This is a genomic window from Streptomyces sp. NPDC031274 (assembly GCF_055570235.1).
The window spans coordinates 361187-405454 of record NZ_JBVIHP010000004.1 but is presented as its reverse complement, the minus strand read 5'-3'; the positions used below and the strand labels follow the sequence as shown (position 1 = coordinate 405454).

At 71.1% G+C, this 44268-nt stretch carries 30 protein-coding genes and 3 pseudogenes (1 of these 33 running past the window's edge); 16 read left to right on the top strand and 17 right to left on the bottom strand.

The genetic code is table 11. The annotated features are described in order from the left end of the window. The first annotated feature begins 532 nt into the window (after window positions 1-532). Both ACZ5CR_RS10040 and ptsP read left to right on the top strand, forming a co-directional pair. Entirely contained in the window at window positions 533-982 is a 450-nt protein-coding gene (locus tag ACZ5CR_RS10040) for a PTS sugar transporter subunit IIA (RefSeq protein ID WP_389916629.1), read from the top strand. A gap of 77 nt (window positions 983-1059) precedes the next feature. Then, window positions 1060-2730 carry a phosphoenolpyruvate--protein phosphotransferase gene (gene ptsP, locus ACZ5CR_RS10035; protein ID WP_468855503.1) on the top strand — a complete coding sequence of 557 codons (1671 nt, stop codon included), beginning with the start codon at window positions 1060-1062 and terminating at the stop codon, window positions 2728-2730. 57 nt (window positions 2731-2787) lie between these two features. Here the strand turns inward: ptsP and ACZ5CR_RS10030 are convergent, their stop codons facing one another. Next, window positions 2788-3681 carry a hypothetical protein gene (locus tag ACZ5CR_RS10030; protein WP_468855502.1) on the bottom strand — a complete coding sequence of 298 codons (894 nt, stop codon included), beginning with the start codon at window positions 3679-3681 and terminating at the stop codon, window positions 2788-2790. A gap of 76 nt (window positions 3682-3757) precedes the next feature. Next, window positions 3758-5740: an acetoacetate--CoA ligase gene (locus tag ACZ5CR_RS10025; protein WP_468855501.1), complete on the bottom strand. Its 1983-nt coding sequence runs from the start codon at window positions 5738-5740 to the stop codon at window positions 3758-3760. 217 nt (window positions 5741-5957) lie between these two features. Between ACZ5CR_RS10025 and ACZ5CR_RS10020 the strand changes: the two genes are divergently transcribed. Further along, a complete protein-coding gene (locus tag ACZ5CR_RS10020; protein WP_468855500.1) occupies window positions 5958-8339 on the top strand; it encodes a glycoside hydrolase family 31 protein in 2382 nt (793 codons plus the stop codon). On the opposite strand, the gene ACZ5CR_RS10015 is transcribed toward ACZ5CR_RS10020, so the two are convergent. Next, window positions 8330-8872: an NUDIX domain-containing protein gene (locus ACZ5CR_RS10015; RefSeq protein ID WP_468855498.1), complete on the bottom strand. Its 543-nt coding sequence runs from the start codon at window positions 8870-8872 to the stop codon at window positions 8330-8332. The two genes, ACZ5CR_RS10020 and ACZ5CR_RS10015, sit on opposite strands and share 10 nt — an antisense overlap. Before the next feature lie 73 nt (window positions 8873-8945). Between ACZ5CR_RS10015 and ACZ5CR_RS10010 the strand changes: the two genes are divergently transcribed. From ACZ5CR_RS10010 to glpK, 5 genes are all read left to right on the top strand, one after another. Next, window positions 8946-9752 (top strand): M15 family metallopeptidase, encoded by an 807-nt coding sequence (locus tag ACZ5CR_RS10010; RefSeq protein WP_468855496.1) that lies wholly within the window; start codon window positions 8946-8948, stop codon window positions 9750-9752. A gap of 117 nt (window positions 9753-9869) precedes the next feature. Next, complete coding sequence (locus tag ACZ5CR_RS10005; RefSeq protein ID WP_468855535.1) at window positions 9870-10295, top strand: Zn-ribbon domain-containing OB-fold protein; 426 nt, start codon at window positions 9870-9872, stop codon at window positions 10293-10295. Continuing rightward, window positions 10292-11482, top strand: coding sequence for a lipid-transfer protein (locus tag ACZ5CR_RS10000; RefSeq protein ID WP_468855495.1), 1191 nt, complete (start codon window positions 10292-10294; stop codon window positions 11480-11482). The genes ACZ5CR_RS10005 and ACZ5CR_RS10000 overlap by 4 nt, the downstream gene beginning before the upstream one ends. Window positions 11483-11898: 416 nt before the next feature. Further along, window positions 11899-12654 carry an MIP/aquaporin family protein gene (locus ACZ5CR_RS09995; protein WP_468855492.1) on the top strand — a complete coding sequence of 252 codons (756 nt, stop codon included), beginning with the start codon at window positions 11899-11901 and terminating at the stop codon, window positions 12652-12654. A gap of 14 nt (window positions 12655-12668) precedes the next feature. Further along, window positions 12669-14189 (top strand): glycerol kinase GlpK, encoded by a 1521-nt coding sequence (gene glpK / locus ACZ5CR_RS09990; RefSeq protein WP_468855489.1) that lies wholly within the window; start codon window positions 12669-12671, stop codon window positions 14187-14189. Between the two features lie 105 nt (window positions 14190-14294). Here glpK and ACZ5CR_RS09985 read toward each other — a convergent pair whose 3' ends face one another. Genes ACZ5CR_RS09985 through ACZ5CR_RS09965 form a run of 5 tightly spaced genes read right to left on the bottom strand, consistent with a single transcriptional unit; the run spans window position 14295 to window position 22415 of the window. Continuing rightward, window positions 14295-14900 carry a GTP-binding protein gene (locus tag ACZ5CR_RS09985; protein WP_361192076.1) on the bottom strand — a complete coding sequence of 202 codons (606 nt, stop codon included), beginning with the start codon at window positions 14898-14900 and terminating at the stop codon, window positions 14295-14297. After that, a complete protein-coding gene (locus ACZ5CR_RS09980; protein WP_468855487.1) occupies window positions 14881-18591 on the bottom strand; it encodes a hydantoinase B/oxoprolinase family protein in 3711 nt (1236 codons plus the stop codon). The genes ACZ5CR_RS09985 and ACZ5CR_RS09980 overlap by 20 nt, the downstream gene beginning before the upstream one ends. Window positions 18592-18615: 24 nt before the next feature. Next, window positions 18616-19020: a DUF742 domain-containing protein gene (locus tag ACZ5CR_RS09975; RefSeq protein WP_190084953.1), complete on the bottom strand. Its 405-nt coding sequence runs from the start codon at window positions 19018-19020 to the stop codon at window positions 18616-18618. Between the two features lie 9 nt (window positions 19021-19029). Continuing rightward, window positions 19030-19470, bottom strand: a complete 441-nt coding sequence (locus tag ACZ5CR_RS09970) for a roadblock/LC7 domain-containing protein (RefSeq protein WP_389916607.1) — start codon at window positions 19468-19470, stop codon at window positions 19030-19032. Then, complete coding sequence (locus ACZ5CR_RS09965) at window positions 19467-22415, bottom strand: sensor histidine kinase (protein ID WP_468855486.1); 2949 nt, start codon at window positions 22413-22415, stop codon at window positions 19467-19469. The genes ACZ5CR_RS09970 and ACZ5CR_RS09965 overlap by 4 nt, the downstream gene beginning before the upstream one ends. A 442-nt stretch (window positions 22416-22857) precedes the next feature. On the opposite strand from ACZ5CR_RS09965, the gene ACZ5CR_RS09960 reads away from it, so the two are divergent. Then, window positions 22858-23325, top strand: coding sequence for a hypothetical protein (locus ACZ5CR_RS09960; RefSeq protein WP_468855484.1), 468 nt, complete (start codon window positions 22858-22860; stop codon window positions 23323-23325). 65 nt (window positions 23326-23390) lie between these two features. Here ACZ5CR_RS09960 and ACZ5CR_RS09955 read toward each other — a convergent pair whose 3' ends face one another. Next, the gene (locus ACZ5CR_RS09955) at window positions 23391-24548 is read right to left on the bottom strand and encodes an NAD(P)/FAD-dependent oxidoreductase (RefSeq protein ID WP_468855482.1); all 1158 of its coding nucleotides are present in this window, start codon (window positions 24546-24548) and stop codon (window positions 23391-23393) included. Beyond that, window positions 24545-24865, bottom strand: a complete 321-nt coding sequence (locus ACZ5CR_RS09950; RefSeq protein ID WP_409056451.1) for a bifunctional 3-phenylpropionate/cinnamic acid dioxygenase ferredoxin subunit — start codon at window positions 24863-24865, stop codon at window positions 24545-24547. The genes ACZ5CR_RS09955 and ACZ5CR_RS09950 overlap by 4 nt, the downstream gene beginning before the upstream one ends. 188 nt (window positions 24866-25053) lie before the next feature. On the opposite strand from ACZ5CR_RS09950, the gene ACZ5CR_RS09945 reads away from it, so the two are divergent. The 5 genes from ACZ5CR_RS09945 to ACZ5CR_RS09925 all read left to right on the top strand — a co-directional run bounded on the left by ACZ5CR_RS09945 (window position 25054) and on the right by ACZ5CR_RS09925 (window position 32105). After that, a complete protein-coding gene (locus tag ACZ5CR_RS09945) occupies window positions 25054-25896 on the top strand; it encodes an IclR family transcriptional regulator (RefSeq protein WP_468855480.1) in 843 nt (280 codons plus the stop codon). 323 nt (window positions 25897-26219) lie between these two features. Continuing rightward, entirely contained in the window at window positions 26220-27305 is a 1086-nt protein-coding gene (locus ACZ5CR_RS09940; protein WP_468855478.1) for an S-(hydroxymethyl)mycothiol dehydrogenase, read from the top strand. Next, on the top strand, window positions 27302-29743 hold the full coding sequence (locus ACZ5CR_RS09935) for a GcvT family protein (protein WP_468855476.1): 2442 nt from the start codon (window positions 27302-27304) through the stop codon (window positions 29741-29743). The genes ACZ5CR_RS09940 and ACZ5CR_RS09935 overlap by 4 nt, the downstream gene beginning before the upstream one ends. A 33-nt stretch (window positions 29744-29776) precedes the next feature. Beyond that, the gene (gene solA / locus ACZ5CR_RS09930; RefSeq protein ID WP_468855475.1) at window positions 29777-30931 is read left to right on the top strand and encodes an N-methyl-L-tryptophan oxidase; all 1155 of its coding nucleotides are present in this window, start codon (window positions 29777-29779) and stop codon (window positions 30929-30931) included. Between the two features lie 46 nt (window positions 30932-30977). After that, complete coding sequence (locus ACZ5CR_RS09925) at window positions 30978-32105, top strand: aromatic ring-hydroxylating oxygenase subunit alpha (RefSeq protein WP_468855472.1); 1128 nt, start codon at window positions 30978-30980, stop codon at window positions 32103-32105. On the opposite strand, the gene ACZ5CR_RS09920 is transcribed toward ACZ5CR_RS09925, so the two are convergent. From ACZ5CR_RS09920 to ACZ5CR_RS09905, 4 genes are all read right to left on the bottom strand, one after another. Beyond that, the gene (locus tag ACZ5CR_RS09920) at window positions 32102-36805 is read right to left on the bottom strand and encodes a coiled-coil domain-containing protein (RefSeq protein ID WP_468855469.1); all 4704 of its coding nucleotides are present in this window, start codon (window positions 36803-36805) and stop codon (window positions 32102-32104) included. The genes ACZ5CR_RS09925 and ACZ5CR_RS09920 overlap by 4 nt on opposite strands. 77 nt (window positions 36806-36882) lie before the next feature. Next, window positions 36883-37776 carry a hypothetical protein gene (locus ACZ5CR_RS09915; RefSeq protein ID WP_468855468.1) on the bottom strand — a complete coding sequence of 298 codons (894 nt, stop codon included), beginning with the start codon at window positions 37774-37776 and terminating at the stop codon, window positions 36883-36885. 103 nt (window positions 37777-37879) lie between these two features. After that, complete coding sequence (locus tag ACZ5CR_RS09910; protein WP_389916583.1) at window positions 37880-39406, bottom strand: hypothetical protein; 1527 nt, start codon at window positions 39404-39406, stop codon at window positions 37880-37882. An 81-nt stretch (window positions 39407-39487) separates the two neighbouring features. Then, window positions 39488-40204 carry a GntR family transcriptional regulator gene (locus tag ACZ5CR_RS09905; protein ID WP_468855465.1) on the bottom strand — a complete coding sequence of 239 codons (717 nt, stop codon included), beginning with the start codon at window positions 40202-40204 and terminating at the stop codon, window positions 39488-39490. A gap of 171 nt (window positions 40205-40375) precedes the next feature. Between ACZ5CR_RS09905 and ACZ5CR_RS09900 the strand changes: the two genes are divergently transcribed. Both ACZ5CR_RS09900 and ACZ5CR_RS09895 read left to right on the top strand, forming a co-directional pair. Then, on the top strand, window positions 40376-41677 hold the full coding sequence (locus tag ACZ5CR_RS09900) for an MFS transporter (RefSeq protein ID WP_468855462.1): 1302 nt from the start codon (window positions 40376-40378) through the stop codon (window positions 41675-41677). A gap of 10 nt (window positions 41678-41687) precedes the next feature. Beyond that, a pseudogene (locus tag ACZ5CR_RS09895) lies at window positions 41688-42017 on the top strand (putative hydro-lyase); the annotation flags it as partial. Here ACZ5CR_RS09895 and ACZ5CR_RS09890 read toward each other — a convergent pair. From ACZ5CR_RS09890 to ACZ5CR_RS09880, 3 genes and pseudogenes are all read right to left on the bottom strand, one after another. Beyond that, window positions 41949-42284 (bottom strand): annotated as a pseudogene (locus ACZ5CR_RS09890) (GDSL-type esterase/lipase family protein); the annotation flags it as partial. The pseudogenes ACZ5CR_RS09895 and ACZ5CR_RS09890 overlap by 69 nt on opposite strands. Before the next feature lie 306 nt (window positions 42285-42590). After that, window positions 42591-43722, bottom strand: a pseudogene (locus tag ACZ5CR_RS09885) (glycosyltransferase family 4 protein). 135 nt (window positions 43723-43857) lie between these two features. Continuing rightward, window positions 43858-44268, bottom strand: partial view of a HEAT repeat domain-containing protein gene (locus ACZ5CR_RS09880; protein ID WP_468855460.1) — the end only. The gene runs 1008 nt beyond the window's last position; only the last 411 of its 1419 coding nucleotides appear in the window; the start codon falls outside the window, past its right edge — the gene reads right to left on this strand; its stop codon occupies window positions 43858-43860.

The following is a 44268-nucleotide window of genomic DNA, read 5'->3' as shown; positions in this document are numbered from 1 at the left end:
CACGAGAGCGGAACCAGGAAGAGGAATAATCTTCCGGTTCACAGCGTCCTCGCTGATGTTTCTTCAAAGGAACCTCGTCCCGACCATGACGGCCGAAGACGGGGTATCAACATATCTGGCGTTGACTTTTGGCACGCTGTTGAGTTCTCAAGGAACGGACGCTTCCTTTGTACTCACCCTCTCGGGCTTTCCTCCGGGCGCTTCCCTTCGTTGTGTTCCAAACTCTATCAGGTCTTTTTCGACTCCCTGACCACTCATCTGCGAGCACGCAGAAGCTGACCCAGGGATTAGGATCTGACTTGATAGATGCCGCCGAGTCCGGACGCTTGACCGCGTCGCTTGCCTCAGGCAGGAGTCCGACTGTACATGGGGCGCTGGGCCGGAGCAAATCGTTTGTGCAGTGCCCCTACTCAGTCAACCGGGACCTCTCGCGCGGAACCGGGACTTTTTATGACTTACTCTTCTGCACAGTGCGTCGTCCAGGACAAGTAGTGACGGCGGCTACGACTCTCCACCCCCTGGGAGGCTTGCCATGACCACCGTGACGTCCCCGCTTGTCGGACGCGCCATCGGGCTCTCCGCCGTACCGGATCCCGTGTTCTCCGGCTCGATGGTCGGGCCCGGCACCGCCATCGACCCCGCGCGCGAGCCCTCCGAGGCCGTCGCCCCCGTCGGCGGCATCGTCGTCTCGCTCCACCCCCACGCCTTCGTCGTCGTCGACGACGAAGGTCACGGCGTGCTGACGCACCTGGGCATCGACACGGTCCAGCTCAACGGCGAGGGCTTCGAGCTGCTCGTGAACAAGGGTGACACCGTGCAGCGCGGTCAGTCCATCGTGCGCTGGGACCCCGCGGCCGTCGAGGCGGCCGGTAAGTCTCCGATCTGCCCGATCGTGGCACTCGAGGCCACTGCCGAGTCCCTCTCCAGCCTCGTGGAGGATGGAGACGTCAAGGCTGGGGACGCTCTCTTCAGCTGGCAGTGACGTCATCGCCGTCCCTGACGGCAGATGCGACATCCACCGCGGCGGCTGGGCCCGTCGCTCTATCGGAGACGGGTGCAATGGAGACAACGCTGCGAGGCGTCGGCGTGAGCCACGGTGTGGCGATCGGCGAAGTTCGGCATATGGGGACGGCGGTGCTCGAGCCGCCCGCCAAGCAGATTCCCGCGGAGGACTCAGAGCGCGAACAGGGGCGCGCTCGCCAGGCGGTGGAAGCCGTGGCGGCCGACCTGAATGCGCGTGGCAACCTGGCCGGCGGTGAGGCTCAGGCGGTGCTCGAGGCGCAGGCCATGATCGCCCAGGACCCCGAGCTCATCGCCGATGTCGACCGGCGCATCACCGTCGGCAGCTCGGCGGAGCGCGCTATATATGACGCGTTCTCCCATTACCGCGAGCTCCTCGCGGGCGCCGGCGAGTACATGGCCGGTCGCGTGGCTGACCTCGATGACGTGCGGAATCGTATCGTCGCCCGGCTGCTCGGGGTTCCGATGCCCGGCGTCCCGGACAGCGACGAGCCCTACGTCCTGATCGCGCGTGACCTCGCGCCTGCGGACACCGCGCTGCTCGACCCCGCGCTGGTGCTCGGTTTCGTCACCGAGGAGGGCGGGCCGACCAGTCACAGCGCGATTCTCGCGCGGGCGCTCGGTGTCCCCGCCATTGTCGCTCTGCCGGGCGCCGGTGAGCTGGCCGAGGGCACGGTCGTGGCCGTGGACGGCAGCACCGGTGAGATCTTCGTCGAGCCGAGCGCCGAGAAGCGCGCTCAGCTCGAGGCGTCGGCCGCTGAGCGCAAGGCGGCGCTTGCCGCGTCGACCGGTCCGGGTGCGACGTCCGACGGGCACAAGGTGCCGCTGCTCGCCAACGTCGGCGGTCCCGCTGATGTGCCGGCGGCTGTGGCGGCCGGGGCCGAGGGTGTCGGTCTCTTCCGGACCGAGTTCCTCTTCCTCGACGACAGCACCAAGGCTCCGTCGGAGGAGAAGCAGGTCGAGGCGTACCGCAAGGTGCTCGAGGCTTTCCCCGAAGGTCGTGTCGTCGTGCGTGTGCTCGACGCGGGTGCCGACAAGCCGCTCGACTTCCTGACGCCCGGCGATGAGCCGAACCCGGCGCTCGGAGTCCGTGGGCTGCGGTCGCTGCTCGATCACCCCGATGTGCTGCGCACGCAGCTGACGGCGCTGGCCAAGGCCGTGGAAGGGCTGCCGGTCTACCTCGAGGTCATGGCGCCGATGGTCGCCGACCGTATCGACGCCAAGGCGTTCGCGGACGCGTGCCGTGAGGCGGGGCTGCAGGCAAAGTTCGGTGCCATGGTGGAGATTCCGTCGGCCGCGCTGCGGGCGCGCTCGATTCTCCAGGAGGTCGAGTTCCTCTCGCTCGGCACCAACGACCTCGCGCAGTACGCCTTTGCGGCCGACCGTCAGGTGGGCGCCGTGTCCAGGCTCCAGGACCCGTGGCAGCCCGCGCTGCTCGACCTGGTCTCGCTGTCCGCCGAGGCGGCCAGGGCCGAGGGCAAGAGCTGTGGTGTGTGTGGCGAGGCAGCGTCCGACCCGCTGCTCGCGTGTGTGCTGACCGGCCTCGGTGTCACCTCTCTGTCGATGGGTGCGGCGTCCATTCCTTACGTGCGGGCGACCCTGGGCAAGTACACGCTGGCTCAGTGCGAGCGTGCGGCCTCCGCCGCGCGTGCCGCGGACACCGCCGAGGAGGCCCGGAAGGCCGCGCAGGCGGTTCTGTCCGGCGAGTAGCCGAATCAAGTGTGTGAGGGGCGCTCCATCCGGCACGGGTGGGGCGCCCCTCGTCGTTCAGTGCCGGTGTCCTCCTTCGGGCCCGTCGTTCCCGATGGGCGGTGCGGCGCAGTAGTCGACGCCGGATTCCGGGGCGACGAGGTCTCCTGACACCGCGTCGGTGCAGTAGGCGTCGAAGACCTCGGCGGCGGTGAGGGGCAGCAGTCGCTCGCCGTGCAGGCGCCAGCCCTGGACACGGTCGGGCCTGCCGTCCGCGGTGGTGCGCATCACCAGGCCCGCGGCGCTGTGGGTGGCGATCCCGACCGCGAGGACCGTGGTGAACTCCAGGGCTTCGGTCTCGTCGAGCACCGCGTTGCCGTCGGTGTCCTGTGCGGCGTGCAGTGCGGCGAGGAGTGTCTCCGGGGAGGTCGGCACGCTGCAGACGAGGTGCCGGGTGCCGGAATCGGAGCTGTCGAGCAGCTGGACGAGCAGGTCCGAGGCCCGGCTGAAGGCGTCTCGGCCGATGTCCTCGCCGCAGACCGCGCAGGTGCCGAGTCGGGCCAGGAACATCGTCGCGTACTCCCAGGTGGCCCGGCGGACCGCCTCGTCGACGAGGTCGGGAAGGAGTGCGGAGAGGGGCTGGCCGTCGTACGGGACGGTGGGTCCGGTGGCTGCCAGTTCCGCGGTGAAGCGGGTGCGGCTTGCGGGGGCGTCGGGGTTCAAGCCGGTGTCGGCGCAGTACTCCTCGTACTCCTGGGGGTCGAAGAGCGCGATGGTGGTGTGCCCGCCGTCGGACGCGAGTGACCTGAGGAGGCCTTCGGCCTGCCGGAGGTAGGTCTTGTGGTCGTCGAAGGTGAAGGTGCGGTAGCGGCGCATCGCCGCGAAGTCGTCCGCGTCGGCCAACAGGCCGATGATTCCGGCGACTTCGCGGCGTAGTGCGCGTCGCGTGGTGATGGGTTGCGTGCGCGTCATGATTCCCCCTGCGGTCCGTCGATCAATGCTCACTCACAGTAACTGCGAGCACTGACAACGGCGGCTTGGCGGGAGATCAGGAGCGTTCGCGGGCCAGGTCCTCGTAGAAGCGGAGCAGGTCGAGGTTGTCCACCGAGCCGGGGTTGACCGCCTTGTCCAGTGCGGTGCCCTGGAGCAGCCGCTTGACCGGGACCTCGATGCGTTTGCCGGTGAGGGTGTGCGGGATGGCGGGTACCTCGATGACCTCGTCGGGGACGTGGCGCGGGGACAGCTGGGCGCGGATCGTCTGTTTGATGCGGTCGCGCAGGCCGTCGTCGAGGGTGGCGCCGGGGGCGAGGTGGATGAAGAGGGGCATCCAGTAGCCGCCGTCGGGCTGTTCGACGCCGATGACGAGGGATTCGCGGATCTCGGGGAGGCGTTCGACGGCTTCGTAGATGTCGGCCGATCCCATGCGTACGCCCTGGCGGTTGAGCGTGGAGTCGGAGCGGCCGTGGATGACGACCGAGCCGTGCGGGGTCACGGTGATCCAGTCGCCGTGGCGCCAGACGCCGGGATAGGTGTCGAAGTAGCTGTCGTGGTAGCGGCTGCCGTCCGGGTCGTTCCAGAAGTGGATGGGCATGGACGGCATCGGGTTGGTGACGACGAGTTCGCCGACCTCGTCGACGAGGGGCTTGCCCTGGGGGTCCCAGGCCTGCAGGTCCGTGCCGAGGCCGGGGGCCTGGAGCTCGCCGATGTGGACGGGCAGGGTGGGTACGGCTCCTGCGAAGCAGGAGCAGACGTCCGTGCCGCCGCTGACCGAGGCCATCCACAGGCCGCCGGGGGTGTCCTCGAACTCGTCGTGCAGCCAGCGGAATCCGTCGGGCGGCAGCGGGGATCCTGTGGTGGCGACGCACTTCACGGTCGAGAGGTCGAAGTCGCGGGCCGGGTGCACGTCGGCCTTGCGGCAGGCCATGACGTACGCAGCCGATGTGCCGAAGAGGGTGGCCTTCGTGCGTTCGGCGATGCGCCACTGGGCGCCGGTGTCGGGATAGCCGGGGCTGCCGTCGTAGAGGACGATCGTGGTGCCGGTGAGGAGGCCGGAGACGAGGAAGTTCCACATCATCCAGCCGGTGGACGTGTACCAGAAGAAGCGGTCGTCGGGGCCCAGGTCGCAGTGCAGGCCGAGCTGCTTGAGGTGTTCGACCAGGATGCCGCCCTGGGACTGGACGATGGCCTTGGGCAGGCCGGTCGTGCCGGAGGAGTAGAGCACCCACAGGGGGTGGTCGAACGGGACCGGCTCGAAGACGGGAAGCGTGTCCGATGCGGTGAGGGCATCCCATTCCAGGGCGCCTTCGGGGGCTTCGGTGCCAAGGAGCGGGATGTGGACGACGGCGCGCAAGGTGGGCAGTTCGCGGCGCAGCTCGGCGACGGCGTCGCGGCGGTCGTGCTCCTTGCCGCCGTAGCGGTAGCCGTCGACGGTGAACAGGACGACCGGTTCGACCTGCTGGAAGCGGTCGAGGACGCTGCGGGCGCCGAAGTCCGGGGCGCAGGACGTCCAGACGGCGCCGACGGCCGCGGTGGCCAGGAGGGCGACGACGGCCTGCGGGATGTTCGGGAGGTAGCCGCTGACGCGGTCCCCGGGGCGTACGCCGAGGGTGCGCAGCTCCGCCGCCAGGGAGCCTACTTGGCGGCGCAGCTCGCCCCAGGTGACGGCGGACGGCTCGTGGGTCTCGTCGACATGGAGGAGAGCCGGGTCGCCCGCGCGGGCGGGATCCTCGGCGGCGCGCAGTGCGTGTTCGGCGTAGTTGAGCGTGGCTCCGGGGAACCATTCGGCGCCCGGCATCGAGCGGTCGCCCAGTACGCGCGCGTAGGGCGTCGTGAACCGTACGTCGAACCAGTCGGTGACCGCCTTCCAGAACGTGTCCAGTTCGTCCACGGACCAGCGGTGCAGGGCCGCGTAACCGCCGTCGGCGGGTGCTCCGTGGTGCTCGGCGGCCCATGCCTGGAAGCGCGTGATCTGCGCTGCGGCGATCCGTTCCTGGTCGGGCTGCCAGAGCGGTGAGGGGTTCGCTGAGGACATGGGGCGGCTCCCGGGCTTTACGTACGCGTCGTATGCGTGTGTGGTGCGCGAGCTTGTTTGTGCGCACCACACGGCTGACAGGGACGATGCCACGTGATCGATTTCGGCACCAGGGCGTGCCTCACACAGTCGGCGAGGCGACTATGTGCCGTCGGCCCAGGTGAACGGCAGCTGAACGATGCATACGGGCGGCCTCTTCGGTGGCAGGGTGAGCAGCATGAACGGTCGTGACCTGGTGCGTTCGATGAAGGCTGTCAGCTTGGTCGGTACGGCGCAGGGGTTGCGTGCGGTGCGGTCCTCTTGGCGTAGGCGGCGGGTGGACGCGGCCGCGCTCGCCCCCCGGGGTGCGGAGCGCGCGCGGGTGCCCGGTGCGGTGACGGGCGTGGAGCCGGGGCCGGGGGGCGGCGTTGTGCGGTTCGCCCGTTCCGAGCTGCGGGTGCGGGTCACGACGGGTGGGGCCGTGTTCTGGGGATGGGACGGTGCGGAGCCCGATCCTTCGTACGCGCTCGTCAGCGGGAGCCCCGAGGCGGATCCGCGGGCCGTCCTGGAGCCGGACAAGGAGGGCGGCTGGCGTGTGGTGTCGGAGCGGGCGACGGTGGTCGTCTCGCGGCTCGGCGCCGTGGAGTTGCAGACGCCCGGCGGCATGACGCTGCGCCGCGATCTGCCGCCGCGCTGGTGGGAGCCGGTCGACGGGGGCGCGGCGCGCTGGCTCCAGCGCTCGCAAGTGGCGGCGGACGCCCGGTTCTTCGGGCTCGGGGGACGCGCGCGGGGGCCTCGGCTGCGGAACGGGACGTATCGGATGTGGAACACCGATCCGGGGGGATCGTTCGGGCCTGGTGACGACCCGTTGTACATCACCATGCCCGTGCAGCTCGTGGTGGCCGATGTCGGCTGTCATCTGGTGTTCCACGACAACACCTGGGACGGCACCGTGGCGGTGCGCGAGGGGGAGGTGGGTGCGGGCTCCGGGCACGACAGGGCGGGTTCGTGCGAGGTGCGCATGGACGGCGGTCCGCTGCGGTGCTGGGTGATGGTGGGCACTCCCGCGCGCGTGCTGCACACCTGGGCCTCGCTCACGGGGCCGCCCGCGCTTCCTCCCTCGTGGGCGCTCGGGCACCATCACGCGCGGTGGGGCTTCGGCGGTGAGCAGGAGGTGCGGCGGATCGTCGCGGGCTACCGGGAGCGAGGGCTGCCGCTGGACGCCCTCCATCTGGACATCGATCACTACGAGGCGCACCAGGTGTTCACCGTCGACAAGGTGGCTTATCCGCACATACCCCAGTTGGCCGACGAGTTGCTCAAGGACGGCGTGCGCCTGGTGTCGATCGTCGACCCCGCGGTGAAGGCGGAGCCGGGCAATGAGGTCTACGACAGTGGCAGAGCCGCGGACGCCTTCGTGCGGGATGCCGCGGGGCGGGCGGTGCACGGGCTCGTCTGGCCGGGCGACGTGGTCTATCCGGACTTCACGGACGCGCGGGTGCGGGCCTGGTGGGGCGGCCTCTACAAGGAGCGGCTCGCCCAGGGGTTCGCGGGTTTCTGGCACGACATGAACGAGCCGGTGTCCTTCGCCGCCTTCGGGGAGCCGACGCTGCCGCGCTCGGCCCGGCATTCCCTGGAGGGACGCGGCGGCGACCACCGTGAGGCGCACAACGTGTACGGCCTCGGCATGGCCCGCGCCGGGTACGAGGGGCTGTGCGAACTGCACCCCCAGGAGCGGCCGTTCCTGTTCTCGCGCTCCGGGTGGGCGGGAATGCAGCGCTACGGAGGGACGTGGTCCGGGGATGTGGCCACAGGGTGGCCCGGCCTGCGGGCGTCCCTGTCGCTTGTCCTGGGCCTGGGGCTGTGCGGGGTGCCGTACTCGGGTCCTGATGTGGGCGGGTTCGACGGCAGTCCGTCGCCCGAGCTGTATCTGCGGTGGTTCCAGCTCGGTGCGTATCTGCCGTTGTTCCGTACGCATGCCGCGCTGCGGGCCGGTCGCAGGGAGCCCTGGGAGTTCGGTCCCGATGTGCTGGAGCACGCGCGCGTGGCGCTCGTGGAACGGCGGCGGCTGCTGCCGTACTTCGTGACGCTCGCGCATCTGGCGCGGCGTACGGGTACGCCGTATGTGCGGCCCCTGTGGTGGGGCAGCCCGGAGGACCGGGCGCTGCGTGACTGCGAGGACGCGTTCCTGCTCGGGGACTGCCTTCTTGTGGCGCCCGTGTTCGAGCCGGGGGCGGTCCGCCGCACAGTGCGGCTGCCACCGGGCCGTTGGTACGACACGGCGACCGGCCGGGCGTACGAAGGGCCTGCCCGTGTAGTTCTGGAGGCCCCGCTGTCCCGTGTCCCGGTGCTCGCGCGTGCCGGTGCGGTGTTGCCGGTGCGGGGCGCCGACGGCGGGCTCGAACTGGAGGTGTGGGCGCCGGCGCCGGGGCGTACGGGCGGTGGTCTGGTGGTCAGGGACGCGGGTGACGGGTGGGAGCAGCCGGAGATCGAGCGGTTCGCCGCGCGGTGGGTCGACGGGAGCGTGGTGGTCGAGCGGGACGGCCGCGATGGCGAGGAGGCCGCGGGCGAGGTCGGGCTGCGGGTGACGGTGCGGGGAGTTTCGCAGCGTCAGATGTAGCGCCCTTCGAACAGGGCGCGTACCGCCAACGTGTGCAGCGGGAAGGCCATTTCGGCCGGGCGGTGCAGCAGGTGCCAGCCTTCGGTCTCGTCCGTGGGTGCCGGGTCCGGCAGGTCGGCGGCCGGGCGCTCGGGCAGGAGGCCGAAGAGCAGCAGGTAGCCGTCGGCGGAGCTGAGGGCGTCCGCGAGGCGTACGTCGCGTGCGGCCGCGCTGATGCCGGTCTCCTCCTCCAGCTCGCGGACGACGGCGGCCCGCCAGTCCTCCCGGTCGTCGATGAACCCTCCGGGCAGGGCCACTCCCCCGCGCGCGGGGGCGATGGTCCGGGTCACGACGACAAGGGCGGTGCCCTTGGTGTCGTACACGGGCTGCAGCGCCACCGCTACGGGCAGCGGATTGCGGTAGGCGACCGTGCCGCAGGCGGGGCAGGTGCGGGGCCAGGCCGAGAGCTGTTCCCCGTAGGGCGAACCGCAGCTGGAACAGTGCGAGCCCTGGGTGCGTGGCTGGGGCGAGGGGTGCGACGGAGGTACGGACACGCCGCGGACTGTATCCGATCACTGCGGTGACGGTCTTTCCCTCCGGGGCCGGATCCTGATAAATGCAGGGTTCATGACAGGACTTGCCCCCGCCCTGCGGAATCTCGCCGTCACCGCCACCGCTCTGGTCGCCGTGGCCGTCACCCCCGCGCCCGCCCACGCGAAGCCCGAACCCAAGGCCCCCGACGCGTTCGTGGCGTTGCGCGACGTCGACCCGACGATCATCCAGGAGATGCGCTACTTCACGCCGCACAACTTCGTGGGCGAGCCCGTCGACGGCTACAGGAAGCCGATGTGCATCCTTACGAAGCCCGCGGCCAAGGCGCTGCACAAGGCCCAGCGGACGCTGCTGCGCAAGGGCTACTCCCTGAAGGTGTACGACTGCTACCGGCCGCAGCGGGCGGTCGACCAGTTCGTGCGCTGGGCCGAGGACCTCGGCGACGTACGCATGAAGGCGGAGTTCTATCCCCATGTCGACAAGTCGCGGTTGTTCGAGGACGGCTACATCGCGGCGAAGTCCGGGCACAGCCGCGGCTCGACGCTCGATCTGACGGTCGTGAAACTGCCTGCCCTGCCGACGCGTCCGTACATCCCCGGAGAGGCGCTCACACCCTGCTACGGGCCCAAGAGCGAGCGGTTCCCCGACAACTCCCTGGACATGGGGACGGGGTTCGACTGTTTCGACACCCTCTCCCACACGGACGATCCCCGGATCAACGGCAAGCAGCGCGCCAACCGTGATCTGCTGCGGGGCGCGCTGGCCAAGGTCGGCTTCGTGAACCTTCCCGAGGAGTGGTGGCACTTCACCCACAAGCCCGAGCTCTTCCCGGACACGTACTTCGACTTCCCCGTGGCACGCGGCTCGTTGGACGGGAAGTAGTGAGTGCCTCGCTACTGACGTGATCCGGTTGCCCGTGGCACACTTCTGACGTTCCGTCAGATTCGGTGTCGTGGTATCCAGTGTCGTGGAGGAGCCTTGTCGCGTACGCGTACTCCTGTGGTGGCCGGCTGGTTCGCCGGGGAGGGAGACAACTTCCGCCTTCTGGGCACGCGCTGCTCGGCCTGCGCCTGCGTCTTCTTCCCTCGCGAGGACGGCTTCTGCCGCAATCCCGGCTGCTCGGGCGGTGACCTCGACGAGGTGCCGCTCTCCCCTCGCGGCCGCGTCTGGTCGTACACGGACAGCCGCTACCGGCCGCCGTCACCCTATGCGTCCGATCCGGAACTTCCGTGGCAGCCCTACGCGTTGATCGCTGTGGAGCTGGAAGCGGAGCGCATGGTGGTGCTCGGCCAGGCGGTTTCGGGGGTCACCGTCGCCGATCTGGAGGTCGGCATGGAGGTGGAGGTCGTCCCCGGCGTCCTCGATGAGGATGCCGAGACGGCGTGGACGACGTGGTACTGGCGGCCTGTGGGGGTGGGCGCATGACCAGCGAGGTGGCGGTGCTCGGCGCGGGCATGCACCCGTGGGGCAAGTGGGGCCGGAGTTTCATCGAGTACGGGACAGCGGCGGCCCGCGCGGCGCTCGCCGACGCCGGGGTGGACTGGTGCGACGTGGGTTCGATCGTCGGCGCGGACACGGTGCGCGGCGGCTATCCCGGGTACGTGGCCGGGGCGACGTTCGCGAAGGCGCTCGGCTGGCAGGGCGCGCGGGTGACGAGCGTGTACGCGGCGTGCGCCTCGGGGGCGCAGGCGATCAACACGGCGCGCACACAGATTCTGGCGGGCCTCGCCGACGTCGTCCTGGTCGTCGGGGCCGATGCCGCACCCAAGGGGTTCTTCAGGCCCGCGGGAGGGGACCGGCACGACGATCCGGACTGGCTGCGGTTCCGGGTCCTCGGCGCCACGAACCCCACGTACTTCGGCCTGTACGCACGCCGCAGGATGGCGGTGCACGGCGACACGCTGGAAGACTTCGCCCAGGTCAAGGTGAAGAACGCGGCAGCGGGGGCGCTCAATCCGAACGCGCGCTACCGAAAGAGGGTCTCCGCCGAGGAAGTGGCCGCGTCGGCCGTCGTCGCCGATCCCCTGCGGCTGCTCGACATCTGCGCGACCTCCGACGGAGCGGCGGCGCTCGTGCTCTCCAGCATGGAGTTCGCGCGGCGGCACGGCGCGCCCGACCCGGTGCGCATCCGGGCCGTGTCCACGGTGACCCCGACCTATCCGACCACCGTCCTCGACCTGCCGGACATCGCGACGGACTCCGCGGCCGCCGTGGCTCCGGCCGACACGACGTTCCGCGCCTCCATCGCGCGCGCGGCCTACGAAGAAGCGGGCATCGGGCCCGAGGAGCTCTCCTTCGCGGAGGTCTATGACCTCTCCACCGCGCTCGAACTCCAGTGGTACGAGGACTTGGGGCTCTGCGGCGAGGGAGAGGGGGCCAAACTGCTGCGGGAGGGGGCGACCTCTCCGGGCGGGCGCATACCGGTCAACCCCAGCGGCGGGCTCGCCTCCTTCGGAGAGGCCGTTCCGGCCCAGGCCATTGCCCAAGTGTGCGAACTGACATGGCAGTTGAGGGGAACAGCGGGGGCGCGGCAGGTCGTGGGGGCGCGTGCGGGCATCACGGCGAATCAAGGTCTCTTCGGGCACGGGTCCTCGGTCGTCGCGGTGCGCTGAGCCCTCTCACCGGCCCTGCGCTGATCGTCACGGGGGAAGGCCGAGGACGGATCGCGGGGAAGATCTGGACAGGTCCTTGGGGAAGCGCTCACGCCGGTTAACCGTTGCCGTCCGCGACCTTGACGCTCCATCACCACCGGTGAACACTTCCGGTGTCAGTCGGCATCGCCGCACTTTTGGCTCCGCGCCGCTCAGGGCCCCTGCACGCTCGAAGGGTCTGCACCAAGGGCTGTTCAGCGGGTCATCCCCCTCTGGGCGATTCGACTGCGACGGCACGCTCGCCATGAAAGCCGGGCGGGGCGCGGGACACCCCTGCCCTCGGCTGACATCACCGTGCCCTGCCAGGCAGTAGTCGTGGAACGCACCCAGCACGGAGTACCGGGGCCACCGCCCCGGGCAAGGCCCTAGGAGCCGCCATGTACTCGAATGGGGACATTTTCGTCGGTGAGACCATCGGCACCGCGATTCTCATTCTCTTCGGCGCCGGCGTATGTGCCGCCGTCACCCTGAATTACTCGAAGGCCAAAGCCTCCGGATGGATCGTCATCGCCTTCGGATGGGGCTTCGGCGTGATGGCGGGGGCGTACACCGCCGCGCCGCTCTCCGGGGGCCACCTCAACCCCGCCGTCACCCTCGGCATCGCGATCGACACGGGCAAGTGGGACAAGGTCTGGGTCTACCTGCTCGGGCAGATGGTCGGCGCCATGCTCGGCGCCGTACTCGCGTATCTCGTCTACTTCGCGCAGTTCAACGCCAACGTCCCGCGTGGCACGAAGGGCGACACCCAGGGCGTGGACCAGCCGACGCCGACCCTCGGCATCTTCTCGACCATCCCCGAGATCCGTAACCCGGTCGCCAACCTCCTCACCGAGATCATCGGGACCATCGCCCTGGTGCTTCCGCTCCTCGCGTTCGGCCTGACCAAGGGGCTTGGCGAGTCCGGCACGCTCGTGCTGATCGTCGCCTTCCTGGTCGTCGGCATCGGCCTCTCGCTCGGCGGGCCCACCGGCTACGCCATCAACCCGGCCCGCGACCTGGGCCCGCGCATCGTGCACACGTTCCTGCCGATCCCGAACAAGGGCACATCCGACTGGAGTTACGCCTGGATCCCCGTGGCCGGGCCGCTGATCGGCGGAGCGCTCGCAGGTCTCATCTACAACGCAGCCTTCTGATTCAAGGGGTAGCCATGCCGGACAACTCCGAGAAGTTCGTCGCCGCCATCGACCAGGGCACCACCTCAAGCCGCTGCATCATCTTCAATCACGCGGGCGAGATCGTCGCCGTCGACCAGCGCGAACACCGTCAGATATTTCCCAAGCCCGGGTGGGTGGAGCACGACGCCGCCGAGATCTGGTCGAAGGTGCAGGCCGTGGTCGCGGGAGCGATCGCCAAGGCAGGGCTCCGTGCCGACCAGCTCAGCGCACTCGGCATCACCAACCAGCGCGAGACGACCGTCCTGTGGGACCGCGCCACCGGCAAGCCCGTGCACAACGCGATCGTCTGGCAGGACACCCGGACATCGGCTCTCTGCAACGAGCTGGGCGGCGCGGACGGCCAGGACAGGTTCCGGGAGCAGACCGGACTGCCCCTCGCGAGCTACTTCTCCGGGCCCAAGGCGGCCTGGCTGCTCGACAACGTGCCCGGGCTCAGGGCCCGCGCCGAGCGCGGCGAGATCGCCTTCGGCACCATCGACTCCTGGCTGATCTGGAACCTCACCGGTGGCACGGACGGCGGTGTGCACGTCACGGACGTCACCAATGCCGGGCGCACCATGCTGATGAACCTGGCCACCCTCCAGTGGGACCAGTCGATCCTGTCCGCGATGAACGTCCCCGAGGCGATCCTCCCGGAGATCAAGTCATCGGCCGAGGTCTACGGCACAGCGGTCGGGCAGCTCTCCGGAGTGCCGGTCGCCTCCGCACTCGGCGACCAGCAGGCGGCCATCTTCGGGCAGGCCTGCTACGACACAGGGACGGCCAAGAACACGTACGGAACCGGCAGCTTCCTGTTGCTCAACACCGGTAACCGGCCCGTCCCCTCGAAGAACGGGCTGCTCACCACGATGGGCTACAAGATCGGCTCCGATGCGCCCGTCTACTGCCTCGAAGGGGCCATCGCGATCACCGGCGCCCTGGTGCAGTGGTTCCGCGACCAGCTCGGCATCATCCGCAACGCCGATGAGATCGAGCCCCTGGCCGCGAGCGTGGAGGACAACGGCGGGGCGTACATCGTGCCCGCGTTCTCCGGCCTCTTCGCGCCCTACTGGCGCTCCGACGCGCGCGGCGTCGTCACCGGGCTCACCCGGTACGTGACCAAGGCGCATCTGGCACGCGCCGTACTGGAGGCGACCAGCTGGCAGACCCGCGAGGTCGTCGACGCCATGTACCAGGACTCCGGGGTGCAGCTGCGGACCCTGAAGGTGGACGGCGGCATGACCAAGAACAATCTGCTGATGCAGCATCAGGCGGACGTCCTGGGAGTGCCGGTGATCCGGCCGAAGATCACCGAGACGACGTGCCTGGGCGCCGCGTACGCCGCCGGGCTCGCGACCGGCGTGTGGAACGACCTCGACGAGCTGAAGGCGCACTGGCAGCAGGACGCCGAGTGGACGCCGTCGATGGAGACGGACACACGCGATCGCGAGTACGGCAACTGGCGCAAGGCGGTGGAGCGAAGCTTCGGCTGGCACGAGGACGGCGCGAGCTGAGCCGAGGATGACCGCGGCCCGTACCCCGCTCGGCCGGGGGTACGGGCCGCGGTTGCGCACGCGTACTCGCGGCTCTCAAGAAGACACGGCCACAAGAAGACACGGTCAGGTGGTCGCGGGCTCCCTGGCCGCCGCGGCTGCCGCCATCGCGTGCTGCACCACTCCGATGAGCACTTCCTTGACGGACTGCCGCTCGCGCGCGTCGCACATCACCACGGGGACGCCGGGGTCGAGGTCCAGCGCCTGGCGCACGGCGTCGGCGGGGTAGCGGGACGCGCCCTCGAAGCAGTTGACGCCGACGACGAAGGGTATGGAGCGCCGCTCGAAGTAGTCGACGGCCGCGAAGCAGTCCTCGAGGCGGCGGGTGTCCGCGAGGACCACGGCGCCGAGCGCCCCGGTGGCCAGCTCGTCCCAGAGGAACCAGAAGCGGTCCTGGCCCGGGGTGCCGAAGACGTAGAGGACCAGGTCCTCGCGGAGCGTGATCCGGCCGAAGTCCATGGCGACAGTGGTGGTGTGCTTGCCCGAGACGCCACTGGTGTCGTCGATCGGGCGGCCCGCCTCGCTGAGCAGCTCCTCGGTGCGCAGCGGTTTGATCTCGCTGACCGCGCCGACGAGGGTCGTCTTGCCCACGCCGAAGCCGCCCGCCACCAGGATCTTCAGCGTGACCGGCTCGACTGGGGCCTTGCCGCGCTCAGAACGCTTGAAGATCATCGCTCGCTACTCCTGGATCAGTTGCTTCGGGGGGTGCGTGTGTTTCGGGGGATGCGCTTGATGTGCTGCTGTCGTGCGGGGTGCGACCGTATCCGCCGCCGCCGGGGGTTTCGATCACGAGTACGTCACCGCGGCCCACTTCCGCGAAGTCGCTGCCTGCCAGCGTCTGGACCTGGCCGTCGGCGCGCTCCACACGGCCGGTGCCGAGCGCTCCGGGGCTGCCGCCCGCCATGCCGTACGGCGCCACTCTGCGGTGCTGCGAGAGCGTGGACACCGTCATCGGCTCGCGGAAGCGGATGCGGCGCACGGCGCCGTCACCGCCGTGCCACGCCCCGGTACCACCGCTCCCCCGGCGCACCGCGAACTCCTCGAGCAACACGGGCAGGCGCCATTCGAGCACTTCGGGGTCGGTGAGCCGGGAGTTGGTCATGTGGGTCTGGACGACGGACGCCCCGTCGAATCCGTCGCCCGCTCCGGATCCCGATGCCACCGTCTCGTAGTACTGGTGGCGGTCGTTTCCGAAGGTGACGTTGTTCATCGTCCCCGAGCCCTCGGCCTGGACGCCGAGCGCGCCGTAGAGCGCGCCGGTGATGGCCTGTGAGGTCTCGACGTTCCCGGCGACGACGGCCGCCGGTGGCTCGGGTGCGAGCAGGGAGCCCGGCGGTACGACGATGCGCAGCGGGCGCAGGCAGCCGTCGTTGAGCGGGATGTCCTCGGCCACCAGGGTGCGGAAGACGTAGAGGACCGCGGCGTTGACCACCGCGAAGGGCGCGTTGAAGTTCGTGGCGAGCTGGGGAGACGTACCGGTGAAGTCGATGGTCGCCGAGCGGGCCTCGCGGTCCACCGAGACGCGGACCCGGATGACGGCTCCCGAATCGGTCGGATAGGTGAACTCGCCCTCTTCCAGGGCGTCGATGACACGGCGTACCGCCTCTTCGGCGTTGTCCTGTACGTGCCTCATGTACGCCTGGACGACGTCGAGCCCGAAGTTCTCGATCATGCGGGCGACTTCGTCGACACCCTTCTGGTTGGCGGCGATCTGGGCGCGCAGGTCGGCGAGGTTGGTCGCCGGGTTGCGGGAGGGGTACGGGGCGTCGGTGAGCAGGCTCCGGGTCTCGGCCTCGCGGAAACGGCCGCCCTCCACAAGGAGCCAGTTGTCGAAGAGGACGCCCTCCTCCTCGATGGTGCGGCTGTTCGCCGGCATGGAGCCGGGGGCGATGCCGCCGATCTCCGCGTGGTGCCCGCGCGACGCCACGTAGAAGAGGATCCGCTCCCTTGAGGTCTCCGAGCCGGACTGCTCCCCCGCCGTGTCGAAGACCGGAGTGATCACGGTGACGTCCGGGAGGTGAGTTCCGCCGTGGTACGGGTCGTTGACCGCGTAGGCGTCCCCGGGGCGCATGCCGCTGCCGCGGCGCTGGATCACCTCCTTCACGCTGGTGCCCATCGAGCCCAGGTGCACGGGGATGTGCGGGGCGTTGGCGACGAGATTGCCGTCCGGGTCGAAGAGGGCGCAGGAGAAGTCGAGCCGCTCCTTGATGTTGACCGACTGGGCCGTGGACTCCAGGCGGGCGCCCATCTGTTCGGCGATCGACATGAAGAGGTTGTTGAAGACTTCCAGGAGGACGGGGTCGGCCGCGGTGCTCGCGCCGGAACCCTCGGGTACCACCACGCGTTCCATCACCAGGTGGCCCTCGGGTGTCATGGCCGCCTGCCAGCCGTCGTCCACGACCGTCGTGGCGCTGGCCTCGGTGATGATCGCGGGTCCGTCGACGCTCTGGCCGGGCGGCAACTCCTCGCGGCGGTGCAGGGGCACGTCGCGCCACGTGCCGCCCGTGTGCAGGCTCACGGTCTTTGGAGCCCCTGGGGGCGTGTCACCGGCGAGCGCGGAGAGGTCGGGCTGCTCGGTCAGGCCGGTGGCCTCCACGGAGAGGGACTCGACGACGACGGGGCGGTCCAGGGTGAAGGAGTAGGTGGTGCGGTGGCGCTCTTCGAAGACGCGGATCATGCGGTCCGGCTCCGTGAGCTCCACGGTGAGCGTGGTGTCGGTGCCGTCGTAGCGCAGCTGGGCACGGCGTGTGACGCGGACCCGGTCCTCGGGCACGTCCTCGGCGACGAGTTCGGCGCGGGCCGCTTCCTCCAGGTCGTCGGCGGTCTTCAGGACGCGCGGCATCTCGGACGGTTCGAGGCGGGCCTCCACGGACTGCTCGCGCATCGCGGTGGTGTCGGCGAGGCCGATGCCGAGCGCGGAGAGCACTCCCGCCATCGGGGGTACGAGGACGGTGCGGATGCCGAGCGAGTCGGCGACCATGCAGGCGTGCTGGCCGCCCGCGCCGCCGAACGTGGTGAGGGCGTAGCGGGTGACGTCGTGGCCCTTCTGGACCGAGATGCGCTTGACGGCGGCCGCGATGTTGGCGACCGCGATCTGCAGATAGCCCTCGGCGACCTGCTCCGGAGTGCGGTCGTCGCCGGTGTGTTCCCTGATGTCGCGGGCCAGCGCGGTGAAGCGTTCGCGTACGAGGGCCTCGTCGAGGGGCTGGTCTCCGTCCTGCCCGAACACATGGGGGAAGTGCGTGGGTTGGATGCGTCCCAGGGCGACGTTGGCGTCGGTGACCGTGAGCGGGCCTCCGCCCCGATAGCTCGCCGGGCCCGGCGTCGCGCCCGCCGAGTCGGGGCCCACGCGATAGCGGCTGCCGTCGAAGTGGAGTACGGAACCGCCGCCCGCCGCGACGGTGTGGATGTCCAGCATCGGCGCGCGCAGTCGTACGCCCGCGATCTGCGTGGTGAAGACCCGTTCGTACTCGCCCGCGTAGTGCGACACGTCGGTGGACGTGCCGCCCATGTCGAAGCCGATGACGCGGTCGAAGCCCGCGCGGTGCGACATGCGGGCCATGCCGACGATGCCGCCCGCGGGCCCGGAGAGGATCGCGTCCTTGCCGCGGAACTGGCCCGCTTCGGTGAGGCCGCCGTTCGACTGCATGAACATCAGCCGCACGCCGCTGAGCTCATCGGCGACGTGCTGGACGTAGCGGTGCAGGACGGGCGACAGGTAGGCGTCGACGACCGCGGTGTCGCCGCGCGGGACCAGCTTCATCAGCGGGCTGACCTCACTGGAGAGCGAGACCTGCGGGAAACCGGTGCGGACGGCCAGTTCGGCGATCGCCCGCTCGTGGGCGGGGTGCAGATGGCTGTGCATACAGACCACCGCGACGGCCCGGATCCCGTCCTCGTAGGCCTGGCGCAGCGGCCCCTCGAGCTGCTCCAGGTCGGGCGCCCGTAAGACCTCGCCCTCGGCGGTGACACGCTCGTCGGCCTCGATCACCCGGTCGTAGAGGAGCTCCGGCAGGACGATCTCGCGGGCGAAGATGCGGGGGCGGTTCTGGTAGGCGATGCGCAGGGCGTCGCCGAAGCCCCGGGTGATCACCAGGGCGGTGGGCTCGCCCTTGCGCTCCAGGAGGGCGTTGGTGGCGACGGTCGTACCCATGCGGACGACGTCGATGGGCACCTCCGCCGTGTCGTCCGGGACGCCAGGGGCGCCGCGCAGGAGTTCACGGATGCCCTCGACTGCCGCGTCGGCATAGCGGGACGGATTGTCGGACAGGAGCTTGTGCGTGAGCAGCTGCCCGTCGGGACGCCGCGCGACGACATCCGTGAAGGTGCCGCCCCTGTCGACCCAGAACTGCCAGCCAGTCACGTCTCACTCCCGCTTCCGCGCTGTTCAGAGCGCCCGGAGGCCGTTGATCACGTCGCGCAGAATACTCTCGTCCGGGAGTTCCGCGGGGGGTACGGGACGTGTCACGTGCACCAGTTCGTCATCGACGAGATCGCCGATGAGGACGCGGATCACGCCGATGGGAAGGTCCAGTTCGGCCGCCAGTTCGGCGACCGACTGGGGGCTGTCACGGCAGAGCCCGACGATGTCCACGTGCTCCGGGGACAGCGTCCGATCCGCTTCCGGGTCGCCGGCCCGGGCCTCCGCGATGACGACCGCGATCAGATCGAGGCGGTGCTGTGCCGGACTGGTGGTCCGGCCACGCGTCATGGCGTACGGACGCACCACGGGTCCGGCGTCGTCGTCGAACCAGCGATGCGTCCCCTGTGTCCCCTGACCGTCTTCGCTCATACCCTCCCGCTACCCTCCCGCGGTCAGGTCGGTGCGCGGCGCCGTACCCAGATGCACACCCACCCTCTTGACCAGCAGCGTCATTTCGTAGGCGACCAGGCCCACGTCGGAGTCCGCGTCCGAGAGGACAGCCAGAGCGCTGCCGTCCCCCGCGGCCGTGACGAACAGGAAGGCGTCGTCGAGCTCGACCACGGTCTGGCGGACCCGGCCGGCCTCGAAGTGGCGTCCGACGCCCTTGGCGAGGCTGTGGAAGCCGGAGGCGACAGCCGCGAGATGCTCGCTGTCCTCCCTGGTCAGATCCTTGGACAGGCCGGTGGGCAGGCCGTCGCCGGAGAGCACGAGCGCCTTGCGGATGCTGGTGACCCGCTCCACCAGTTCGTCGAGGAGCCAGTTGAGCTCTCCCGATCCCCCCGGTGTGGCGGTACGTGCATCGGCCTTCGGTGAGGTCATCGACCGTCCCCCTCAGATGTCGTTCCTGGTGCTGTGCCGTCGGAGGCGTCTTCGCCCGCGGCGTTCTCTTCACGACCACGCTGCCAGCCACGCTGGAGCGAAGCCATGCGGCTGCGCACCTCGTCGGCGTCGCGTTCTTCCGGCCTGGTCGTGGCCGATTCGCGCTCCGTACGCTGTTCCGGCCCGTCCTTCAATTGTGGGGCGAGGTTGGCCTGGCGCACACGCCGGGGCAGTCCGCCGGGGGCGGTGGTGGGCTCCTCACGCGGAATTTCCGTACGGGCAGGCTCCGTACGCCCGCTCTGCGTGAGCCGGCTGCGCCGCGGGAGGTCCGGCGGGGCGTCGGCCGCGGTGACGTCGCGGTGCGGCGGGGAGAGGTCGGGCCAGGCGGACTGTGGCTCGGGGCGGCGCGGCAGGTCGATGGGCTCGGCCGCGGTGCGGTGGGAGCGGTCGCGGTCCACGGCACCGCCCTGGGGGCGCCCCACGGGGGCCTGCGGGCGCTCGGGGCGCTCGGGTGCCGTGTCGTCGTCCTCCGCGGCGCCCCGGGGCCTGCTGTGCGTCACGGGGCGGCCGTGCGAGGAGACCAGCTTCGGGGTCCTGCGGCGGGGCAGCTGAACCGGTTCTCCGGAGTCCGCGTCCTCACCGGGGCCGCCGAAGACGTTGCCGCTGCCGCTGCCACTGCTGCTGCGCGAGGGCAGGTCGTCGGGCCGTGTCGGCTCGCGCTCACCCGTCTCCCGCTCTTCGCGGGCCTGTTGGTGCTGCTCGTCCCCCGGGACTCCGGTCATACGGCGGCGCGGCCGGAAGAGCCCGCCGCGCTCGCTGTCCACATCGCCGAGGTCGCCGAGGTCGCCGAGACCGCCCGGGAAGGCGTCGAGGTCCGCCATGCCGACCGGCGCCTCCAGCTCGACGGGACCGTCGAGGACGGACGCGGGCAGCCCCGGCAGCTGTACGGGCACCTGACCGAGCGCGGCCTGCTTGTCGCCCGACGCGTCGCGGCCCACGGCCTGCTTGGGCTGCGGCCTGTCGAGGCGGAACCCGACACCGTTCGTGTCCGGCGCGTCGTCCGTGAGCAGCGTCTCCGGGATGAACACGACGGCGGTGGTACCGCCGTACGGAGAGGGCTGCAAGGAGACGCGTACGCGCTGCCGCTGGGCGAGGCGGCTCACCACGAAGAGGCCGAGGCGGTCGGTGTCGGAGAGTTCGAACTCCGGTGTCTCCGCGAGGCGGAGGTTGGAGTCCAGGAGCGCGTCGGCCGCCATGCCCAGACCCCGGTCGTGGATCTCCAGGGTGAAGCCGTTGGCGACCTGCTCGCCGAGGACCTGCACCGCGGTGTGCGGCGGCGAGAACACCGTGGCGTTCTCCAGGAGTTCGGCCATCAGGTGGGTGAGGTCGGCGACCGCGGGCCCGGTGACGGCGATGCGCGGCAGGCGGCGCACCTCGATGCGCTCGTAGTCCTCGACCTCGGCGACGGCCGCGCGGACGACGTCCATGAGCTGGACGGGCTTGCGCCACTGCCGGGACGGGGCGGCGCCGGAGAGGATCACGAGGCCCTCCGCGTGCCTCCGCATGCGCGTGGTGAGGTGGTCGAGGCGGAAGAGGTCGGCGAGTTCGTCGGTGTCCTCGGTCCTGCGCTCCATCGTGTCGAGCAGGGTGAGCTGCTTGTGCAGGAGCACCTGGCTGCGCCGGGCGAGGTTGACGAAGACTTCGGAGACGCCGCGGCGCAGGTCGGCCTGTTTGACGGCGGCCTCGACCGCGGCGCGCTGCAAGGTGTTGAGCGCCTGGCCGACCTGGCCGATCTCGTCCTTCTCGTACGTCAGACGGGGCGCCTCGGTCTCCACGTCGACGTGCTCGCCCGCCGCCAGGCGGCGCAGCACGCCGGGCAGTCGGACGCCGGAGGCCTCATGGGCCTCCAGGCGCATGCGGCGCAGGTCACGGATGAGGCTGCTGCCGATACGTACGGACATGAAGACCGAGAAGAGCAGGGCGAGCAGGCCGAACACGCCTGCCACGACGACGCGCACGATCACGCCGACGGCCACCGGTTCGACGCGGTCCTGGTAGCGGTCGCCCGCCGCCTTGTCGCGCTCGGCGAGATCCTTGAGCGCCTTGCCCGACGCGGCGTCCCAGCGGGCCGACGTGACGGCGCGCGGGGCGCCGGGCGAGGATTCGACGACGGCCTTCTCGGCGGCTCTCAGCTCCGTCGTCTCGGCGCCGTTCCAGTAGCGCTCGTACCGGGCGCGCTCGTCCTCCGGCAGCTGCGCGAGGTTGACCTCGTACAGCAGCGTGCGCTGGGCCCTGAGATCGGAGATCTCCCGGATCTCGGACTTGGTGAGCCGGCGCGCGACCAGCGCGGAGCCGAGCAACGCGTCCTCGCGGGAGAGCAGTTCACGTGCGCGGCTCACCCCGACGAGCGCCCGGCCCTGCTGGTCCATCTTCACGTCGTCGAGTCCGTGGAGGGTCGTCAGGAAGCCGTAGCAGGGGTCGATCAGCTTCGTATACATCTCCAGCGCGCCGGCGCGGCTGATCGTGCCTTCCTCGACCGTGCGGCGCAGCGACTCGATGCCCTCGAAGGAGTCGAGGAGCGAGGCGAGCCGGTCCGCCGACTCTCCGCTGATCTCGTCCCGCACGTCCGGGTGCTCCGCGTTCTCCACGACTTTGGCGACCATGTCATCGGTGGCCGTGCGGCTGCGGCGCAGTGCGGCGAGCGCGTCGGAGGCGCGGGGGTCGGCGAGATAGACGAGGGTCTGGCGGCGTTCCTGCTGGACGACTCTGGCGGTGTCCTCGATCGGGTAGCCGATCTTGTCGACGACATTGGAGGCGTCGATGAGGTCCTTGGCCGACTGACCGGTGAGATAAGTGGCGAATCCCCATATCGCGGTCAGGGAGATGAGCGGCACCAGCAGCAATGCCACGATCTTCCGGCGGATGGACTTCCCGCGAAAGCGCATGGCCTCCCCCAGATCGGCCCCCTGTGGCCGCGCTTTGGCCAGGGGCACACATGTGCGTCAACAAACGGCGTGAGCCTACTACTGACCCAGGAGCAACTCGAAGGCGCATCCGGATGGATTTCAGCCGTGACGCAAAAGCGACGTCCCCAGTTGTCCCTTCAATTCGGGAGATTGCATCCCCCGTGTGGCACATGCCACTTGGCACAGTCCGTCTTGTCGATCTTCCCAGTTGGCCTGATCTCTTCGCTTTTCCGAACGGTGCGGGAATCTTCCGGGCCTCTCGATCGTCTTTCAGTACGAGAGTTGGGGGACCGCGGGCACCGGAGGACCGTATGCCGTCACCAGGTGGCGTAAAGCTGCGTATACCGGGCAGCCACTGGGAGGTCGGGTCCGCCGACATCTCATCGAACGGCCCGAGGGGCATCGGGGGAGTGACGATTTGATGGCCACGGCAGAACATCAGAGAACGACCGCGGAAGAGCACGAGGCGTTCGGGCGTCGGCCCGGGGCCGACGAGGACCGCAGGGAGTTGTGGGTGGAGGAGCCGGCGCGCAGGCGGCGCCTGCCCGATCCGGTGCGTACGGCCGCGGTGCGAGCCGTGATCATCGTGGCGCTGACCTTGATACAGGCGATGACGGCGTTCCTGAGCGCGCTGGCCGGATCCTGGCTGTCCTTCCCGATGGTGCTCAGCAGCGTGGCAAGCACCGTGGTGGCCACCTGGGGCGTCCTCGACGTGTGGGTGACCCGCCAGGTCTGGAACCAACGGAACGGCGTGGTGTCGGTGCCGAGCAGCACGGCGCGTCAGCTGCGGCGCGAGCGGCGCCGGGCCCGTCGACAGGCCCGGACGGCGGCGCGGAGCGAGGAACGCATACGGCGGCAGGGCGGGGCGGGGCAGCTGTCGCACCCCTAGGCGCACCTCCAGGCGCACCAAGAGGAGCTTCGCGCAGGGAGCACTCCGAGGAGCACTCCCGCCGGTCAGGCCGCCACGGGCACCGACGCGAGGAGTCCGCGCCGCATCCGCATGAAGGGGCGCGGCCGGTCCATCGCGAGGACCGCCGTGGTGTGCCCCTCCCGCTCGTACGCGGCGAGGAAGCTCCCCTCCTCCGGCGAGCCCTCGATGAGGCGCACGGTGTCGCCGGCGCGCCGCCGCCCCGCGAACTGGATGCGGGAGCCGTACTGGTCGGACCAGAAGTACGGCAGCGGCCGCACCGTCTCCGCGGTGTGACCGGCCAGCAAGTTGCGCACCGCGACGCGGGGTTGCTCCGTGGCGCTCGTCCAGTGCTCGGCGCGCGCGCCGCCCACGCGGGCGACATCGCCCACGGCGACCACGTGCGGCAGTGCGGTGACGCAGCCGTCGTCGCAGAGCACTCCGTCGTCCAGGGTGAGGGTCGAGCCCGCGAGCCAACCGGTGTTGGGAGTGGCCCCGATGCCGACGACGACCACATCGGCGGGGAGCACACGGCCGTCGGCCAGCTCCACCCCGCGCACGGCCGTGTCGCCGCGCAGCGCGGCGACACCGGTGCCCGTCACGAGCTCCGCTCCCCCGCGCGCGTGCAGTCCGGCGCACACCGCCGCCATGTCCGCGCCCAGTTGCGGAAGCAGCGGCAGCGGGGCCGCCTCGACGACCGTCACGTCGTGCCCGAGCGCCGCGCACGAGGACGCGGTCTCGGCGCCGATGAAGCCACCGCCGATCACCACGACCCGCCGCGGTCCGCCGGTCAGTTCCCCGCGCAGGGCGCGGGCGTCGTCCAGGGTGCGCAGGGTGTGCACCCCTGGCAGAGAGGGGCCCGGCAGTCGGCGCGCGGACGCTCCCGTCGCGATGACCACGCCGTCGCTCGCGATGGTCCTGCCGTCGTCGAGGAGCACGGTGCGGCCGCGCGGGTCCAGCCCCCGGGCGCGCACCCCGAGCAGCCACTCGGCGGCGAGTTCATCGCTCTCCTCGTCGTCGGAGAGGGCGAGTTGGGCCTCGTCGGCCTTGCCGGTGAGGAAGTCCTTGGACAGCGGCGGCCTGTCGTACGGTGGGTGCGGCTCGTCCCCGATGATCACGAGTCGCCCGTCGTAGCCCTGGGCGCGCAGCTCGCGCGCCGCGTAGAGCCCGGCGAGCGAGGCGCCCACCACGGTGATGGTCCTCATGCGGCGGAACCCTCCTCGGCCACCAGGTGGACGTGGATCGTGCCGTCGTCGACGCTCACCCTGTGGGTGCGCACGGCGCGGCGGGCTGGCAGACAGGTCGGGAGCCCGGTACGGAGATCGAATGAGGCGGCATGGAGCGGGCATTCGACCAGACAGCCCTCGAGCCAGCCCTCGGAGAGAGAGGCGTCCTGATGGCTGCAGGTGTCGTCGATGGCGTAGATCTCGCCGTCGGCGTTGAACACCGCGACCGGCGGTGTGGTGTCGACACGGACGGATTCGCCCGCGGGGAGGTCTTCAAGGCGGCAGACGGGAATCATGGGCCCCCCTCTTGATCTCTCGGCCCGGTCCTGACCCCTTCTCGACCCAGGACCCTTCGGTAACATCATGTTTCGTATGGCGCACTAGGGAGCGCTATACGCAACAGAATCCGGTCGGGACGTCCATCGCGTCAAGGGCTTCCCGCAGATGCGGCTTCAACAGGCCGCGAGGTGGTGAGAGTGAAGACATGACCGGCACGCGGAAACAGCCTGATCAGATCGGGGAGCCGCGCGAGAACGAGCCTGAGGAGGCCCGCGAGAAGCAGTCGAAGGCGGCCCCGGGATCCGTCCAGTCCGTGGACCGCGCGGTCACCGTCCTGGAGATACTCGCCCGGCACGGCGAGGCCGGAGTCACCGAGATCGCCGACGAGTTGGGGGTGCACAAGTCGACGGCCTTCCGGCTGCTCGGCGTGCTGGAGAACCGGGGCCTCGTGGGCCAGGCCAAGGACCGCGGGAAGTACTTCCTGGGGGCCGGCGTGCTCCGCCTGGCGGGGGCGGCCGCAGTGCGTCTCGACATCTCCCAGGAGGGCGGCCCGGTCTGCCGCGACCTCGCCGACGAGTTGGGCGAGACGGTCAACATCGCGATCCTGGACGACGACGCCGCGGTCAACATCATGCAGGCCCGCGGCCCCGCGTCCGTGACCGCGCAGAACTGGCTCGGCAGGCGCACCCCGCTGCACGCCACCTCCAGCGGCAAGATCCTCCTGGCCCATCTGCCGACCACGCTGCGCGAAGGCCTGATCGCGCGGACGCTGCCGCGCCTGACCGAGCACACGGTGACCGGGACGGTGGCGCTGCGCGGCGAGCTCGAGGCCGTCGTCGACCAGGGTTACGCCATCGCCGTGGAGGAGCTCGAAGTGGGCCTGGCCGCGGTCGCCGCACCGGTGCGCGCACACGACGGCAAGGTGATCGGGGCGCTCAGCGCTTCGGGGCCCGTGTACCGCCTGACCGAGGACCGCCGCACCGAGCTCGCCAAGCGCACGGTCGCCGCCGCGGTGGAGCTGTCGCGGCGGATGGGCTTCGGCTTCTGACGGACACCGCTGGACGCGCGGACAACACCGCTGGGCGTGCGCACAACGACGAGGGCGGAACCGGGATTTCCGGTTCCGCCCTCGTCGCGTGCCGCCCTCGCCGCGTGCCGCCCTCGCCGCGTGCCGCCCTCGCCGCGTGCCGCCCTCGTCGCGTGTCGGCCTCGTAGCGTGCCGACCTCGTCGCGTGTCGACCTCGTTTCGCTGTGCCCAGCGGATTTGCCAAGGGTTAACTCCCACCCCTTGACGGCCTCTTGATGGCGTTCCCACTATGTCTCTCATAGCGCAACCCGTCGTGCAGAGCGCAACAGCAGAGGAGTCTGGCCGTGCCACACGAGGTCCGTGCCGCCGTCGCCATGAAAAGGGGCGCACCCGTCGAGGTGCAGACAATCGTCGTGCCAGATCCCGGACCGGGAGAGGTACTTGTCTCCGTGCAGGCCTGCGGGGTCTGCCACACGGATCTGCACTACCGGGAAGGCGCGATCAGCGACGACTTCCCGTTCCTGCTCGGTCATGAGGCCGCAGGCACCGTCGAGGCGGTCGGCGCCGACGTCGCCGATCTGTCCCCCGACGACTATGTGGTGCTCGCCTGGCGCGCCCCCTGCGGAGCCTGCCGCTCCTGCCTGCGCGGCCGCCCCTGGTACTGCTTCGACTCACGCAACGCCGCCCAGCCCATGACCCTTCTCGACGGCACTCCCTTGAGCCCCGCCCTCGGTATCGGCGCCTTCGCCGAGAAGACCCTGGTCGCCGCCGGGCAGGCGGTGAAGGTCGACCCGGCGGCACGCCCCGAGGCCGCCGGGCTCATCGGCTGCGGGGTGATGGCCGGATACGGGGCCGCCGTGAACACCGGCCAGGTGGGCCGCGGCGACACCGTGGCCGTCATCGGCTGCGGCGGGGTGGGCGACGCCGCGATCGCCGGGGCCTCCCTTGCGGGCGCACGCCGTGTCATCGCCGTCGACATCGACGAGTCCAAGCTCGACGGGGCGACCCGGTTCGGCGCCACCCACACCGTCAACTCCCGTGGCACGGACCCGGTCGAGGCGGTCCGCGAACTCACCGGCGGTTTCGGGGTCGACGTCGCGATCGACGCGGTCGGCACCCCGTCGACGTACAAGCAGGCCTTCTACATGCGCGATCACGCGGGTGTGCTCGTCCAGGTCGGAGTGCCCGACCCGGAGATGAGGATCGACCTGCCCCTGATCGACCTGTTCTCGCGCGGCGGCGCCCTCAAGTCCTCCTGGTACGGCGACTGTCTGCCGACGCGGGACTTCCCGATCCTCATCGATCAGTACCTCAGCCGCCGGCTCGACCTCAACGGATTCGTCTCCGAGACCATCGCGCTCGACCAGGTCGAGGAGGCGTTCGGCCGGATGCAACGAGGCGAGGTCCTGCGTTCGGTGGTGGTCCTGTGAGCGACCGTTCCTCGCCACCCCGCGTGCTGGTCATCGGCGCCGGCATCGTCGGCTGCTCTCTCGCCGACGAACTGACCGCCCGTGGCTGGACCGACGTCACGGTCCTCGAACAGGGGCCGCTCCCGGCCCCCGGAGGCTCCACCTCGCACGCCCCCGGCCTGGTCTTCCAGACCGGTCCGTCCAAGACACTGACCGCCTTCGCGACGTACACGGTCGAGAAGTTCAGGGCCATGGAAGTGGACGGCCTGTCCTGCTTCAACCCGGTCGGCGGACTCGAACTCGCCACCACGCCCGAACGCTGGTCCGACCTGCACCGCAAGGCCGGATACGCCGCTTCCTGGGGCATCCGCGCGGAGCTCGTGGGGCCCGCACGGTGCAAAGAGATGTGGCCGCTCATCGACGAGAGCAAGGTTCTCGGCGGCCTGCACACTCCCGACGACGGGCTCGCCCGCGCCGTGCTCGCCTGCCGGGCGCAGATCGAGCGGGCACGCGCGCGTGGCGCACGTTTCCTCGACCGGCACACCGTCACCGGCATAGAGCAGGAGGACGGCCGCGTCACCGCCGTCGTCACCGACCGGGGCACGTTCCCCGCCGACCACGTCGTGACGGCGGCGGGCTTCTGGGGTCCGGTGATCAGCCGCATGGCCGGTGTCGACATCCCCCTCCTCCCACTCGCCCACCAGTACGCGAAGACCGCACCGCTCCCCGAACTCGCAGGCGTCAACGACCCGCGCACCGAGGCTTCGAAGCCGATCCTCCGCTTCCAGGACCGCGATCTGTACTTCCGTGAGCACACCGACCGCATCGGCATCGGTTCGTACGCCCACCGTCCGCTGCCCGTGGACGCGTTCACAGTCCCGGCGTACGACGACGCGGCCGAGATGCCGTCCTCGTACCCCTTCACCGAGGGGGATTTCGCGCCGAGTTGGGAAGACTGCCACTGGCTCCTTCCGCCCCTGCGCGACACCGAAGTCGCGGAGGGCTTCAACGGCGTCTTCTCCTTCACCCCCGACGGGATGCCGGTCATCGGCGAGTCCCGTGCGCTGCGCGGATTCTGGCTGGCCGAGGCGGTGTGGGTGACGCACTCCGCGGGCGTGGCCAGGGCGGTCGCCGAGTGGATGGTCGAGGGGCGGCCCTCGATCGACGTGCACGACTGCGACCTCACCCGTTTCGAGGAAGCCCAGCGCTCTCCCTCGTACGTCGCCGACCGCGGCGCACAGCAGTTCGTCGAGGTCTACGACGTCCTCCATCCGCTGCAGCCCATGGAGCAGCCCCGGCCGCTGCGGGTCAGCCCCTTCTACGCCCGGCAGCAGGAGCTGGGCGCCGTCTTCCTGGAGGGCGGCGGCTGGGAGCGTCCGCACTGGTACGAGGCGAACGCCCCGCTCCTCGCGGACGTCGAGGTCCCCGGACGCGACGCCTGGTCGGCCCGGCACTGGTCGCCGATCGCGGCGGCCGAGGCACGGGGCACGCGCGAGAGGGTCGCCCTCTACGACATGACTCCCCTGCGCCGCCTGGAGGTGTCAGGGCCCGGCGCGCTCGCGTTCCTTCAGCGCATGACCTCCAACAACCTGGCCAAGAAGCCCGGTGCGGTGACGTACACCCTCCTCCTGGACGAGTCGGGCGGCATCCGCTCGGACCTGACGGTGGCGCGGCTCGCCCCGCACCGCTTCCAGGTCGGCGCCAACAGCCCGGCCGATCTGGACTGGCTCCTGCGCCACGCCCCCGACGGCGTACACCTACGGGACATCACGTCGGGGACCTGCTGCATCGGTGTCTGGGGCCCGCTCGCCCGCGATCTGGTCCAGCCCCTCACCCGCGACGACTTCTCGCACGAGGCGTTCGGCTACTTCAGGGCCAAGGAGACGTACATCGGGCATGTCCCGGTGACGGCGATGCGTCTGTCGTACGTCGGTGAGCTGGGCTGGGAGCTCTACACGAGCGCCGACACCGGGCTCCGGCTCTGGGACACGCTCTGGGAGGCGGGGCAGCGGCACGGCGTGATCGCGGCGGGGCGTTCCGCGTTCAACAGCCTGCGCCTGGAGAAGGGGTACCGCGCGTGGGGCCACGACATGACCACCGAACACAACCCTTACGAGGCGGGTGTCGGCTTCGCGGTCCGCATGGACCGGGGCGACTTCGTGGGCCGCGCCGCGCTCGAACAGCTCGCCTCCCCCAAACGGAAGCTCACCGCTCTCCTGCTCGACGATCCGGCCGCCGTCGTCCTCGGCAAGGAGCCCGTGTACGTCGACGGGGCCCCGGCCGGATACATCACCAGCGCCTCTTACGGATACACGCTGGGCCGCTGTGTCGCCTACGCGTGGCTGCCGCCGCTGGAGACGGGCGCGAGCGTGCACATCGAGTACTTCGGCGAGAAGGTCCCCGCGACGGTCGCCGAAGAACCGCTGTTCGACCCGAAGATGACCCGCATCCGTCGCTAGAGGCCAAGCGGCAGCAGTTATGGAGGAAGCTCTGTGTCCCCCACCTATGACGTGATCGTGATCGGCCTCGGCGGCATGGGCAGTGCCGCGGCCCACCACCTGTCCGCGCGCGGAGCCCGAGTCCTCGGCCTGGAGAAGTTCGGGCCCGTCCACAACCGCGGATCGAGCCACGGGGGCTCGCGCATCACCCGGCAGTCCTACTTCGAGGACCCGGCGTACGTCCCGCTCCTGCTGCGCTCGTACGAACTGTACGCACGCCTGGAGCGCGACACCGGCCGCGAGATCGCCACCCTGTGCGGCGGCGTGATGGTCGGCCGCCCCGAGAGCCGCGCCGTCTCCGGTTCACTGCTCTCCGCACAGCAGTGGGACCTCCCCCACGAGATGCTCGACGCCCCCGAGATACGCCGCCGCTTCCCGACGCTCAGCCCCACGGACGACGAGGTCGCGCTGTACGAGGCGCGGGCCGGCCTCGTCCGCCCCGAGAACACCGTCGCCGCCCATCTGCAGCTCGCCACGCGGCAGGGCGCCGATCTGCACTTCGAGGAGCCGATGACGCGCTGGGAGCCGTGCCGTGACGGCGTCCGCGTGCACACCGCCGAGGACACGTACACGGCCGGTCAGTTGGTGATCTGCCCGGGTGCCTGGGCGCCGCGGCTCCTGACCGACATCGGGGTGCCGTTCAGCATCGAGCGGCAGGTCATGTACTGGTTCCAGCCGACCGGCGGCGTACGGCCCTTCCTGCCGCAGAACCACCCGATCTACATCTGGGAGGACGCGGACGACGTGCAGGTCTACGGGTTCCCGGCCATCGACGGGCCGGATCTCGGCGCGAAGGTCGCCTTCTTCCGCAAGGGCACCGCGTGCACTCCGGAGACCATCGAACGCACCGTCCACGACCACGAGGTCGCGGCGATGGCGGAGCACATGGCGGGCCATATCCCCTCCCTGCCGGGGCAGTTCCTCAAGGCCGCGACCTGCATGTACTCCAACACGCCCGACGAGCACTTCGTCATCACCCGTCACCCTGCCCACCCGGAGTCGGTCACCGTAGCGGCCGGATTCTCCGGGCACGGCTTCAAGTTCGTGCCGGTCGTCGGCGAGATCGTCGCCGATCTGGCGCTGCGGGGCGCCACCGAGCACCCCATCGAGCTCTTCGATCCCAGCCGCCTTGCCACCGCGCCCGCTTGAGGAGTACGGCCGCGCCCGCTTGAGGAGTACGGAGGAGTACGCCACCGTGACGACGACCCCTGAGGCCCCGTCCGCCGCCAGCCTGATGACCACGCTGCCGGGCCACTTCTACACCGACCCGGAGATCTTCCGCCAGGAACAGGAACGCGTCTTCGAATCGCTCTGGTTCTGCGCGGTGCGCGCCGCCGACCTCGACAAACCCGGCGCCTTCCGCACCGTCCAGATCGGCCGCGAGAGCGTGCTCGTCACCCGTTCCCGGTCAGGGGAGCTGCGCGCCTTCCTCAACATCTGTCGTCATCGCGGCGCCCGCCTGTGCACCCAGGAGTCGGGCGAGGTGCGCCGTGCGCTCCAATGCCCGTACCACGCGTGGACGTACGACCTCGACGGCAAGCTGATCGCCGCACCGAACCTGGTGAAGATGCCGGACGTCGACCGGACCGCGTACGGCCTGGTCAAGGTCGCGGTGCGGGAGTGGCTCGGCTACGCCTGGGTGTGTCTGGCCGACGAACCGCCCTCCTTCGAGGAGACCGTCGTGGGCGCGGCCGTGGAGCGTCTTGGCGACGCGGCGTCCATCGAGCGCTACAGAACCGAAGGGCTCGCCCTGGGCAAGCGTGTCACCTACGACGTACGCGCCAACTGGAAGCTGATCGTCGAGAACTTCATGGAGTGCTATCACTGCGCGACCATCCACCCCGAACTGACCGATGTGCTTCCGGAGTTCGCCGACGGGTTCGCCGCCCAGTACTACGTCGGGCACGGCGCCTCGTTCGGTGAGGAGGTCAGCGGCTTCACCGTCGACGGCAGCGCGGGTTTCGAGCGCCTCCCCGAGGTCGCCGAGGACCAGGACCGCCGCTACTACGCGATCACGATCAAGCCGACCGTCTTCATCAACCTCGTCCCCGACCACGTGATCCTGCACCGGATGTTCCCGCTGGCCGAGGACCGCACGGTCGTCGAGTGCGACTGGCTGTACGCACCCGAGATCGTCGCGTCCGGCGTCGACCTGACCAAGTCCGTGGAGCTCTTCCACCGGGTCAACGAACAGGACTTCGAGGCCTGCGAGCGCACCCAGCCCGCGATGGCGTCACGTGCCTATCGCGCGGGTGGGGTGCTGGTGCCGACCGAGCATCACATCGGCCATTTCCATGAGTGGCTCGCAGGTTTGCTTGCTTAGGAGGTGGGGGCGGGACGCTTGTACATACGGGTCGCCGTGATCTCCCCGTGCACCGTCTGCTCGGCCGGGTCCTGCTGCGGAAGGCCGGGCCGCAGGTGCTCCTCGACGCTGATGTACTTCAGGCCCGCCCGCAGGTCCGCGTCGTTACGCAAGCGAATGACCAGCGGGAACTCCGCGAGCGCGGTCGTGTCGAACAGGCCGGTGGTGTACAGCAGCTGCACGCCGAGCGCGTCCGACACGGCCCGCTGGAGCTCCAGGAGATACGTGGCGTTGGCGCGGCCGATGGGGTTGTCCAGGAAGAGCGTGCCGGCGTGCCGGTGCTTGTCGCGGCCCCGGTCGTTGCTGCGCAGGGCGGCCATCGTGCAGTACAGGGCGATGGCCGCGGTGAGCAGCTGGCCGCCGGAGAAGACGTCGCCCATCTGGCCGACCGGCACCCGCTCGGCGCGCAGGACGGCGTCCGGCTTGAGGATCTCGACGGCGATGCCGCGCGGCTCGAGGGCGGACTGAACTCCGCGCAGCAGCAGGGACATTCCGTCCCGCCGCAGGTCGGAGTTCTTCTTGACCGCCGCCCGCGTGGCCTCGTCGATGACCTCTCCGAGGCGCTCGGTCAGCGTCGCCTGGTCGGGCTCCTCGAAGCGGACGCGCAGGAACTCCTGGCCCGACCACTCCCCAAGACCCTCGGGCAGCTGCGAGAGGCGCTGGGCGGAGCGGAGCGTGGCGAGCGAGGACTCCACGAGCCCGCGCAGGCGGTCCACGATGCTGTCGCGGTTGCGCTCCAGCTGCTCCAGCTCGTCGGTGAGCACGCGCAGACGGGGCGCGAAGGCGTCGGCCCACTTCTTGGCGTGCTCCGGAAGCGCGGACGCGGGCAGTTCGCGGATCTGCTGGCGGGCGGGTGTGCGTACCTGTTCGTAGCGCGTGGAGTTCGCGTGCCGTACGAGGATGTCGCTGGCCTCGCGGACGGCGGCCTCGGCGGCGGAGAGGTCGGCGGCGCAGCCGCGCAGGGAGCGCCGGGCCTCGGAGGCGGACTGGCGGGCCTCTTCGAGGGAGCCGGGGTAGGGCTCGGGCTCCTCGGCCCCTTCCTCCTCCTGGTGTTGCTCACGCAGCAGGTCGCGCAGGAGGGCCGCCGTCTCGTCGAAGCCTCCGGCGGCGTCCTCGGCAGCGCGGTGGGTGCGCACCAGGGAGGCGTGCGCTTCCTTGGCCTGGCTCAACGCCTCCGTGTGCGCGGCCAGTTCGCCGGTCGCGGTGCGCAGGAGGGTCTGCGCCTGCTCGGCGTCGGCGGGGACGAGCTCTTCGGGGAGCTCGGTGTGCGCGTCGCCGTCCTGCGGGGCGAGCCGCTCCGCCTCGCCCCGGAGTCGGCCCAGCTGCTCGCTCGCGGTGGACGCGCGGGTCTCGATGAGCTGGACCTGGGCCTCCGCGCGGGCGGACGCGGCCTGCCGGGAGGGGCCGTCGGAACCGTCCGTGCCTTCCAGGAGCGTGGCGGCGCGGGTACGGACCTTGTTGCTGAGCCGGTCGAGATCGGCGAGGGCGGCGCTCTCGTCGCTCTCGGCGCGGGCCTGCTCGGCGCGCAGGTCGGCGCCGACGCCGACCTTCTCGTAGAGCTGGGACGCGGCGCGGTAGGCCTCGCGGAGGGCGGGCAGCGAGGTCTTGGGGGCGCCGGCCTCCTCGGGCACGTCCTCGGGCGCGCCCGCGATCTCGGCGCGCTCGGCGCGCAGGGCACGCGCGGTGCGGCGGGCGTCGTCGGCGGCGCGCTGGGCGGCGCGGCGGTCCTCGTCGGCGGCGCGGGCGCGGTCCAGGCAGGTCTGGGCGCGGGCCTCCGACTCGACGGCGTCATCGGCGAGTTCGCGCAGCTTGGTCTGCCAGCCCGCGCGCTCGCGCAGGCGGAAGGCGAGCCCCGCGAGGGCGTCGGCGACGCGCCGGGCGCGCTGGGCGCTCTCCTGTCGCTCGTCACGCGCGCGTGCCGCTTCGGCAGCCGTCTCGTCGGCCTCGGCGCGGACCGTGCGTGCCTCGGTGAGTTCGGCCTCGGCCTCTTCGGCGAAGGCGCGCGCGTTCCGTGCGGCGGCGGCCAGCTCCTCGATGCGTCCGGCCGGGCAGCCGCTGCGCCAGGAGGCGAGCCGCGCGGCGAGCTCGCGGTCCTTGGTGAGGCGGACGGCGAGCGCCCTGATCTCCTCGTCGCGCCGCGCCGCCCGCGCGCGCAGTGCCTGGCGCTCCTCGTCGGCGGCGTGCTCGTCGTGCATGGCGGGGTTCGGCGGTACGAGGAAGACACTCTCGTCGCCGCTGTGGCCCGCGTCCTCGCCCGGCGTCGGCGCGAGGAGGGCGGCCGCGGTGCCGACGGCCACCGCGGAGCGGGGCAGCAGGGCGGCGCCCGCGAGGGCTTCGCGGGCGCGGGCGTGCGTGGCGGGGTCGGTGATGACGACGCCGTCGACCAGCTCGGGCCGGGCGGCGAGCACGCGCGCGTGGTCGGTGGGGTCGACGGCCTGTGCGAGATAGCGCCAGCCGGGCAGTGCGGGGATGCCGTGCTCGCCGAGGAACTCGACGGTCGCCAGGACGTCGGGTCCCGGCGGGAGGAGCCCGCCGTCGCCGAGGGCGCCCAGGATGCGGGAGTCGTCGGCGGCGGCGGTCCGCAGGTCGAAGAGCTGGCGCTCGGCGGATGCGACGCCGTCTTCGAGGAGCGTGCGGAGGTCGTCGGCGCCGCGGTCGAGGTCCTGCAGGGAGAGGGGGCCATCGGTCAGGGAGCGGGTCGCGGTGATGGCGCGCGCGACCGCGGAGGTGGCGCTGCCGTCGGCGGCGGACTCGCTGTTGTCGCCCTTCCCCGCCGTCCCCTGGCGGGGCTGCGGCACCCCGCCCGGGGAACTCGCCCCGGGAAGACCGAGCAGCTCGGCGAGGCGCTCGTCCCCGGCGATCGACTCGGCGGCCCGGCGTTCCGCGTCGTACGCGTGCTCGGCGGCGTCCGCCGCGTCCGACGCGCGGGCCGCGGTGAGTTCGGCGCGCGCCTCGGCGGCGGCTGCTTCCTTGGCGTGCTCGGCGTCCCGCAGGGAGGTCTCGCGGGCGGTGTCCCAGGCTGCCGCCGCGGTCTTCTCGGCGTCGCTGGCGGCCAGCGCCGCGCGCGCCGGGTCGGCGTCCGGTGCGGTGTCGTCGAGCCAGCCCGAACGGACCGCCTCCGCGGTCTCCTGCTCGACCTCGGTGAGGCGCTGGCGCAGGTGTCCGGCCTCGCTGCGGGCGCGCTGCGCCTCCGTCGCGGCGACCGTGGCGTCGCGGTGGGCGGCTTCGCCGGTCTCCTGGAGGGCGGCCGAGCGCTCCTCCTCCTCGTTCGCGAGCGATTCGGCACCTTCGGCCGCGGTGTGCAGGACCCGTACGAGATCGGCTGCGGCCTTGGATCGCGCGGCGAGTGCGGGCGCCGCGTCCCGCTCGGCCTCCAGGATCGCGGAGGCCACGCGCGCGGAACGGTCGGCGGCCGCGCGGTGGCGCAGGACGGCTTCGGCCGCCTGCCAGGCGGCGTGCAGCTGGCGCGCGTCGGCGAGCTCGCGGCGCTGCGCGGCGGCGGCCTTCTCGGCGACGGTGAGCGCCAGGGAAGCGTGCCGGAAGGCGAGTTCGGCGGAGATCAGCGCGGACCTGCCGCGCGCCTCCTCCGCCGTGGTCACGGTCTGCGCGGCGGCGGTGACCCGCTCGGCGAGCTCACCCGCGCGGCCCCGCTCGGTGACGCCCCGCGCGGAGAGTCGGCGGGCGAGCGTCCGGGTGCGTCGCTCGGCGCCCGCGTGCACGTCACGCGCGCGTGAGCGCGTGTCTGCGGCGTCGACGATCCGGCCGAGCAGATCGACGGAGCCCGCGGTGAAGTCACGCTCGGCGATGAGTTCGGAGCGGCGGCCCAGTTTGTTGCCGAAGCCGTGGACGAGGTCGGCGAGACCGTCCGTGTCGCGGGTGTCCGTGACGGCGCGCAGCAGCAGATCGGTGAAGTCGGAGTCCTTCTTGACCGCGAAGAGGCCCGCTGCCTCACCCTCGTCGGCGTTCATCTCGCGCTGGTAGCGGAAGAGTTCGGGGTCGAGCCCGAGGTCGCCGAGGTGTTCGTTCCAGCGGTCGTGGCCCTCCTCCCAGTGCACTTCGATGTCGGGATACGCCTTGCCCGCCTCGGTCAGCGCGTCCCGGAAGCCCTTCATGGTGCGCCGGCGCCCCTGCGCTCCCGACACGCCCTCCACGGAGGACCGTACGGCGGTGGACTCGGCGACCGGCAGCGAGTCCAGGCTCATGCCGGGCGCGGGCCTGAAGGAGTACCAGGCCTCGGCGAACTTCCGCGGGTCGTTGGAGACCTGCCGCCCGCGCCACTCGCTGACCTTGCCGACGACGACGCACTCGCCGGTCAGCGTGTGCTGCCACTCCAGGGCGACGTGCCCGCAGTCGTCGGCGAGCAGGAACTTGCGAAGGACTCCGGAGCTCGCGCCGCCAAGGGTGTTGCGGTGGCCCGGCAGCATCACCGAGAAGATCAGCTTGAGCAGGACGGACTTGCCGCCGCCGTTCTCCAGGAAGAGCACGCCCGCGGGCGCCGGGCGGCGCGGCGGTCCGGTCGGCTCCTCCTCGAAGAACTCCGCCTGGGTGGGCGCGGGGTCGGGCACCTCCGCGCCGACGCCGCGCAGGTCAAGCACGGTGTCGGCGTAGCGCGCACCGGCGGGGCCGATGGAGTAGAGGCGGACCCGGGACAGCTCGTACATGGCGGCGGACTCTCGTCGTAAGTCGTGCGGAACAGCAGGAAGGGGTCAAGCGGGACGGGTCTTGGCGGGCGCGAGAATCAGGAGTGGAAGGGCAGGCCCGCGTCGGCGGCAAGCTCCAGGTCGTCGGTCTCTTCGGGGGGCAACAGGGTCGCGGACCCGTCCGTGACGGGCACGATGCCGAGCTCCAGGAGCTCGGCCATGGCGGCGCCGCCCGCCATGTCGCGCACTTGCAGCTGATAGCGGGCGGTGGTGCGGTACGTGCCCCCGGAGTCGTCGCCCGTGCGCTGCAGGAACCCGGAGTCGGTGAGGAACGCGACGGCCTTGCCGATGATCCCGGTGGTCGACCCGGCCAGGCGGCGGGCGTCCTTGGTGGCGCCCGTCGAGCTGCGCCGTGCCCAGATCCGCCAAGCGGCTTCGAGGCCGGGGGCGTCGGTCTGCGGGTCGGAGTTCTCGCCCTTCTCCTCGGCGCTCTCCTCCAGGCGGCGGCAGGCCTGCCGCACGAAGGCGTCCACTCCATTGACCGTGATCCGCCCGATGTATCCGTCGTCGGCGAGGTCCTCGGGGCGCGGGAACGCGAGGGCGGCGACGGCGAGATGGGCGAGGCCGTGCAGGAAGCGGTCGGTGGAGTCGGCGGCGGTCCGGCGCGCGTAGTCGCCCATGCGGACGGCGAAGACGGAGTCCTCGGCGGCGGTCACGGCCATCCCCGCGCGCGGGGACACCTCGAGGACGACGAGTCCGAGCCCGGCGGCGACGGCGTCGGTGAGCCGCGCGAAGGGCGAGTCCTCGCGATACCGGCGCAGCAGCTCGGCGTACTCCTGGTCGCGGGCGGGCTGGAGCTTGGGCTGGAGCCCGAAGGCGACGAGGCGCGCGGCGTCGGCGGCGTCGGCCGGAGTGATGGCGGCGGTCGCGGCGGGGGCCGCCGATGTCTCCGGCTCGCCCCACGCGGTGTGCTCTGCGGGCTGCTCGGTCACGGCTTGTGCTCCTTGCGGCGGTCGTACGGGTCGTACTGGTTGTACTGGTTGCACTGGTCGTACTGGAGAAGGTCGGGGGCGCTCACGGGCGTGTCTGGACTGCTCACGCTGACTCCGTCCGGCCGGCCGCCATTCCGGCGGCGTCCAGCAGCGCCGTGCCCACGATGAGGTCGGCGCCGCCGAATTCCTGGTCGTCGAGTTCGGTGCCGTCGTCCACGGCGAACAGGAGCTTCTCCTCGCCCTGGCGGTAGGCGGTGCCGACCGGCGGGCTCGCCGCGTGGACGGCGAGCAGGGCGACCAGGTAAGGCAGTTCGGTGTCGCGTCGGCGGGCGTCGGCGAGCAGCCCGGAGAGGCGCCGTGGCGCGTCGGAGGGCAGGGCGAGCAGCTCCATGGCACTGGCGAGCTGCTCCTCGCTGAAGCGGCTGTCGTCGGGTGTGGCGATGAGGTCGGGCTCGGGCATCTCCATGCCCAGGTGCTCCCGCTCCTGCGGTGGCGTGAGCAGTATGTCGACGAGGTCACCGACGCGTACGGAAACGGGCGTGCGCAGACCCGTCCCGCGCGCGAAGAACGCGTTCGTCACACGGCTCGCCTCTTCGACCGGGAGCGGCAGGAGCGGGGCGACGAGCTGCCCGTACAGATCGAGCCCGCTGCGTGTGGTGGGTGTCGCGAAGGCCTGGCGGTCCTGCTCGGCACGGAACAGCGGCCCCGCGTCGAGGAGCCGGGACTGCAGCTGCGTATGACGGCGGATGCAGTCCTTGACGATGTCGACGAGTTCGGCGGCGCGGCGCTTCTGCTCGGGGTCCTCGGACTCGTCGCGCGCCTTGCGGATGTTCGTCAGGATCGCGTTCTCGTGGCGATAGCGGTCGGCCACGTGGTCGAGCGCCTCCGCGATCATGTCGGGGACGGCCTGGAGCCAGTCCACCGCGCGGACGTTGCGCCGGGTCGCGTCCAGGGCTCTGCGGAGCGTCTCCGAATACTGCACCGTCCGATACCGCGCCTGCTCGGCGGCGAGCTGGGCGTCGGCGAGGCGGCCGCGGCTGATCAGCACCTCGAGCTTCACCTCGGCGGCGATCTGGGCGCTCGTGACGTCGGTGTCGAGGGCGCCGACGAGGACGTTGACCGCTTCGTCCGTCGTACGGAGATAGACACTCCCCCCGTACCCGGGCACCTCTTCGATGAGCTTGAAGTCGTAGTCCCTGCGGACATAGGTGCCGTCGGGCGCGAAGGTGCCGTACACGGCGCGGAAGCCGCGGTCGACGCTGCCGACGTTGATCAGGTTCTCCAGGACCCAGCGGGCCACGCGCTCGTGCTCGGCCACGGGGCGCCGGGGGGCCTGGGCTCCGACGCGCGGGAGCAGTCTGGCCACTATCTGCTCGTGGTCGGCGCCGGTGTCGAAGTCCATGTTCAGGGTGACGAGGTCGATGGCGGAGAGGGCCACCTCCGCCATCGCGTACACCGAGTACTCACCCGCGAGGTTGGCCTTGCGCACGTCGAGGTCGTGCAGCGGCGCCGTGCAGGCGAGCGCGCGGAGCCGCCGCGCCAGGCCCTCGTCGGCGGCCGGGCCCATGGCGGGCCTCGGCCCCGCGCTGAGCTGGGGCGGAACGGTGTCCGTAACGGCAGGCGAAGTCACGGTGCACAGACTAGATCCTCGGTCTGACAACGGTCGAAACGGCGCAGATCTGACAGCGCCCGGCCGCATCGCGTCCGGGGTTCAGGAGCCCGCCCGCTCGCCCTGCGCCACGCGCTGGCCGTAGGCCTCCACGAGGCCGTGCCGCGAGTCGTCGAGGTAGACCGCGAGCAGCTGTTCGGCCTCTGCCGCGTCACCCTCCTGAAGGGTCTGCAGGATCTGTCGATTGCGCGCGAGATACGGCTCGTGCAGCCGACGCGGGTCGTCCACGACGTGGAAGGCCAGGCGCAGTTCGGCGAAGACGCTGCGCATCACCTCGTCGGTGCGGGCGCTTCCGGCGAGGGCGACGAGTTCCCGGTGGAAGTGGATGTTGGCCGTGGAGACGCCTTTCCACTTCCGCTCGCGCGCCGCCTTCGTGCCGTCCGCGACGGCGCTCGCGAGCCCGTCGAGGGCGTAGGGCGGATCTCCGAGGCCGCGGACGACCGCGCATTCCACGAGGCGTCGGGTGCGGTAGATGTCCTCTACGTCCTCAATCGTGAGAACTCGGACAAATACCCCGCGGTTGAGCTGATGGACCAGCAGCCGTTCATGCGTGAGGAGGCGGAAGGCCTCGCGCAGCGTGTTGCGCGAGACGCCGAGCGCGCCACCGATACTGTCCTCCGACAGTCGCGCCCCGGGTGGGAAGTACCCCTCCGCGATACGGCTCCGAAGGATGTCCGAGACCCGCTCCGCAGTACTGGTGCGCCCCAGGAGCACACGGTCGTCGGCCAGTCCGCTCGCGTCAGCCATTCCCTCAGCCATGCCCCGGATTCAATCGCAGATACAAGAACGAGACAACATGGGTATTGAGGGATCGTTCAACGATCCCCTACCTTGTCGAGCACGGCACGATCCCCGCCCGTGCCTCACGCCCTGCCCGTACCCCGCGCCCCGCCCGCTCCGCACCCTCCGTCCCCCTCCTGCGAGGTGCCCATGAGCACACCCCCTCCGCCCCAAGCCCTTCCGGCCGACCCACGCCCCGTGGACGGCGAACCCACCGACGACAACGGCGCGTTCGGCTGGCTGCGCGCCCTCGGCCCGCGCGGCCGCCGCGCCTTCGGGGGCGCTTTCGGCGGCTATGCCCTCGACTCCTACGACTACTTCACGCTGCCGCTGAGCATGGTCGCGATCGCCGCGTACTACGGCCTGGACAGCGGCCAGACCGGCTTGCTCACCACGGTCACCCTGGTCGTCTCCGCCGTCGGCGGCGCGATCGCCGGAGTGGTCGCGGACCGGATCGGCCGGGTCAAGGCACTGATGATCACGGTCGTCACCTACGCCGTCTTCACCGTCGCCTGCGGATTCGCGCCCAACTACGAGACCCTGCTGGTCTTCCGCGCTCTCCAGGGCCTCGGTTTCGGCGGCGAGTGGGCGGTCGGCGCGATCCTGGTCGCCGAGTACGCGACCGCCAAGAACCGCGGCCGGACGCTCGGCGCGATCCAGAGCGCGTGGGCGGTCGGCTGGGCGCTCGCGGTCATCGTCTACACCGTGGTGTTCCAGTTCCTGGACGAGGACATCGCCTGGCGCGTGATGTTCTGGACCGGCGCGCTGCCCGCCCTCCTCGTCGTCTACGTACGACGCAATGTGCACGACGCCCCCGAGGCGGCCGAGGAACGGAAGAAGAGCGCGGACAAGGGGTCGTTCACCGCGATCTTCAAGCCCGGGCTCCTGCGCGTCACGCTCTTCGCGGTCCTGCTGTCCACCGGCGTACAGGGCGGCTACTACACACTCGCCACCTGGGTGCCCACGTACCTGAAGTCAGAGCGCGGACTCACGGTGGTCGGCACGGGCGGGTACCTCACGTTCCTGATCTCCGGGGCCTTCATCGGCTACCTGGCCGGCGGCTATCTCACCGACATACTCGGCCGTAAACGCAACATCACGCTCTTCGCCTTCCTCTCCGCGGCCAGCATCCTGGCGTACACGAACATCCCGGACGGGGCCAACGGCCTTCTCCTTGTGCTCGGTTTCCCGCTCGGCTTCTCCATGTCGGCCATTTTCAGCGGCTTCGGCTCGTTCCTCAGCGAGCTCTATCCGGCGGCTGTGCGCGGCACGGGGCAGGGCTTCACGTACAACACGGGCCGCGCCGTGGGCGCCGTCTTCCCCACGATGGTCGGCTTCCTGGCCGACAGCTGGGGCGTGGGCGGCGCGCTGATCTTCGGTGCGATCGGCTACGCGCTCGCCGTGCTCGCCCTGCTCGGTCTTCCCGAGACGCGCGGGAAGGAGCTGGTGTGAGCCCACCGGCGTGAGCCCCACGACCACGGCGCCGCAGAGCCCCGAGGAGGCCCGCGCGCTCTTCCGTTCGGGCACGAGCGGGCCGACCGCGGGCTGGGCGGCCGGTCATACGCAAGCCAATCTGATCGCCGTGCCCGCGGACCGGGCGTACGAGATGCTGCTCTTCGGCCAGCGCAACCCGAAGTCCTGCCCGGTGCTTGACGTCACGGACGCGGGCTCCTGGACCACGCCCCTGGCGCCCGGCGCCGATCTGCGGACGGACCTGCCTCGCTACCGGGTGTGGCAGGGCGGTGAGTTGGCCGACGAGCCCACGGACATGGTCGAGCGGTGGCGGGACGACCAGGCGGGCTGCCACGGCCTGGATGTCGAACGTGCAGCGGAGGGTGTCGATGACGCCGACGATCACGGAGACCAGGTCGGGGCGCAACTTCAGCGCCTCGGGCAGTTGGCGGTTCAGCACGTCGCCGGTCTGGGCGCCGCTGACCGCGAGGTGGTGGAACTGCGCCGCCCCCTCACGTGCTGCCAACCCCGGTGCCAGCAGCGCCGCCCATCCCCGCCATCCCTCCTCCGTGGGGTCCCCTATGCCCTCGGTGAGGGAGTCACCCATGGCCACGAAACACAGCGCCCTCACGAAGCGCACCCCTCGCCGTGCACCCCGCCTCATGCGCCCCCAGAAACGCCCCCACCGCCCTCTCCCACCCAAAACACTCCGCACGCGCGCGTGGCGCTCGCGTACCCGAGGATCGCGCAGCCCCGGACTGCTGGCCACGAGGTCGACGCCGAGGGGCGCACGGACGACATTGCGCGCTCCGATGCGGACTAACTCGCGCTAGGCGCCCCTCGCCGGAACGGTCCGCCGCCTCGTAGCGGGCCGCCGCCTCGCGGTAGGCCGCCTCCCTGTACAGAGCCGCCCTCATGCCGCCACCGCCGTCCGCGCGGCGAGCACCTGGGCGTAGTGGTCGACGAGTTGTTCGCCCACCGCCTCCCAGGTCCGCCCCTCGACAGCCGATCGCCCGGCCGTCCCGTACGCCGCCCGCAGCCCCGGATCGGCGGCGAGCGCCCAGACCGCGTCACGCACCGCGAGGGCGTCCCCTGGCGGCACCAGGAGTCCGGTGCGGCCGGGGACCACGAGGTCAAGCGGGCCTCCGGCGGCGGGCGCGATCACCGGCACGCCGCTGGCCATGGCCTCCTGCACGTTCTGGCAGAACGTCTCGTGCGTGCCGGTGTGCACGAACAGGTCCAACGAGGCGAAGATCCGGGCGAGTTCGCTGCCGGTGCGGCGGCCCAGGAACACCGCGCCGGGCAGCGCCGCCCGTACGGAACCCTCGCTGGGACCCTCGCCGACGACGACGAGGCGTACGCCCTCCAAGGAGCACGCCCCTGCGAGGAGTTCGACCTGCTTCTCGGGAGCCAGGCGCCCTACGTAGCCGACGATCAGCTCGCCGTTCGGCGCGAGTTCACGGCGCATGGCCGCGTCCCGGAGGCCGGGCGTGAACCGGGCGGTGTCCACACCCCGTGGCCACAGCCGCACCCGTGGCACCCCGTGTGTCACAAGTTCGCGCAGAGCGGCCGACGACGGGGCGAGGGTGCGGTCGGCCGCGGCGTGGACGGCACGGATGCGCCGCCAGGCGGTGGACTCCCCCATCCCCATGTACGTACGCGCGTAGCCGCCCAGATCCGTCTGGTAGACGGCGACGGCGGGAATGCCGAGGCGTGCGGCGGCCGCCATGCCGCGCGCGCCGAGGACGAAGGGGCTGGCCAGATGGACGAGGTCGGCGCGGTGCGCGCTCAGCGCCGCCGCCAGGCGACGTCTGGGCAGCGCCAGCCTGGCCTGGGGATACCCGGGCAGGGGCAGGGGAGGGGACGCGGATGACGGGGCAGGGCGCACTGGCTTCGGCTGCGGCGTGCGCCCCGGCCGCGGGGGCCGGGGCGATGACCAGGGGGTCGTGACCGCGCGCGACGAGCTGCCGGGCGGTCTGCAGGGCGCAGTGCGCCACGCCGTTGACGTCGGGAGGGAAGGATTCGGCGACGATGACGACACGCATACCCGTGTTGTCGTCGCGCGGGGCGTGGGCACGTCAACGTGGATCTTTCCTGGCGAGGAACGTCCCGTGAGCGTTCCGCTCCGCACGCGCCCCGCCCCGGGGGCGCGCCCGGCCGTGCTTCGGCCGCGTCGAGGGCTACACCTCGGCCGCGTCGGGGCCGATTCTGCTCCGTACCGCGGTCTGTACCTCGTCCTCCTCGGCGGGGTCCGCGGCGAGCCTTCTGAGCTGGGTGACCACGCGGGCGTCGCCGGTCTCCGCGTGCCTGGCGGCGACCTCGCGGGTGGACTCCTCGCAGTCCCACAGGCATTCGACGGCGAATCCGGCGGCGAAAGAGGGATCGGTGGCGGCGAGCGCGCGGGCGGCGCGTCCGCGCAGGTGGGAGGAGGCGGTCTCGCGGTAGACGTGCCGCAGGACGGGGGCCGCGCAGGCGATGCCGAGCCGTCCCGCGCCGTCGACGAGCGTCCAGAGGGTCGGCGCGTCCGGGCCTTCGCCCCGTACGGCTTCCCGCAGGGCGGCGAGGACGAGCTTGCTGTCCTGGGCCGCGCC

Excerpts from the sequence above, each read along its gene's own strand:
- ACZ5CR_RS10040 (WP_389916629.1), top strand. The coding sequence starts at position 533 with ATGACCACCGTGACGTCCCCGCTTGTCGGACGCGCCATCGGGCTCTCC.
- ptsP (WP_468855503.1), top strand. The coding sequence starts at position 1,060 with ATGGAGACAACGCTGCGAGGCGTCGGCGTGAGCCACGGTGTGGCGATC.
- ACZ5CR_RS10030 (WP_468855502.1), bottom strand. The coding sequence starts at position 3,681 with ATGACGCGCACGCAACCCATCACCACGCGACGCGCACTACGCCGCGAA.
- ACZ5CR_RS10025 (WP_468855501.1), bottom strand. The coding sequence starts at position 5,740 with ATGTCCTCAGCGAACCCCTCACCGCTCTGGCAGCCCGACCAGGAACGG.
- ACZ5CR_RS10020 (WP_468855500.1), top strand. The coding sequence starts at position 5,958 with ATGAACGGTCGTGACCTGGTGCGTTCGATGAAGGCTGTCAGCTTGGTC.
- ACZ5CR_RS10010 (WP_468855496.1), top strand. The coding sequence starts at position 8,946 with ATGACAGGACTTGCCCCCGCCCTGCGGAATCTCGCCGTCACCGCCACC.
- ACZ5CR_RS10000 (WP_468855495.1), top strand. The coding sequence starts at position 10,292 with ATGACCAGCGAGGTGGCGGTGCTCGGCGCGGGCATGCACCCGTGGGGC.
- ACZ5CR_RS09995 (WP_468855492.1), top strand. The coding sequence starts at position 11,899 with ATGTACTCGAATGGGGACATTTTCGTCGGTGAGACCATCGGCACCGCG.
- glpK (WP_468855489.1), top strand. The coding sequence starts at position 12,669 with ATGCCGGACAACTCCGAGAAGTTCGTCGCCGCCATCGACCAGGGCACC.
- ACZ5CR_RS09985 (WP_361192076.1), bottom strand. The coding sequence starts at position 14,900 with ATGATCTTCAAGCGTTCTGAGCGCGGCAAGGCCCCAGTCGAGCCGGTC.
- ACZ5CR_RS09975 (WP_190084953.1), bottom strand. The coding sequence starts at position 19,020 with ATGAGCGAAGACGGTCAGGGGACACAGGGGACGCATCGCTGGTTCGAC.
- ACZ5CR_RS09970 (WP_389916607.1), bottom strand. The coding sequence starts at position 19,470 with ATGACCTCACCGAAGGCCGATGCACGTACCGCCACACCGGGGGGATCG.
- ACZ5CR_RS09965 (WP_468855486.1), bottom strand. The coding sequence starts at position 22,415 with ATGCGCTTTCGCGGGAAGTCCATCCGCCGGAAGATCGTGGCATTGCTG.
- ACZ5CR_RS09960 (WP_468855484.1), top strand. The coding sequence starts at position 22,858 with ATGGCCACGGCAGAACATCAGAGAACGACCGCGGAAGAGCACGAGGCG.
- ACZ5CR_RS09955 (WP_468855482.1), bottom strand. The coding sequence starts at position 24,548 with ATGAGGACCATCACCGTGGTGGGCGCCTCGCTCGCCGGGCTCTACGCG.
- ACZ5CR_RS09950 (WP_409056451.1), bottom strand. The coding sequence starts at position 24,865 with ATGATTCCCGTCTGCCGCCTTGAAGACCTCCCCGCGGGCGAATCCGTC.
- ACZ5CR_RS09945 (WP_468855480.1), top strand. The coding sequence starts at position 25,054 with ATGACCGGCACGCGGAAACAGCCTGATCAGATCGGGGAGCCGCGCGAG.
- ACZ5CR_RS09920 (WP_468855469.1), bottom strand. The coding sequence starts at position 36,805 with ATGTACGAGCTGTCCCGGGTCCGCCTCTACTCCATCGGCCCCGCCGGT.
- ACZ5CR_RS09905 (WP_468855465.1), bottom strand. The coding sequence starts at position 40,204 with ATGGCTGAGGGAATGGCTGACGCGAGCGGACTGGCCGACGACCGTGTG.
- ACZ5CR_RS09900 (WP_468855462.1), top strand. The coding sequence starts at position 40,376 with ATGAGCACACCCCCTCCGCCCCAAGCCCTTCCGGCCGACCCACGCCCC.